Source organism: Acinetobacter sp. ANC_7654 (assembly GCF_056779855.1).
Map to the genome: position 1 here is coordinate 1 of NZ_JBWYIR010000014.1, position 57,671 is coordinate 57,671.

At 38.1% G+C, this 57,671-nt stretch carries 58 protein-coding genes (1 of these 58 running past the window's edge); 26 read left to right on the forward strand and 32 right to left on the reverse strand.

Features of this window, described 5'->3' with window-relative positions; all coding sequences use genetic code 11:
* Window positions 1-596: 596 nt before the first annotated feature.
* A complete protein-coding gene (locus AC1M86_RS13695) occupies window positions 597-1,949 on the forward strand; it encodes an MFS transporter (protein WP_481608179.1) in 1,353 nt (450 codons plus the stop codon).
* Window positions 1,950-1,975: 26 nt separating this feature from the next.
* Here the strand turns inward: AC1M86_RS13695 and AC1M86_RS13700 are convergent, their stop codons facing one another.
* A complete protein-coding gene (locus AC1M86_RS13700; protein ID WP_481596600.1) occupies window positions 1,976-2,464 on the reverse strand; it encodes a lytic transglycosylase domain-containing protein in 489 nt (162 codons plus the stop codon).
* 266 nt (window positions 2,465-2,730) lie between these two features.
* Here AC1M86_RS13700 and ybaK point away from each other — a divergent pair, with 266 nt between their 5' ends.
* The gene (gene ybaK / locus AC1M86_RS13705) at window positions 2,731-3,201 is read left to right on the forward strand and encodes a Cys-tRNA(Pro) deacylase (protein WP_180028959.1); all 471 of its coding nucleotides are present in this window, start codon (window positions 2,731-2,733) and stop codon (window positions 3,199-3,201) included.
* 10 nt (window positions 3,202-3,211) lie between these two features.
* Here the strand turns inward: ybaK and ppk1 are convergent, their stop codons facing one another.
* The 6 genes from ppk1 to AC1M86_RS13735 all read right to left on the reverse strand — a co-directional run bounded on the left by ppk1 (window position 3,212) and on the right by AC1M86_RS13735 (window position 9,502).
* Window positions 3,212-5,278, reverse strand: a complete 2,067-nt coding sequence (gene ppk1 / locus AC1M86_RS13710) for a polyphosphate kinase 1 (RefSeq protein WP_481608180.1) — start codon at window positions 5,276-5,278, stop codon at window positions 3,212-3,214.
* Between the two features lie 176 nt (window positions 5,279-5,454).
* On the reverse strand, window positions 5,455-6,519 hold the full coding sequence (locus AC1M86_RS13715; protein ID WP_035266542.1) for a porin: 1,065 nt from the start codon (window positions 6,517-6,519) through the stop codon (window positions 5,455-5,457).
* 220 nt (window positions 6,520-6,739) lie between these two features.
* On the reverse strand, window positions 6,740-7,153 hold the full coding sequence (locus AC1M86_RS13720; protein ID WP_092768455.1) for an HIT family protein: 414 nt from the start codon (window positions 7,151-7,153) through the stop codon (window positions 6,740-6,742).
* Between the two features lie 29 nt (window positions 7,154-7,182).
* Complete coding sequence (locus tag AC1M86_RS13725) at window positions 7,183-7,449, reverse strand: YARHG domain-containing protein (RefSeq protein ID WP_035266544.1); 267 nt, start codon at window positions 7,447-7,449, stop codon at window positions 7,183-7,185.
* 83 nt (window positions 7,450-7,532) lie between these two features.
* On the reverse strand, window positions 7,533-8,402 hold the full coding sequence (locus tag AC1M86_RS13730) for an NAD(P)-dependent oxidoreductase (protein WP_481608181.1): 870 nt from the start codon (window positions 8,400-8,402) through the stop codon (window positions 7,533-7,535).
* Between the two features lie 5 nt (window positions 8,403-8,407).
* Window positions 8,408-9,502: an alpha/beta fold hydrolase gene (locus tag AC1M86_RS13735; protein WP_481608182.1), complete on the reverse strand. Its 1,095-nt coding sequence runs from the start codon at window positions 9,500-9,502 to the stop codon at window positions 8,408-8,410.
* A 141-nt stretch (window positions 9,503-9,643) separates the two neighbouring features.
* Between AC1M86_RS13735 and AC1M86_RS13740 the strand changes: the two genes are divergently transcribed.
* The 9 genes from AC1M86_RS13740 (at window position 9,644) to trpB (ending at window position 17,308) form a co-directional block, all read left to right on the forward strand.
* Complete coding sequence (locus AC1M86_RS13740; protein WP_481608183.1) at window positions 9,644-10,831, forward strand: O-succinylhomoserine sulfhydrylase; 1,188 nt, start codon at window positions 9,644-9,646, stop codon at window positions 10,829-10,831.
* A 24-nt stretch (window positions 10,832-10,855) separates the two neighbouring features.
* Window positions 10,856-11,185, forward strand: a complete 330-nt coding sequence (locus AC1M86_RS13745; protein ID WP_035266548.1) for a YbaB/EbfC family nucleoid-associated protein — start codon at window positions 10,856-10,858, stop codon at window positions 11,183-11,185.
* 12 nt (window positions 11,186-11,197) lie between these two features.
* Window positions 11,198-11,794 (forward strand): recombination mediator RecR, encoded by a 597-nt coding sequence (recR, locus tag AC1M86_RS13750; protein WP_481608184.1) that lies wholly within the window; start codon window positions 11,198-11,200, stop codon window positions 11,792-11,794.
* Between the two features lie 209 nt (window positions 11,795-12,003).
* Window positions 12,004-13,146, forward strand: coding sequence for a ribonuclease D (locus tag AC1M86_RS13755; RefSeq protein WP_035266550.1), 1,143 nt, complete (start codon window positions 12,004-12,006; stop codon window positions 13,144-13,146).
* Window positions 13,147-13,275: 129 nt separating this feature from the next.
* Window positions 13,276-13,581 carry a YcgL domain-containing protein gene (locus AC1M86_RS13760; RefSeq protein ID WP_035266558.1) on the forward strand — a complete coding sequence of 102 codons (306 nt, stop codon included), beginning with the start codon at window positions 13,276-13,278 and terminating at the stop codon, window positions 13,579-13,581.
* A 34-nt stretch (window positions 13,582-13,615) separates the two neighbouring features.
* Window positions 13,616-13,987, forward strand: coding sequence for a hypothetical protein (locus AC1M86_RS13765; RefSeq protein WP_481589528.1), 372 nt, complete (start codon window positions 13,616-13,618; stop codon window positions 13,985-13,987).
* A gap of 29 nt (window positions 13,988-14,016) precedes the next feature.
* A complete protein-coding gene (locus AC1M86_RS13770) occupies window positions 14,017-14,868 on the forward strand; it encodes an AAA family ATPase (RefSeq protein ID WP_092768445.1) in 852 nt (283 codons plus the stop codon).
* 8 nt (window positions 14,869-14,876) lie between these two features.
* A complete protein-coding gene (locus AC1M86_RS13775) occupies window positions 14,877-16,064 on the forward strand; it encodes a vWA domain-containing protein (RefSeq protein WP_481608185.1) in 1,188 nt (395 codons plus the stop codon).
* Between the two features lie 35 nt (window positions 16,065-16,099).
* The gene (gene trpB / locus AC1M86_RS13780; RefSeq protein WP_481595205.1) at window positions 16,100-17,308 is read left to right on the forward strand and encodes a tryptophan synthase subunit beta; all 1,209 of its coding nucleotides are present in this window, start codon (window positions 16,100-16,102) and stop codon (window positions 17,306-17,308) included.
* Window positions 17,309-17,343: 35 nt separating this feature from the next.
* On the opposite strand, the gene AC1M86_RS13785 is transcribed toward trpB, so the two are convergent.
* The 4 genes from AC1M86_RS13785 to AC1M86_RS13800 all read right to left on the reverse strand — a co-directional run bounded on the left by AC1M86_RS13785 (window position 17,344) and on the right by AC1M86_RS13800 (window position 19,730).
* A complete protein-coding gene (locus AC1M86_RS13785; protein ID WP_481608186.1) occupies window positions 17,344-18,279 on the reverse strand; it encodes a hypothetical protein in 936 nt (311 codons plus the stop codon).
* A 174-nt stretch (window positions 18,280-18,453) separates the two neighbouring features.
* Window positions 18,454-18,885 (reverse strand): CBS domain-containing protein, encoded by a 432-nt coding sequence (locus tag AC1M86_RS13790; protein ID WP_035266567.1) that lies wholly within the window; start codon window positions 18,883-18,885, stop codon window positions 18,454-18,456.
* A gap of 87 nt (window positions 18,886-18,972) precedes the next feature.
* The gene (locus AC1M86_RS13795; RefSeq protein WP_481608187.1) at window positions 18,973-19,356 is read right to left on the reverse strand and encodes a DUF2750 domain-containing protein; all 384 of its coding nucleotides are present in this window, start codon (window positions 19,354-19,356) and stop codon (window positions 18,973-18,975) included.
* Window positions 19,357-19,496: 140 nt separating this feature from the next.
* Window positions 19,497-19,730, reverse strand: a complete 234-nt coding sequence (locus AC1M86_RS13800) for an SEL1-like repeat protein (RefSeq protein WP_035266572.1) — start codon at window positions 19,728-19,730, stop codon at window positions 19,497-19,499.
* Between the two features lie 225 nt (window positions 19,731-19,955).
* On the opposite strand from AC1M86_RS13800, the gene AC1M86_RS13805 reads away from it, so the two are divergent.
* Together AC1M86_RS13805 and AC1M86_RS13810 are read left to right on the forward strand one after the other, a co-directional pair.
* Entirely contained in the window at window positions 19,956-20,315 is a 360-nt protein-coding gene (locus AC1M86_RS13805) for a hypothetical protein (RefSeq protein ID WP_481587962.1), read from the forward strand.
* Between the two features lie 106 nt (window positions 20,316-20,421).
* Window positions 20,422-20,742, forward strand: coding sequence for a hypothetical protein (locus AC1M86_RS13810; RefSeq protein WP_180028944.1), 321 nt, complete (start codon window positions 20,422-20,424; stop codon window positions 20,740-20,742).
* On the opposite strand, the gene AC1M86_RS13815 is transcribed toward AC1M86_RS13810, so the two are convergent.
* Window positions 20,739-22,250 carry a M16 family metallopeptidase gene (locus AC1M86_RS13815; RefSeq protein ID WP_481608188.1) on the reverse strand — a complete coding sequence of 504 codons (1,512 nt, stop codon included), beginning with the start codon at window positions 22,248-22,250 and terminating at the stop codon, window positions 20,739-20,741. The genes AC1M86_RS13810 and AC1M86_RS13815 overlap by 4 nt on opposite strands.
* A gap of 7 nt (window positions 22,251-22,257) precedes the next feature.
* The gene (locus tag AC1M86_RS13820) at window positions 22,258-23,565 is read right to left on the reverse strand and encodes a M16 family metallopeptidase (RefSeq protein WP_481608205.1); all 1,308 of its coding nucleotides are present in this window, start codon (window positions 23,563-23,565) and stop codon (window positions 22,258-22,260) included.
* Between the two features lie 252 nt (window positions 23,566-23,817).
* On the opposite strand from AC1M86_RS13820, the gene ftsY reads away from it, so the two are divergent.
* The 4 genes from ftsY to AC1M86_RS13840 all read left to right on the forward strand — a co-directional run bounded on the left by ftsY (window position 23,818) and on the right by AC1M86_RS13840 (window position 27,086).
* Window positions 23,818-24,897 (forward strand): signal recognition particle-docking protein FtsY, encoded by a 1,080-nt coding sequence (gene ftsY / locus AC1M86_RS13825; RefSeq protein WP_035266635.1) that lies wholly within the window; start codon window positions 23,818-23,820, stop codon window positions 24,895-24,897.
* Between the two features lie 237 nt (window positions 24,898-25,134).
* Window positions 25,135-25,728, forward strand: a complete 594-nt coding sequence (locus AC1M86_RS13830) for a nitroreductase family protein (RefSeq protein WP_179999782.1) — start codon at window positions 25,135-25,137, stop codon at window positions 25,726-25,728.
* Between the two features lie 113 nt (window positions 25,729-25,841).
* Window positions 25,842-26,483, forward strand: coding sequence for a DUF2057 family protein (locus AC1M86_RS13835; RefSeq protein WP_481587959.1), 642 nt, complete (start codon window positions 25,842-25,844; stop codon window positions 26,481-26,483).
* Between the two features lie 66 nt (window positions 26,484-26,549).
* Window positions 26,550-27,086, forward strand: coding sequence for a GNAT family N-acetyltransferase (locus AC1M86_RS13840; RefSeq protein ID WP_481587958.1), 537 nt, complete (start codon window positions 26,550-26,552; stop codon window positions 27,084-27,086).
* A gap of 30 nt (window positions 27,087-27,116) precedes the next feature.
* Here the strand turns inward: AC1M86_RS13840 and AC1M86_RS13845 are convergent, their stop codons facing one another.
* The 8 genes from AC1M86_RS13845 to AC1M86_RS13880 form a co-directional block, all read right to left on the reverse strand.
* Window positions 27,117-27,413 (reverse strand): cyd operon YbgE family protein, encoded by a 297-nt coding sequence (locus tag AC1M86_RS13845; RefSeq protein ID WP_481608189.1) that lies wholly within the window; start codon window positions 27,411-27,413, stop codon window positions 27,117-27,119.
* 1 nt (window position 27,414) lies between these two features.
* Window positions 27,415-27,516, reverse strand: a complete 102-nt coding sequence (gene cydX, locus AC1M86_RS13850; protein WP_035266590.1) for a cytochrome bd-I oxidase subunit CydX — start codon at window positions 27,514-27,516, stop codon at window positions 27,415-27,417.
* Window positions 27,517-27,542: 26 nt separating this feature from the next.
* Window positions 27,543-28,688, reverse strand: coding sequence for a cytochrome d ubiquinol oxidase subunit II (cydB, locus tag AC1M86_RS13855; RefSeq protein ID WP_092768425.1), 1,146 nt, complete (start codon window positions 28,686-28,688; stop codon window positions 27,543-27,545).
* Window position 28,689: 1 nt separating this feature from the next.
* Complete coding sequence (locus tag AC1M86_RS13860; RefSeq protein ID WP_481608190.1) at window positions 28,690-30,270, reverse strand: cytochrome ubiquinol oxidase subunit I; 1,581 nt, start codon at window positions 30,268-30,270, stop codon at window positions 28,690-28,692.
* Window positions 30,270-30,461 carry a cytochrome oxidase putative small subunit CydP gene (cydP, locus tag AC1M86_RS13865; RefSeq protein WP_481587955.1) on the reverse strand — a complete coding sequence of 64 codons (192 nt, stop codon included), beginning with the start codon at window positions 30,459-30,461 and terminating at the stop codon, window positions 30,270-30,272. Before cydP ends, AC1M86_RS13860 begins: the two co-directional genes overlap by 1 nt.
* 415 nt (window positions 30,462-30,876) lie before the next feature.
* Window positions 30,877-31,491 (reverse strand): OB-fold-containig protein, encoded by a 615-nt coding sequence (locus AC1M86_RS13870; protein ID WP_035266601.1) that lies wholly within the window; start codon window positions 31,489-31,491, stop codon window positions 30,877-30,879.
* Window positions 31,492-31,508: 17 nt separating this feature from the next.
* Complete coding sequence (locus AC1M86_RS13875; RefSeq protein WP_171076765.1) at window positions 31,509-31,817, reverse strand: Rieske (2Fe-2S) protein; 309 nt, start codon at window positions 31,815-31,817, stop codon at window positions 31,509-31,511.
* A 16-nt stretch (window positions 31,818-31,833) separates the two neighbouring features.
* Window positions 31,834-32,838 (reverse strand): adenosine kinase, encoded by a 1,005-nt coding sequence (locus AC1M86_RS13880; RefSeq protein WP_481608191.1) that lies wholly within the window; start codon window positions 32,836-32,838, stop codon window positions 31,834-31,836.
* 258 nt (window positions 32,839-33,096) lie between these two features.
* Here AC1M86_RS13880 and AC1M86_RS13885 point away from each other — a divergent pair, with 258 nt between their 5' ends.
* The gene (locus AC1M86_RS13885; protein WP_481608192.1) at window positions 33,097-36,036 is read left to right on the forward strand and encodes an insulinase family protein; all 2,940 of its coding nucleotides are present in this window, start codon (window positions 33,097-33,099) and stop codon (window positions 36,034-36,036) included.
* 73 nt (window positions 36,037-36,109) lie between these two features.
* On the forward strand, window positions 36,110-37,201 hold the full coding sequence (locus AC1M86_RS13890) for a phospholipase A (RefSeq protein ID WP_481608206.1): 1,092 nt from the start codon (window positions 36,110-36,112) through the stop codon (window positions 37,199-37,201).
* Window positions 37,202-37,239: 38 nt separating this feature from the next.
* On the opposite strand, the gene AC1M86_RS13895 is transcribed toward AC1M86_RS13890, so the two are convergent.
* From AC1M86_RS13895 to AC1M86_RS13925, 7 genes are all read right to left on the reverse strand, one after another.
* A complete protein-coding gene (locus AC1M86_RS13895; protein WP_481608193.1) occupies window positions 37,240-37,875 on the reverse strand; it encodes a CoA transferase subunit B in 636 nt (211 codons plus the stop codon).
* 3 nt (window positions 37,876-37,878) lie between these two features.
* A complete protein-coding gene (locus AC1M86_RS13900; RefSeq protein ID WP_092768413.1) occupies window positions 37,879-38,583 on the reverse strand; it encodes a CoA transferase subunit A in 705 nt (234 codons plus the stop codon).
* A gap of 78 nt (window positions 38,584-38,661) precedes the next feature.
* Entirely contained in the window at window positions 38,662-39,594 is a 933-nt protein-coding gene (locus AC1M86_RS13905) for a hydroxymethylglutaryl-CoA lyase (RefSeq protein ID WP_481596604.1), read from the reverse strand.
* Window positions 39,594-41,588 carry an acetyl/propionyl/methylcrotonyl-CoA carboxylase subunit alpha gene (locus tag AC1M86_RS13910; protein ID WP_481608194.1) on the reverse strand — a complete coding sequence of 665 codons (1,995 nt, stop codon included), beginning with the start codon at window positions 41,586-41,588 and terminating at the stop codon, window positions 39,594-39,596. Before AC1M86_RS13910 ends, AC1M86_RS13905 begins: the two co-directional genes overlap by 1 nt.
* A gap of 13 nt (window positions 41,589-41,601) precedes the next feature.
* Window positions 41,602-42,402: an enoyl-CoA hydratase/isomerase family protein gene (locus tag AC1M86_RS13915; RefSeq protein ID WP_481608195.1), complete on the reverse strand. Its 801-nt coding sequence runs from the start codon at window positions 42,400-42,402 to the stop codon at window positions 41,602-41,604.
* Window positions 42,403-42,414: 12 nt separating this feature from the next.
* Entirely contained in the window at window positions 42,415-44,016 is a 1,602-nt protein-coding gene (locus AC1M86_RS13920) for a carboxyl transferase domain-containing protein (protein ID WP_481608196.1), read from the reverse strand.
* 26 nt (window positions 44,017-44,042) lie between these two features.
* On the reverse strand, window positions 44,043-45,215 hold the full coding sequence (locus tag AC1M86_RS13925) for an isovaleryl-CoA dehydrogenase (protein WP_481592299.1): 1,173 nt from the start codon (window positions 45,213-45,215) through the stop codon (window positions 44,043-44,045).
* Window positions 45,216-45,360: 145 nt separating this feature from the next.
* Here AC1M86_RS13925 and AC1M86_RS13930 point away from each other — a divergent pair, with 145 nt between their 5' ends.
* The 5 genes from AC1M86_RS13930 to AC1M86_RS13950 all read left to right on the forward strand — a co-directional run bounded on the left by AC1M86_RS13930 (window position 45,361) and on the right by AC1M86_RS13950 (window position 51,176).
* Window positions 45,361-45,987, forward strand: a complete 627-nt coding sequence (locus AC1M86_RS13930; RefSeq protein ID WP_092768402.1) for a TetR/AcrR family transcriptional regulator — start codon at window positions 45,361-45,363, stop codon at window positions 45,985-45,987.
* 102 nt (window positions 45,988-46,089) lie between these two features.
* Window positions 46,090-47,781, forward strand: a complete 1,692-nt coding sequence (locus tag AC1M86_RS13935; protein ID WP_481592300.1) for an AMP-binding protein — start codon at window positions 46,090-46,092, stop codon at window positions 47,779-47,781.
* Between the two features lie 100 nt (window positions 47,782-47,881).
* Window positions 47,882-48,556, forward strand: coding sequence for a class I SAM-dependent methyltransferase (locus AC1M86_RS13940; RefSeq protein WP_481592301.1), 675 nt, complete (start codon window positions 47,882-47,884; stop codon window positions 48,554-48,556).
* 122 nt (window positions 48,557-48,678) lie between these two features.
* Window positions 48,679-49,677 carry a cysteine synthase A gene (cysK, locus tag AC1M86_RS13945; protein WP_481608197.1) on the forward strand — a complete coding sequence of 333 codons (999 nt, stop codon included), beginning with the start codon at window positions 48,679-48,681 and terminating at the stop codon, window positions 49,675-49,677.
* Window positions 49,678-49,859: 182 nt separating this feature from the next.
* Window positions 49,860-51,176, forward strand: a complete 1,317-nt coding sequence (locus AC1M86_RS13950; RefSeq protein ID WP_481608198.1) for a flavin monoamine oxidase family protein — start codon at window positions 49,860-49,862, stop codon at window positions 51,174-51,176.
* Between the two features lie 60 nt (window positions 51,177-51,236).
* Here the strand turns inward: AC1M86_RS13950 and AC1M86_RS13955 are convergent, their stop codons facing one another.
* Window positions 51,237-52,859 carry a long-chain-fatty-acid--CoA ligase gene (locus AC1M86_RS13955; RefSeq protein ID WP_481608199.1) on the reverse strand — a complete coding sequence of 541 codons (1,623 nt, stop codon included), beginning with the start codon at window positions 52,857-52,859 and terminating at the stop codon, window positions 51,237-51,239.
* Between the two features lie 113 nt (window positions 52,860-52,972).
* Entirely contained in the window at window positions 52,973-54,328 is a 1,356-nt protein-coding gene (locus AC1M86_RS13960) for a flavin-containing monooxygenase (protein WP_213032621.1), read from the reverse strand.
* A gap of 104 nt (window positions 54,329-54,432) precedes the next feature.
* Here AC1M86_RS13960 and AC1M86_RS13965 point away from each other — a divergent pair, with 104 nt between their 5' ends.
* Window positions 54,433-55,050 (forward strand): TetR/AcrR family transcriptional regulator, encoded by a 618-nt coding sequence (locus AC1M86_RS13965; RefSeq protein ID WP_035270045.1) that lies wholly within the window; start codon window positions 54,433-54,435, stop codon window positions 55,048-55,050.
* Window positions 55,051-55,054: 4 nt separating this feature from the next.
* Here the strand turns inward: AC1M86_RS13965 and AC1M86_RS13970 are convergent, their stop codons facing one another.
* Window positions 55,055-55,927, reverse strand: coding sequence for an alpha/beta hydrolase (locus tag AC1M86_RS13970; RefSeq protein ID WP_481608200.1), 873 nt, complete (start codon window positions 55,925-55,927; stop codon window positions 55,055-55,057).
* Window positions 55,928-56,078: 151 nt separating this feature from the next.
* Between AC1M86_RS13970 and AC1M86_RS13975 the strand changes: the two genes are divergently transcribed.
* On the forward strand, window positions 56,079-56,747 hold the full coding sequence (locus tag AC1M86_RS13975) for a phosphatase PAP2 family protein (RefSeq protein ID WP_481608201.1): 669 nt from the start codon (window positions 56,079-56,081) through the stop codon (window positions 56,745-56,747).
* A 4-nt stretch (window positions 56,748-56,751) separates the two neighbouring features.
* On the opposite strand, the gene AC1M86_RS13980 is transcribed toward AC1M86_RS13975, so the two are convergent.
* Window positions 56,752-57,671 carry the 3' portion of an ATP-binding protein gene (locus AC1M86_RS13980; RefSeq protein WP_481608202.1) on the reverse strand. The gene runs 394 nt beyond the window's last position, so 920 of the gene's 1,314 nt are visible here — the last part of the coding sequence; its start codon lies off the right edge, out of view — the gene reads right to left on this strand; it ends in the stop codon at window positions 56,752-56,754.

The window sequence follows — 57,671 nt, forward strand, 5'->3', positions numbered from 1 at the left end:
TGGTAGTGTGGGGTTACCCATGTGAGAGTAAGTCATCGCCAGCTCATTATTCTAAACACCCCCTTCAATAGAAGGGGGTGTTTTTTTATATATAAAAATTGAATTTGAAAATAATTAAATCCTTTTAACTTAAATAAGAAGCTCCAATCAGTTAATTTATGCTAAAGAATAAATGCCTTAGTGATAAGGCTAATATCATAAAAACAACCCAACTAATTAGTTGAAAAGCTAAATAATAAACAATAATGAATGGTTCAAAAAATGAATGATTTACAATGAAATTTTTATTTACAAAGAGCATCAAAGTTGACTATTAAATAAAATGCCAATCCTAATTTGCAGATTGAGTATTAAAAATCAAGATTTCAGTCGAAAGGTTATATAAGAATTCATTCTTAGTAACTAAGAATAAATATAAAACTCTTAAAACTTGAATTTTCATGATTTTTTATGCCAATTGAATTATTAATCAATCTATTAAATGAATAGTCCACTAGAAAGTTGTATAGACAAAAATCCTAATTTATTGCATTTATATAAAATATGAATCTAGGTTCATTATTTTAAAAATACTCACAATTGGAGGTGAGATAAAAATGACAGCGCAGACAATGAATGTGAATGCTGTAATTGATAATGCAAAATTTAAACCCTTTCATTTATCAATCGTATTATGGTGTTTATTTATCGTAATTTTTGACGGTTATGATTTAGCAATTAATGGCGTAACGTTGCCACTTCTTATGCAAGAGTGGGGTATGACTTCTGTCCAAGCTGGGTTATTAGCGAGCACAGCGCTAGCGGGAATGATGTTTGGTGCGATGCTTTTTGGTATGTTGGCAGATAAAATTGGTCGAAAAAAAGTTATTTTAATTTGTGTAACCTTGTTCAGTGGTTTTACTTTTTTAGGAGGATTCGCAAGTAATCCAACAGAATTTGGAATTTTAAGATTTATTGCTGGACTTGGTATAGGCGGTGTTTTGCCAAATTTAGTAACTTTAACTTCTGAATATGCACCACAAAAATTGAGAAGTACCTTAGTTACGATTATGTTTAGTGGCTATGCAGTTGGCGGAATTATGGCGGCTTTATTGGGTGTAAGATTTACACCTGAATTTGGTTGGCAGATTATGTTCTTTATTGCAGGAATTCCATTATTAGTATTACCGTTTATATGGAAGTATATGCCTGAATCACTAACATTTTTAGTGAAACAAAAAAATTATGAACCTGCCTCAGGAATTATTAATAAGATCAACGCAGATTTAAATGTTAATTCTACAACTCATTTGGTTCTAAACGAGATTAAACTACCTGATGCATCGGTTAAATCTCTTTTTACTGATAATAGAGCGACAACGACGTTGTTATTTTGGTGCTGCTTTTTTATGTGTCTTTTAATGACATACGCATTAGGAAGTTGGTTACCAAAGTTAATGATGGCTGCAGGTTATTCTTTAGGAAGTAGTTTAACGTTTTTACTTTCATTAAATATTGGCGCTGTCATCGGTACTATTGGTGGTGGAATTCTAGCAGACAAATTTCATCTCAAACCTGTAGTGATTACGATGTTTGTAATTGGAGCTTTTGCTTTATTTGGATTAAGTTTCAATTCGCCGCCAATGGTTATTTATCTACTTGTGGCATTGGCTGGTGCAGCATCAATTGGTACAAGTATTTTAATATATAGCTATGTAGCGCAATCTTATCCAATTGCTGTACGTTCAACTGGGATTGGTTGGGCTTCAGCAGTAGGGCGTATAGGTGCAATTGTCGGCCCCATTGTCATTGGTATTCTTTTAGGAATGGAATTGCCGCACAAATGGAATTTCATTGCCGTTGCTATACCAGCAGTAATTGGTGCAATAGCCGTGTTCTGTATTAAAAGGACAAAAGTGATTGAAACAGTTCCTGAAAAAATAAAAATCGCATCTTCAATTACACAGTAGAATAAAAGCCTCATAAGAGGCTTTTTTTATAAATGTGATTTTAAAATTTTTTGATGCTCTTTAACCTGTTTGGCATAACGTTTACCTTGTTTTTTCATTTTTCGATTTGTGTTGTATCCAGTAGGTCCAACGTTGTAATAGGCCAGTGCTTTTTTCCAGCTACCAGCAGATTGATTATATTTTGATAGGATAAAAGTCCCACAATGTATATTAATATTTTCTTGAAAAAGGTCACCTGGACAAGATTGTTGCCAATATCTAGGGATAATTTGGGTAAGACCTACAGCACCTGCTGGTGATACTGCATAATTTCGATAACTCGATTCTTGTCGAATAAGAGCGGCCATTAACAGGGGGTCGACATCAAATTGTTGCGCACTTTGCACAATTAGTGGTGAAACCCTATTTGCGGTGTCTGGGTGTACAGAGTATGCCTTTTGAATACCTGTTGAAAGTTTTGCGGCGCGTTTTTGTACTGAACCACCACCTAAAGATGAGCAACCGACAAACACGATACACGATGATAGAACTAAACTATATTTAAGGAAAGTAAAGGATGGGGGATTTGATTGTAAACGTTGTAAAAAAAGCAAAATAGTAACCGTACAAATTCAATTTGCAAAAATCATAAGTAAGCTGGTGATTGGGGTCAAGCCCTAGATAAATTGGAGTGTTGTAGTTTTGCAATATATTGATGAGTAAGATAAATAGATCAGAAAAACTTTAAAATTGATTCAATATTTTCTTATAATAATGCCATTATTAAATGCCTGAAATCATCATGACGCCAGCTTGTAAATTTCTAAAAAACAAAAAGATAGATTATTCTGTTCATGAATATGAGCATGATCCTAATGCTGAAAGTTTTGGTTTAGAAGCAGCTCAAAAATTGGGTTTATCTGTACATGAAGTTTTTAAGACACTTCTAGTGACAGATGATGTCAATTATTTTGTGACAATTTTACCAGTGGACCATCAACTTAATTTAAAAAAGGCGGCGAATGCTTTCAGTTGTAAAAAACTTAAAATGGCTGATCCGAAAGTGGCTGAGCGTCTGACCGGTTACTTAGTGGGTGGGATTAGTCCAATTGCTCAAAAAAAGCGACTTAATACAGTCATTCACCAATCGGCAAGTTCTCTTAAAAAGGTGTACGTGAGTGGTGGAAAACGAGGGCTAGATATCGGATTAGATCCTCAATCATTGGCCCAAGTATTAGATGCTCAATTTAAGGACATTGTGGATCACACTTAATGTTTGATCACTACATTTGACGTAGATTGGTTAGATATTCTTGAGCGATAAAAATTTCTTGATCATCAGTTGGGCATACCTTGTTCCATTGATGTTCTTGATCTAATTCCCAAGCACGTTGATTATCGTTCAGATAATTCAGTAGACCATCTTTAATAATCGTTTTCTTTAGTTTTTTATCTTCAATCGGAAAACAAGTTTCTACTCTTGAAAATAAATTACGTCCCATCCAGTCTGCACTTGAACAATATAATTTCTCATTGCCTTGATCTAGAAAATAGTAGACCCGTGTGTGTTCTAAAAAACGTCCTACAATGGATCTGACGCGGATATTTTCTGATAACTGTCGTACTTGAGGTCTTAATGAACAGATGGAACGAATGATCAGATCGATTTGAACACCTGCATTTGACGCTTGATAAAGTGCCGCGATTAATTTAGGTTCAGTTAAAGCGTTAACTTTGATAATAATATGCGCTTTATGACCAGACTTAGCATGGTGGATTTCATTGGCAATGAGTTTTAAAAGCTGTTCATGCAAGGTAAAAGGTGCATGGAACAGCTTTTTAGGCTTTGCCATTTTTCCCATACCTGTCAATTCTTGAAAGATTTTATGGACATCTTCACAAATGTCATCATCAGTGGTCAGAAGACCGTAATCGGTATACATTTTTGCATTACCAGCATGATAATTGCCAGTTCCCAAATGAACATACCGTTTCAGATGATCTGCTTCTCTACGAACAACCAGAATCATTTTAGCGTGAGTTTTATAGCCCACGATGCCATACACAACAACAGCTCCAGCTTCTTGTAGGAGGTTGGCGACCATGATATTGGATTCTTCATCGAATCTAGCACGTAATTCAATAATCGCAGTAACTTCTTTACCATTTCGTGCTGCTTCTGCTAAGACCTGAACGATCTCTGAATCTGGTCCGCTGCGATAAAGAGTTTGCTTAATTGCCAAGACATTAGGGTCTTTTGCAGCCTCTTTTAACAGGTTGATGACGGGTGAAAATGAGTCAAAAGGATGATGTAAAAGGACATCACGTTGTTTTAATACATCAAATATACTTTTTGATTGTCTCAATATCTTCGGTATCACGGGTTGATAGGGTTTAAACTTCAAATCTGGACAATCAAAATCTGAAGATAATCGAGCTAAATTTACAGGACCTTGAACACGATAGAGTTGTGAAGGTTCTAAAGAAAATTGTTCAAGTAGATATTGGTTAATCGTTTCTGGGCAATTGTGATCAATTTCAAGTCGAACTTCACGTCCAAATCTTCGCGAAGAAAGTTCATCTTTAAGAGCAACTGCCAGATCGTCTACATCGTCAGCTAAATTTAAGTCAGCATTGCGTGTAACACGGAATTGGTAGCATCCTGTCGCCTTCATTCCTGGAAATAAGTCATTGATATGTTGTTGCAGAATAGCCGACAACAGGATGTAATGTTGCTTACCTTCGCATAAGTCATCAGGAATTTTGACCGCCCTTGGCAAAGTTCTCGGTGCAGGTACGATCGCGAGCTCAATCTGACGACCAAAAGCATCTTTACCTTCAAGCGTGACAATAAAATTAAGGCTCTTATTGACTAAACGGGGAAAAGGATGGGCAGGGTCTAAACTGATGGGCGTGATTACTGGTTGAATAAATTTACTGAAGTAGTTTTGAATCCATTCAGTATATTTATCTAAAATTCCATGATATTGGATAAATTCGATACCATAAGATTTAAGTTGAGGAATGAGCTCGTTATTAAGTATCTGATATTGTTCTTGAACCGCATGATGCGTTGTTTTAGATATTTGTTCTAAAATAATTTCATTGGGAATAGCATCAGGCGCAGTAGTTATTTGATTTAATTCGATCTGTTTTAAAAGTCCAGCAACGCGTATTTCAAAAAACTCATCTAAATTCCGAGAAAAGATGATTAAAAAATTTAGTCGCTCTAATAAGGGGTGGTGAGGGTCTTTAGCTTGAGCTAAAACTCGTTTATGGAATTCTAATAATGAAAGTTCGCGATTAATGTAAGTGTCTGAATTGTGTTGAAAGTTTTCAAAAGAGTGCATAGTACCAATTATTGCTTTTTGAGCCGTCAGGAAAGACCTTGCAGCGATGGTACGTTTGATGTGTGACAGTAATATTACATTGGTTGCTATATATACGATATATATAAGTTATTGGATTTATTTTATTTCAATAAAAAAGCACACTTTTGAAGTGTGCTTTTTTTGTCCTTTCTAATTTAGAAGTCGTAGCGGAAGCCAAGTGAGAGACCTGTAGAATTTTCACCGTTGGCGCCTGCAACATTATTCGTTCTTGCTTGAGACCATGGATTTAAATTAACATTTTCATCATTAAGTACAGTTGCTAAATTGGCATAGACACGCACAGCTTTGTCTAAACGATGCTCAACACCTAATGCTAATAGAGTTGAGTCTCTTTCATCAGCATCTACACTACGTTGAAAAACTTGACCACGAACTGTAGTTTTTGGTGTTAATTTATAGTCTGCAGCTACACCATACACATCTGAATCACGATTGTCCTGACCATCAACTTTAGCCATTTGATAGAATGCGCCAAGATTTAAGCTGTCAGTAAGTTTGTAGGCGCCAGCGATACGTAATGCATCACGATCAGAACTAGCACGAGCATTCGTTGCATTCTCTTCATACATCGCATATGCAATAGCAAAATCGATAGGGCCTTCTTTGTAGGTCAAAGCAAGATCGTACGCTTTGTTGTCTTTTTCAGCTTGACCATTCTCTTGTTTATCGATGGTAGTTCCAGAGTGTAGTGATAATGCAGCAGCAACATTAAAACCATTTCCGAATTTAGGAGATTTATATTCAATGGTATTTTCATTACGTTCATCGAAACGTTGATCACTTACACGAGTCACGTTACGTAAATCACCAACTTGATCACCGAAATAATTTACTGGAGAACGAGCTGCTTTAAAGGGTGTGTCGAAACGACCAACTTTTACTTGACCAAAGTTACCTTTCAAACCAACGAAAGTATCACGAGTTGAAAATTCAGTACCACCATCAGTGTTACCACTTGTAAAGTTAATTTGTTGTTCGATTTGGCCAAAAACAGTCATGCCATTTTCTAATTTTTGTTCAGCTTTAAAGCCTAGACGAGATGAGTTAGATGATAGACCTACTTCATTATAATCTTTACCATCATCAAGGTAATCTAATGAAACATGTGCGCGACCATAAATTTTAACGTCAGCTGCCATTGCGATTGCTGGTGTAATAAGTGTTGCCCCAACTGCTAATGCGCAAAGTGTTTTTTTCATTTCTAGCTCCAGTAAAGACTGATTTTTTGTCCTAATAATCATGATCAGTAGTTTTTTTGTAACTACTGTTCTCTATTGGTGCTAAGTATTCATTACAAATAAGTCAGTAATATTAAGAATTTATTTCATTATCATTAAAATGGATTGAAACAAGTTGTAGTAATTAAAAACAATAAAAACAAAAAAAGGAGCCAAAGCTCCTTAATTTTATAAGCATGTGTTATAAAGCAGCTTTAATCTTCTCAGCCAAAGCCTTGATACGTTCTTGATCACCCATTTGTGCTGCGTGTTTACCCAGTTCATGAATTGAACTTGGAATAAGATGGAAGTGAACATGAGGCACGGTTTGCCCAGCTGCAGCACCAGATAACTGCATCAAAACTATACCTTTTGCATCTAATGCTGTTTCAATCGCTTTTGCAATTTTTTGAACGATTTGAATCGTGTACGCTGCAGTGTTTGGGTCCAAGTCGAGTAAAGTTACGGCAGGGGATTTAGGGATGACTAAAGTATGACCATCTGCTTGAGGCATAATGTCCATAAATGCAAGAACTTGCTCATCCTCATACACTTTAATTGCAGGAAGTTCACCACGTAAAATTCTTGCAAAAATATTTTGATCATCGTAAGCCATAACTATTCCCAGAATGTAATTAGATTGAATTATTTACAGTTCAATTCTTTCTGACGTTGCTTAATGGAGTCAAGCTTTTGTTGCTCTTTTTCTGAGAACTTAGGTTTAGTTGTATTGCAATTTTCATTGCCGAACTTTGCCTTAGTATCTGGATCTTTAAAACAGAAGCCTTTTGATGCATAGATGATGTTGTAATCATCTTTAAGTTTTTCACACTCTTTTGTAGTGTCGGCAAAAGCATTAACCCCAGCTGAAACAGATACAGCAGTAATTAAACCTAATAAAAACTTATTCATGAGTATCCTCATTTAGAAATGGACATTTGATATTGTCACATTTCAATTATATGGGCTTTATATGTGAATTCAATGGCGAAAATTTATTCTAAGGTAATTTTGCTCCATGATTCGTACATTTTAACTGCTGTCGAAAAATCACTATTAGGTTCAGCTATTGCATTAGCAGCACCAATTAGACTTTGAGTAAGCGTAATGACAGGTGCGGATAATTTTGCTTGATGAATGAGGTCTACTGCGATACCAGTGTCTTTGCTCAGTAACGGTAAGGCAAAAGTATTTGGAAAACTTCGATTTAATACCCGTTGAGGCAATACATTTTCAGTCACACCACTTTTACCACTTGAAGCATTGATGCACTCTAAAGCTTCATTTAAATCCACACCATGTGCTTTAAGTGCAGTAAAACCTTCAGCAGCGGCACATAAGTGAACAGCCAAGAGCATGTTGTTCACTGCTTTCACAGCAAAACCAGATCCTGAGTCTCCTACATGCTTAATCAGTTTACCCATGGCTTGCATTGCTGGTAATGCAGCTTCAAAAGCCGCTTTTTCACCACCAACCATGAAGGTTAAAGTCGCATTTTCAGCACCAATAGTTTGTCCGCTAACCGGCGCATCTAGAAAATATACACCTTTTGATTTTAAAAAAGCTTGTTGTGCTTTAGCTGCATCAGGCACGCCACTGGTACAGTCTACCCAAATTGATCCAGATTTTATGTCGACTTGATGAATGATCTCATTGACTTGCTGACTCGTTGGTAAGCAACTAAAAATGATATCAGCTTGGGCAGCTTCTTGAAGTGATACAGCTTGTGTTTGATATTCAGTTGCATGTTGTTTGGCTTTCTCGAAATTTCGATTCCATACCAAAACTGATTCATAGTGTTTGGGTAAATGAGCTGCCATACGGTAACCCATTGCGCCTAATCCAACAAATGCAACTGTCGTCATTTTCTTTACTCTATTTGTGTTGAACGCTCTGCTAACCAGTGAGCAAGTTCAGGCCAAAATTGATCGGCACTTTTTTGACTCGACATTAAACCTAAATGCCCACCAGGAATAAGAGTAAACGTGACATCACGACTATTTGTCAATTCAGTCAATGGTCTAACAGCATCAGCTGTGACCATTTGATCGCTTGAACCCGCGCCAATCATAAGAGAGCAGTCTATATTTTTTAATTCGATTTTCTTATCTTGAAGTTCGATATAACCATTTTTTAGCGGATTTCTTAACCAGACATTGAATAACATATCTTGGTTTACCCCAGCAGGATAATCAATCATATGATTGAGGAAATAACCTAAAGTGGCATGTTCATGCAAAAGTTTTTTATCATCAAGATTCAGTAATAATTGTTTATGGCCTTCATACCAACCTTTTGGATCTAAAATTTTAAATCCAATTGCATTTAAAATACCTGGGGAGTGAATGAGGCGCTTAGGAATACGACCGTTATAAACTTTATGTTTGAGTAGACGAGTTCTTTCAAGATAGCGATTCATCTTAGCATATAGCTTTCCGATACTACCTGAAGCAAAGCTATCAATTGGACTACCTAAAACGATTAGATTTTTTACATGGTTCGGCTGTCTGAGCGCTGTGTACAACAGAACAAATATTCCCGCCATACTCCAGCCATGTAAAGAAATTTGATCACATTTAGCGTGTGTACGAATTTGATCGATACAATTCGGGATTGCATCATCAATAAAACCTAAAAAGTTGAGATCGCGATCTTTATAGCTAAAGTGTCCCCAATCCAATAAATACACATCAAAACCTTGCTCTGTATAATATTTGATAAGAGAACGGTATGGATAAAGATCATAAATATCCATCTTGATCGCTAAAGGCGCGACAAAGACCAATGGCTCAACATATTTTTTATTTTCAGATGCGTAATATCGAATTTTACTCGATTTATGAGTACCTATCACTTCATACGGCGTTGCTTGAGATAAAACCAAAGATTTACCGTAAAAAATGCGTGTCCCTAAATTTTTTAACTTGCTTTGTTTAGAACGCCAGTTAGTTTTTAAATGTTCCATGAAGGTTGAAGATCTCATAAGCATGTGATTTGAACGAAGTCTAAGCGATATTTATATATTTTACCTTGACCTTAAATGCTTTGGGCGCTCAAAATGTTGGCAATTATTCACAAAGGCAGTTTTTAGGACTGATTTAGAGCAATGAGCCAGCAAGACGACATTGAATACCAACTTGATACATTAGCACTTCGTACAGGTCATACGCGCAGTTTTGAAGGTGAGCATGCTGAGCCGATGTTTCTAACTTCTTCATTTGTATATGCAAATGCAGCAGAAGCAGCAGCTAAATTCTCTGGGAAAGAGCCCGGTAATATTTATTCTCGCTTTACAAACCCAACAGTTGCAATGTTTGAAAAAAGATTGGCTGCAATGGAAGGTGCTGAACGTGCAGTGGCAACAAGTACGGGTATGGCTGCGATCATGGCGGTGGCGATGTCATTCTTAAAGGCTGGTGATCATGTTGTATGTTCTCGAGCAGTATTTGGTTCAACCGTGGCCTTATTTGAAAAATACATTTCTAAGTTTGGTGTGACTGTCAATTTTGTTGATTTAACAGATTTAGATGCTTGGAAAGCTGCGATCAAACCAGAAACTAAACTACTATTTGTAGAATCTCCGTCAAATCCATTATCGGAAATTGCTGATATTCGCGCATTAGCAGATATCGCGCATGAAAATGATGCTTTACTCGCAATTGATAATAGTTTCTGTACGCCAGTGCTACAACAACCATTAAAATTGGGCGCGGATCTAGTTGTCTATTCAGCGACAAAATATCTAGATGGTCAAGGTCGTGCGTTGGGTGGTGCTGTCGTAGGTAATCATCAATTACTTGAAGAAGTTTTTGGCTACGTTCGTACAACTGGGCCTTCTATGAGTCCGTTCAATGCTTGGGTTTTCCTAAAAGGTTTGGAAACGCTTCGTCTACGTATGAAGGCTCATTCTGAAAGTGCACAAAAGATTGCTGAGTGGCTTCATCAGCACGATAAAATCGAGAAAGTATTCTTTGCTGGCTTAACGGATCATGTAGGTCATGATTTGGCTAAACAGCAACAAAAAGGTTTTGGTGGTATCGTTTCATTCGTGGTAAAAGGTGGGCGAGAAGCTGCTTGGAAAGTGATTGATCACACTCAATTTATTTCTATTACTGGGAATCTTGGGGATGCAAAATCAACGATTACTCATCCTGCAACGACTACTCATGGTAAATTGTCTGATGAAGCGAAGGCTGCAGCTGGCATTGCAGAAGGTTTAATTCGTCTTTCAGTAGGTTTGGAAGACGTTGATGATATTATTGCAGACATTCAACGTGGTCTTGATTTAGTCTAATTTAAATTTGTTCGGAGTATACAAATGAACATTAACATGCTTATGCAACAAGCACAGCGCATGCAAAAGGAAGTAGAGTCCAATATCAAGAAAGCGAAAGAAGAGCTTGCACAGAAAGAAGTGCATGCTGAAGCTGGTGGTGGTTTGGTAAAAGTGACAATGACTTGCCGTAATGTGGTAAAACGCATTGAAATCAATCCAGAATTACTTCAAGACGATCCAGATATGATTGAGGATTTGATTGCAGCTGCTATGAATGATGCTGCACGCCAAGCCGAAGCGATTTCAGAAGAAACAATGAAGTCTGCAAATAGTGGTATGGGATTACCTCCTGGCTTGTCAGGTTTATTTTAAGGATATTGCCGAGTGTTCAGCGAACGGTTTGACCAACTCGTCCAAGCACTGCGAATTTTACCAAGCGTTGGGCCTAAGTCGGCTCAGCGCATGGCGTTGCATTTGATCATGAAGAATAAGCAAGGTGCTTTGGAATTATCTGAAGCACTTAGCGATGCCGCTGATCATATCCATGAATGTTCAATTTGCCACTCATTGACTGAGAATGAGGTGTGTGACATTTGTCTGTCGCAAGACCGAGATGATACCTTGCTCTGTGTGGTTGAATCTCCTGCAGACGTGATGGCAATTGAGCAAAGTGGAAGTTTCAGAGGCAAATATCATGTATTGGGGGGGCATTTATCTCCTTTAGATGGTATAGGGCCTGAAGAGGTTGGCATACCTGCATTAGTTCAACGCTTAGCTGAAGGTCAGGTAGCAGAGGTTATTCTCGCTACCAATGCAACGGTTGAAGGACAGGCTACGGCACATTATTTGGTAGAAGCTACACGTCATTTGAATATCAAAATGACACGTATTGCTCAAGGTGTACCACAAGGGGGTGAGCTTGAGTATGTCGATAGTCACACCTTAAGCCAAGCAGTTCATAATCGTATGCAAATGAAATAAGCACAAATTGTGCTTATTTTTTTGATTAGAGAAATATCACTTTTCGGAATAGTTTTTTAGTCAAAAAAAATATTAAATTTTTCATGTTTTATAACTATTTACAGTGTATACATAGATTTGCTTGACGCTTTAATTGAAAATTTATATTTAAAATTGATAATTTAAGCTAAAATACATCTCGATACCAATCTAGCACATTGTTTTTTATGATGTTTCAATTTATCCAAGAGCAAAAAGAACTCGAGCATGTTTTGACACTAATGAGTCAACAAGATGTTTATGGTTTAGATACTGAATTTATCAAAGTTGATACACTATGGCCAAAATTGGGTGTCTTGCAAATCAATGTCGCAGATCAGGTGTTTTTATTAGACGGTACACGTCTAGATTTTTCGAGTTTCTGGCCTAAAGTTTTTGCTGCAAAGCAAAATATTTTCCATGCTTGTGGTGAAGATATTGATCTGATTTACCATTATTCAAAAGGCAATCATCTTAATAATGTATTTGATACTCAGGTGGCTTTGTCTTTTCTCGGACACGGATTACAGGTCAGTTATCAAAATGCTCTCAAAGAAATTTTAAATATAGAAATTGATAAAGATCAAACACGTTCAGATTGGCTTGCACGTCCTTTAACTGAAGAGCAAAAAGCATACGCAGCGAATGATGTCTTATATATTATGAATTTAGCCGATGCGCTAAAAAATGAATTAGAGAAAAAAGGGCATTATCAGTATGTACTAGAGGATTGTAAGAGCCTTACGCTTGAGATTGCGACAGAAACGCCGAAAGAGAAACTATACGAAGATGTCGGAAATTATAGACACTCTCGAAAGCAGTTAATGCAGCTACAATTGCTCAGTGTTTGGCGTGAAGAAATGGTGAAGGCTTTAAATCAGCCTCGAAGTTTTATTCTGAAAAATGCCACTATGATTGATTTGGTGGAAAAAAATCCAAAAAATACATTTCAATTATCCCAAGTTAAAAATATTCGTCCGAATGTGGTTCGTGAGCACGGTAAAACGATTTTGGATATTATTGCGTTGCTGCCCCCAATGGAAGAATGGCCATTACGAATTGCTCGACCAATTAAACATTCATCTAAAGATATTACCCATGATGTTGATAACATGATTGGTAATCTTGCAGAAGAGTTGGTGATCCCCAAAGAAGTGTTAATGCGAAAAAAATGGCTCGGGGCTTTATATCAGCATGTGGTTTTTCATGGCGATGAACAAGACTTACCTCAATATTTACTCGGTTGGCGTTATGATTTACTGACGAAGCCATTAATTGAGTTGCTTCATAAAGATGCACAATATTTGAGTATGCAAATGAAAGTCAATGAATGACTTCTCTCAAAATTTGATTAAAGAATTACCAGTCATCCTAAACTAGACTGATGCGTTAACAAACGCTAATGTTTCGCCGTTTTTTTTGATGTATGCTTTGCTTTGAGTTTAAAAGGTGTTGTTTGAATCATGTGGTGTGAAATCTACAAATCTAGTAAGAAAGACGAAATGTATATTTACGTTGCGCGTCCTGAACAAGCGGAAAACCAAGAAGCTGTTGATCCGTTATCAGTATTATCTGATGCAATGAAAAATGCATTTGGCCGAGCGACATTTGTGATGTCACTGGAATTACATGCAGAACGCAAATTAGCGCGTGCAAATGTTTTACATGTGATGGATTCAATTCAGACGAAAGGATTCTTTTTACAATTGCCGCCTGAAGGATTGATCAATCCTAATGCTGTAGAGCCAGAGGGACTACGCGGTGCGTGATAATCAAGTTGGAGGATGGGATCAGTTTGTTTCAATGTTGGATTCAATTCCAGAATATAACATTGCAATTACCGTCTATATTCTCGGAACTTTGATTATTCTGTGGTGTTGGTACGGCATAGCGAAACGCCTACCTTCACCTTTAGGTGGAGTGACTTGGATTTTTGTGTTTGCTATTTTGGCAACACCAACGATTTCTGAAGGTCCTAATTCCGCCTTAGCACCTGCAACTTTTGGTTTGATCTTTGGGGTATTAACAAAAGATTCACCTTTGATCTGGTCTAATTTCTCATTGATTGCCTTTGTTATTGCTTTAGGGTTATTGGCAGGTTATTTCTGGACTAAGTACGCTTCTAAACAAAAGAATCTGAGACACACATCGTCAGTGAAGACACCACCACTTTAATTATCCAAATAAAAAAATAAGGTTTCATTATGTCTGTTGATGCACATCAATTTACGGGTACAGATCAATATATCGCCACAGATAGTCTCAAGCTTGCTGTGAAGGCCGCTCGAGCGTTGCAAAAGCCTCTTTTAGTGAAGGGTGAGCCAGGTACAGGTAAAACATTATTGGCTGAACAAGTTGCTGATAGCCTGGGTTTAAAACTGATTACTTGGCATATCAAATCAACGACGAAGGCTCAACAAGGTCTTTATGAATACGATGCCGTTTCAAGATTACGCGATAGTCAATTGGGTGATGAGCGTGTTTATGATATTAAAAACTATATTAAACCAGGTAAATTGTGGGAAGCATTTACCTCTGAAGAACGTTGCGTTTTATTAATTGATGAGATTGATAAAGCAGATATCGAGTTCCCAAATGATTTGCTTCATGAACTAGACAAAATGTCATTCTTTGTTTATGAAACTGGTGAAACAATTACTGCAACACAGCGTCCAATTGTGATCATCACTTCAAATAATGAAAAAGAACTTCCTGATGCTTTTTTACGCCGTTGTTTCTTTCATTATATTGAATTCCCAGATGAACAGACCATGCGTGAAATTATTGCAGTTCATTTTCCAAGAATTTCAACGACATTGGTCAGTGAGGCACTTCAGGTCTTCTTTAAGCTTCGCCAAATACCTGGTCTTAAGAAGCCACCTTCAACTTCTGAATTAATTGATTGGTTAAGCTTATTGATGGCTGATGATATGCCTGAAGATATTTTAAGAAACCATGATAAGTCAAAAGCAATTCCACCGCTGTATGGTGCGCTCATCAAAAATGAGCAAGATGTGCAGCTACTTGAGCGCCTCGCATTTATGACTCGTCGATAGGTAATACTATGTTCGTAAGACTGTTTTACACCTTGCGAAAATACGGAATCCCCGTAACGACGCGCGAGCTGATTGATTTAAATCAAGCAATTAGTCTAGGTTTGGTTTTTGCAGATCAAGATGATTTTTATCAGCTTGTGAAGACAGTCATGGTCAAGGATGAGCGTTACTTCGATAAGTATGATCGTGCTATGAAGGATTATTTTCAGGGCATTCAAACCTTTGATGTAGATGATTTACTCAGTAAAGTTAATCAACTTCCTAAAGAATGGTTTGATTTAGAACTCCTTGAAAAACACTTAACGCCAGAGCAACGTGAAGCACTAAAAAGAGCAGGTTCTTTAGAAGAGCTCATGAAAATGCTGGAAGAGCGTTTGCGTGAGCAACATAAAAAACACCAAGGTGGTAATCGTATGATTGGCACTGGTGGCACTTCACCGTTTGGAGCTTTTGGTGATCACCCAGAGGGGGTGAGAATTGGAGGGCCGGGACGTAAAAAATCTGCGGTAAAAGTGTGGGAACAACGTAAATACCAAAATCTTGATGATGATCAAATTTTGGGAACACGTCATATGCAAATGGCGTTGCGTCGTCTGAGAAAATTTGCGCGTCAAGGTGCTGAAGAAGAGCTTGATATAGATCAAACGATTCGCGAAACGGCTAAGCAGGGAATTCTTGATGTACAGATGGTGCCAGAGCGTCGTAATCGAATTAAAGTTTTGATGTTGTTCGATGTAGGCGGTTCTATGGATGCCTATATTGCACAATGTGAAAAACTGTTTAGTGCAGCCAAAACAGAATTTAAGACTTTAGAATATTTCTATTTCCATAACTGTCTTTATGATTACGTGTGGAAAGACAATCATCGCCGTACTTCGACAAAAATGAATACCTTAGATTTATTTAATACCTATGGTAAAGATTATCGAGTGATTGTTGTTGGTGATGCAAGTATGGCGCCATACGAATTAAAATCTGCTGGTGGTTCTGTCGAATACATGAATGAAGAGTCGGGTGAAATTTGGTTGCGTCGTTTGCGCCAGCATTATGAAAAGACGGCTTGGTTGAATCCTGAAACTGAGAATTACTGGCATTACACTCAAACGATAGGAATGATCAAAGAATTATTTGAAGATCATATGTATCCAATGACTTTAAAAGGCATTGAAGATATGACTAAATTTCTCTCGCGCTAACTTTTTTAAATTATATTCATCTAAAGGATCTTGATATGAGCTATCAAATCAATGGTGTGGCATTGCCAAATGAAGAAGGTTTTTTTGGTGAATATGGTGGTCAATTCATTCCACCTCATTTAAAAGCAGCAATGGATCAAATCAATGTTGCTTATGAAGAAATTCGTAAAACACCTGAATTTCAAAATGAGCTTTCAGAGCTGTTTGCGCATTATGTAGGTCGTCCAAGTCCTTTATTTCATGCCAAACGACTTTCAGAACAATTGGGCGGTGCTCAAATTTATCTGAAGCGTGAAGATTTGAACCATACAGGTGCGCATAAAATTAACCATTGTTTGGGTGAAGCTTTACTTGCTAAATACATGGGCAAGAAAAAAGTCATTGCTGAAACTGGGGCAGGTCAACATGGTGTCGCATTAGCCACCGCTTGTGCCTTGGTTGGTATCCCGTGTGAAATTCATATGGGTCAAGTTGATATTGAAAAAGAACATCCAAATGTCGTGAAAATGAAAATTTTGGGTGCGAATCTAATTTCAGTCACTCGTGGAACAGCAACATTAAAAGATGCTGTTGATAGTGCTTTCGAAGAGTATTTGAAAGACCCTGATAGCTTTATTTATGCCATCGGATCAGTCGTTGGTCCACATCCATTTCCTAAAATGGTGCGTGATTTCCAAGCAATTATCGGTGATGAAATTAAAGTTCAATCACAAGACAGATTTAACAAATATCCTGATTATATTGTTGCTTGTGTTGGCGGTGGCTCAAATGCAATGGGAGCATTCAGTGCATTCCTTAATGATGGTAGTGTGAAATTGATTGGTGTTGAACCAGCAGGACATGGTTTAGATACTGATCAACATTCGGCAACACTAACTTTAGGTAAACCAAGTCAACTTCATGGTATGGCGTGTTATGTACTGGAAGATGAAAATGGCGAGCCATTACCTGTGCATTCAATTGCTTCTGGATTAGATTATCCTGGTGTGGGGCCTCAACACAGTTTCTTAAAAGATATTGGTCGTGTTGAGTACTCAACAGCAACTGATGAAGAATGTCTGAATGCATTCATGACTCTATCTCGAGTTGAAGGGATTGTGCCTGCATTAGAAAGTTCACATGCTGTTGCTTGGGCGATACGCGAAGCTCCACAATTGTCCAAAGATACCATTGTTGTGGTGAATTTATCAGGTCGAGGTGATAAAGACTCGGACTATGTGGCAGAAAAATTAGGTTTAAATTAACACATAAAAAAACCAGCTTAGGCTGGTTTTTTTAATTACATTTCTGGTGGTTCTTCATTCAAAGGCGTAAGAATATTTTCAAAGGAGGAAATTTCAATAGGAATGAGCGGAGTTTCAATTGAAAGATCTTGAGCAAGTGTTTCAGTCGCTTGTTGAGCTTGTTGAGCTTGTTGAGCTTGTTGAGCTTGTTGAGCTTGTTGAGCTTGTTGAGCTTGTTGAGCTTGTTGAGCTTGTTGAGCTTGAACCATGGTTTTCATAATTTCATCAGCTGGTGCACTTAGTTCGTGTGCTTTTTTGCTGTCATATTTGGTGGCAAGTTCTTTTAAAATTGCGTAAGACAAATAACTCGTAAATGCTGGATTCTCAGATTTAACCTTGGATGGAAGTAGAGAAACGCAAGCGGCATGAAATAAACCATGTTGTACGTATGTTGCATTGAATGCAGGATCTTTAGCTTTATCAGGATCACCTAAATAACCAATTTTGAAGCCAATTTCAGATGCAGCACAGGCATTGGTTACTTCAGAAGAGGGATTGCGATAGTCAGCATTTTTTTTGAAATATAGCACTTCTGCGATCGACATCATTTCATCTTGAATTTCTTTGAGTCGGCCATCTAAGTTTGGGACTGCAAAATAATTTTTTAACTTAAATAGCGTTACAGTGCCTTCGAGCCATTTTTGGGGTTGTTCTGTATAATTCAAATTTGTATAACAGGCAGAAGTTTGCAGGGCGGCTTCAACAAATTCTTTGTTTTTTCTTGGATTTTTCATATCTTGATCAGCCCCTAAATATCCCATTTTGTAGGCTTTTTCATAGGTATTACATGCAGGCGTGATGAGTGTCTTTTTTTGATATGTTTTTGCTTTTTTTAGCAGCTCTATTTGATTCTTTATCGTTGGTTCAAGTTCAGATGCATAAGTGGAAGCAGTTACAAATAAAGCGGTGTAACAAAATAACTTTTTATACATCATCAGTCCTTAGGCAATAAATTCCATAATGTAATGACTTTACTGATGCTGTTTAAATAGTTCAATGACTCAATAAAAGAAAATCATTGTAAAAGATGACCAATTTCAATCTATTGTTCAAAATTGAGATCATGATTGAATTATCAAAAAAGCCCCCGAGATGGGAGCTTAGCTTTATCCTGAAATATACTGTTGAAGTTGTTCAATCAACACTTTTTGGTCTTCCATCGCGGCTTTAACTAAGTCACCAATAGATACAATTCCGACGAGTCTATCGTCTTCTAATACTGGCAGATGGCGAATATGACGTTCTGTCATTAAATCTAAACACTCATCTACGGTGTTGCTTTTACTTACAGATAAAACCGTACCAGTCATAATTTCTGAGACTGTAGTTAAGTCAGATGTACGTTGCATAAGTGCAATTTTACGCGTGTAATCCCGTTCAGATAAAATTCCAACAAGTCTTTCATCCTGTACGACAACAACGGCACCAATACCTTTTGTTGCCATTAGTGTGATTGCTTCTAAAACCGTAGCATCAGGTGTGATGGTAGAGATTTCTGAATTGTTTTTATTTTGTAGGACTTGAGCTACTGTTGTCATAAAGGTTCCTCTTGTTGGTTATTCGTCCATGTATAAGTTAATAACTGAAATCTTAAATCTTTACAATCGTTTTAGTGGAATTTTCTGCTAAATAGATGGGCTCAAATGATTTTGAAAAAATAGCATCTGCATGTGTGGAATAGTGAGCTTAAAGTGGCGATCTCGATGATTGCACAGGGCAGGTGTGACTTTTAGTCGCGTTAGGGTTGGGAGTAGTGAATTTTTAAAATCATCAGGCGTTATTTTTCGAGGCTGATAGTGCGGCCAGTGAATTTTTGCATAATGTAAAGCCTGCACTGAATTGAGCCAGAAGGGGAATATGTGTTCTTGATTGATTGATCGAATGGCCCAACCTTGATGTTCTGGATTGTACAGTCCCCACAGTACTCCACAATACATCATGGTTTTAAGGATATTAATTTTGAGTAAAAAATGCTTTGAATTTGGTTGCAACTGTACAAAGGTGTTCATGATCGTTCGATGATTCATTACCAATGATGATAAGTTCAGTCTAATGATTTTTTCTTAAAGTTTAGTTGCATTAATTTAAAGTTTGGTAAGCAAATATGTAAATAAAAGAGCTAAAAAAACGCCACTAATGTGACGTTTATTTATGCTTGCATTGTGGCCATGTTTTGCCAATACTGTGCTTTCAAAGAATCACGTTCTACACGGAAACCTTGAAGATAGAGTTCAGCTAGAAACATCGCTGCTTTACCATGACCCGCACGTGCTGCATTCTCAAGTTCTGAAACTGCGTCTGTAAAATTCATTTCAAATTGAATGGTATTTACAGCATTCGAATACATATGTTCGAGGTCTTGTTGAGAGAATTGTTTAATCATATAAAACTCCTTATTCTAATTATGATTAGTACTAAAGTTATAAAGACCTAAATTAGGTCAAAATGGAATATAACAAAGTAATATTAAACTAATATTACAATTTGCGTTAATTGTCAAATAAATTTCCAAGATAAATCTTTTAAAAAATACTTACATGATTAAACTTTAATCATTTTATATTGGGTTTATGATAAAACTGTAAATAACTATAAAGGAGAATGACTTATGACTAATACCATTGATGGTTTCACATTTGGCAATCCACCAGAGCCATCCGATATTATTGCGCTTGCACATCATCATAAAAAACAACTTGATGAAGCAATTTTTCATCAAGAAATCCATTTAGGTCACTACTGTTTAGAGCAGCGTAAACGTGTGCATGATTACACGCAGACGCTTGATCCTGCAGCGAAAGCTGAATTTTATCGCTACTATGATGGCGAATTAAAACGTATCGCCGTCATTGACGAAGAACACCCTGATGATGCTGAAGGTGGTTTAAGTGTTTTCACTATTTTTATCGTACTCGCGGTGATCGCTGCTATCTTATATTTTGGTGTTGTGCAGAATGTTGTCTCTTAAAGGTGAATAAGCGCCATTGTTAGCATAATGGTTCTTGTTAAATTCAACGTTAACACTATATTTTTAAAGCATCTCGGATTACACTTAAGCTAATCCGAGGTTGTACATGCTCCATTTAAAAAAAATTTCGTCTGATCTTTTCTCACAATTAAATATTGAGCAGATTCAAAATGCTTTCATCATAGGCATTGTACTTTTTATTCTTATTGTCTCTAGTATTGCACTGAATCGTCCAATTAATTCTGCCCACTTTGAACAAGTTCAAGCGCTCGCGGCTCAAAATCGTTTAGAGCGAACGCATGAAATGGCAACTTTGTTACTTGCAAAACCTAAGATTAAAAATATTGAATTTTATCGTTTGCTGAATGCTTATCATATCGAGAATGCTCATATAAAAATTTATCCAGCGATTGAGAAGTTGGATTAGTCTTCAATCTTATTCAGATTGAGCCCAAGATTTTGATTCAGTATTTCTTCGATCTCCTTGGCAGTGACACGTTCAGAGACAGCAATAACAGTCATTTGATCGGGGTGTAAATGTTTTTGTATTGCATTTTGAATATCTTGGCGAGTTAGTTTTCGAATCTGCTCCTGATACTCATTTAGATAATTGGAATTAAGTCCGTAAAAACCAATTGATGCGATTTGGGCATTAATATTTGCATTACTATTTAAGGTCATTGGAAAAGACCGAAGAATACTTTCTTTATTTTCTTTAAGCAATGATTCAGTAATAGGCTGTTTTTTGAAGTCAATGAATACTCGATGTGCGAGCTTTAAGCTTTCGAGCAATTGGTCTTGTTGTGTCGCATATCCAAAACTAAAAACGCCAGGTACCTGTGGTGTAGTCAGCGTACTCGATGCGCTATAGGTGAGTCCTCGTTTAACTCGTAACTCTTTTGATAAGATTGAATTAAAACTCCCACCACCAAACATTCTGTTGGCAACTTCCAAAGCGGCACGATCTGGATGTGCTCGTTCTAAAGATAAATGACCCAATAATGCATGTGCTTGTAGGCTTTCGCGTTTTAGTACTGAAATTTTAAAACCTGATTCACTGACGGGAGTTGGAAGGTCAGGCTGCCTTTGCCCTTGCGGTAAATTGATACTGATCAGTTCCGAGATCTGTTGAGCTTGATCTTGAGTGAGTTGTCCTGTGATTGCTATATTGGAATTTTGAGCGACAAGCAATCGATCTCTAAATTCTTTGAGTAATTCAGGCGTAATGTTTTTTAAACTACCGACTGTCCCAGCTGTTGGTTGAGCATATGGATGATCTCCATACAGCATACGGTACAGTTGTATTGACATTAGTCTAGATGGATTCTCTTGAAGTTGTTTTTGCCCAATTTGAGTATTACTGAGCGCGAGATTAATGCCTGATTGTTTAAAGGTGGCATGCTTGATTAAATGCAGTAGTAAGTTCAGTGCAGGGTCAAATTTTTCAGGATCATTTAACACTCTTAGTCGAACAACAAACATATCACGATAGGCGTTGAAAGAATATTTGGCGCCTAATCCCTCAAATGTGGTGGTAATCTGTTTGGCACTGAGCTGATCTGTTCCTTCAAGCATAAGGCGAGCTGCCATATTGGATATACCGTAAAGTCCTTTACCTATGACTTCATCTCGTGCAGATCCAGCATTAAATGTAATTTGAATGTCGACCATTGGCAGATCATTCGTTTCGACAAATAAGGTTCGTACATTTAAAGAGTTTTTAAGTTCTTGAACAAAAGGCGCTTTATAATTTTGGGAAGATTTTGTGATCTCTTTTAAGCTTAACAAGTTTTTAATCGAGCTTAGACCACTGGGATCTTCTTCGATGATCTGTTCAATTGGTTCCGCTTCTATAAGTTCCTCTGCATGCGACAGTGAACTCAAAATGGCACTAAACAACACACTCGTTAAAAATAGAGAAGACAAATAATTCATAAAACACCTAGTTATTGTTTTTCTGTTCAGGATAAAGATGTAAAACGCTCAAATTGTCACGATTAAAATAAATATTGGCAATGCGTTGTAAATCATAAGGTGTGACTTTATCGAAGTAATCAGGGAGTTGATCAATCATGCGATAGTCTAGATCATTGATGCTGAGCAAACCAATGAGTCGAGCTTGCCCAATAACATCATCTTGGCTAAACACTAAATTGGAAATGAAATTCGCCTTGACCCGATTGAGTTCTTTTTCATTGACCAATTCTGATTTGAATAAATCTAGTTCCTGCTGTATGCGTTTTTGCGCTTGCTCAAGACTAATACCTTCAGCTGGTATGGCAGAGATTAAAAATAGGCTATCCCCACGATTATATGGATCATAACTCACATTAATTGAAGTCAGAATTCGCTTATCTCGGATCAGTCTCTCTTGTAGACGTGCTGAAATTCCGCCGTCCAATAGATTTTGAATAATGGTTAAAGCGTAGGCATCTTGAGGGTTTTTTGCTGTTTTAATGGAATTGACATTCCAAGCCATAAACAAGTTGGGTACATGTACAGCCTGATATTGCTGCATGAAGCGATATCCAATTCTTGAAAATTCAAGCACATCATTTCGTTCAGGAACTGATTTTTTGGGAATCTTATTAAAATATTTTTTTACATCTCGAATGGTTTGTTCAGGATCTACATCCCCAATAATGACTAATGTTGCATTATTCGGCGCGTACCAAGTTTCGTACCATTGTTTTAAATCGTTCAATTGAATGTTATTCAGATTTTTCATTAAGCCAATCACTGGTTGGCGATAGTGACTGGTCGGGTATGCAATCCATTTAAATCTTTCAAAAGCAAGGTTGCGAGGATTGTCCTCTGTTCGTTGCCGTCGTTCAGCCATTACGACTTTAATTTCGGGTTCGAAATCTTCTTGGCGCAGAACTAAATTTTGCATTCGATCTGCTTCTAACTCTAATGCCAGTGGAAGATATTTTTTAGGATAGAATTGATAGTAATTGGTGTAATTTGTGGATGTGAATGCATTGACACTACCACCGTAAATTCGACTAAGGCGTGTAAATTCATCATTCGGTACTTTTTTAGTGCCTTTGAACATCATATGTTCTAGTACGTGTGAAATGCCGAGTAAATTCCCTGACTCGTCACTACTGCCGACGGCATACCAAATTTGGCTAATTACTACAGGTGCGCGGTGATCTTCTCTAATAATGACTTTTAAACCATTATCCAGTGTTGTTTCGACGGTGTTTCGAGAGAGTTGAGTAGTTTGCTGATTTGCAAATGCCATCATCGGTGCTGATGTAATCGCAGCAATGATGATTGTCTGTTTGAAAATGAGTTGCAGAGAGAATTTGAGCCGGCTGAGAGACACAATTAATCCGAATAATGACTTTAAAATTATTCTTGATGATGTCGTATATTTATTCAAGATTGAACTGTTGCAATTTGGTTGATCGTTTTAAAAGTAATTGCAGATCGTGAATTTAAAGCAATCTATGCTAAACTCCATTCTTTTAATCGCAATGCTTTTCAAGGAATCGGCATGCAAGAACAGCAAAATAAATTCTTGATTGATGCGGATATTGGTGATGACGATGTCACCTTACCGAGCCTCCCGGCCGTTAATGTGCCTATTATCGAAAACAATGAAGTAGAAAAGCTGGAAACGGTGCCGGCCGTTGAAGAAACAAAACCGAAAGGTGGTTTCTTCAGTCGTATGAAAGAAGGCTTATCAAAATCTCGTAAAAATTTAGCTGATGGAATGATGAATATTCTAGTCGGTGGTAAAGAGATTGATGATGAGCTGCTCGAAGAAGTTGAAGAACAATTATTGGTCGCAGATATTGGGGTAGAGGCGACGAAAACAATTATTGCCAATTTAACTGAAAGAACTGCGCGTGGCGATTTGATCTACTCTCATTCTCTCTATAAAGCTCTTCAAGAAGAATTAGTTGCTTTATTAGCACCACGTGTCAAACCGTTACATATCGATCCGAATAAAAATCCCTATGTGATTTTGGTTGTGGGTGTAAATGGTGTAGGTAAGACAACCACGATTGGTAAACTCGCAAAACGATTACAAGGTGAAGGTAAAAAAGTCATGCTCGCGGCAGGCGATACTTTCCGTGCTGCGGCGACTGAACAGCTACAAATTTGGGGTGAACGTAACGATATTCATGTCGTTGCACAAGGTCATGGTGCAGACAGTGCTTCTGTAATTTTTGATGCTTTTGAAAGTGCACGAGCGAAAGGGATCGATGTATTGATTGCAGATACCGCAGGGCGTTTGCATAACAAAGGTCACTTGATGGAAGAGCTCAAAAAAGTAAAACGTGTTATGCAGAAAATTGATGCGACTGCACCGCACGAAGTGATGCTTGTTGTGGATGCTGGTACAGGACAGAACGCGATTAACCAAGTTGAAATGTTTGATGAAGCTGTAGGTTTAACGGGTCTTACTATTACCAAATTGGATGGTACGGCAAAGGGTGGTGTGCTATTTAACATTGCGAGCCGTACACATGTGCCAATCCGATTTATTGGTGTAGGTGAAAAGATTGATGATTTGAGACCTTTCTCAGCAAAATCATTTGTCGCTGCATTATTTGATAACGAAAAATAATCATTCTTGGGTTAATTTAAAAAGCTCCATATACGGAGCTTTTTTTATAAATATTTAAAATTCATAAAGTTAATCAAATATGAGAAAGCCGAATCTTTTGACTCAATACATTAAATACGCAATTTGTTCCAAAAATAGAACACTTTGTTATAAAGATAAGGCTGAAAAGGTTTCGTAATATGAATAAGATAGCATCATCGTTAGCACACAATGAATGTTAAAAATAAGGAATAAGTTATGTCTTTTCTAAATCAAATTAAAAATCGCCGTACCATCTATTCAATTGGTAAGAATGTTTCTTTAGACAATACTCAGATTGAAGAAACCATTAAAGAAGCGGTACGTCAAAGTCCATCGTCATTCAACTCACAGACATCACGTGTTGTGACACTTTTTGGTGAGTCACATGACAAATTTTGGAATATCGTTTTAGAAACGTTACGTAAAATTGTTCCTGCAGAAGCATTTGAGGGAACTCAAAATAAGATCAATAGCTTTAAAGCGGGTCATGCAACAGTATTGTTTTATGAAGATCAAGATACGGTGAAAGGTTTACAAGAGCAATTCCCACTTTACGCTGAGAATTTCCCAATTTGGTCTGAACATTCAACAGCTATTGCTCAATTTGCAGTGTGGACAGCATTGTCAGAAAAAAATATTGGAGCATCATTACAACATTACAATCCAATTGTGGATGAAGAAGTGGCTTCAACATTTGAAATCCCAGCCTCTTGGAAACTTCGTGCACAGCTTGTGCTTGGTTCAATCGAAGCGCCTGCAGGAGATAAAACGTTTATTGATGACGAGATTCGTTTTAAAACTTTTAATTAATCCAAATCATATAAAGGCACTTCGGTGCCTTTTTTTATGACGAGTTCTGTCATTAAATTGTCATCGCTTGGTAGCATAGTAGTCATATCTAACAATCTAATATTGAGTTATTTATGAAATTAAAAATTGCGTCTGCATTGATATTTACGGGTTTGAGCAGTCAAATTTTTGCAGCGGCGACCTTGGTGGTTCCAGAGGAACTGGTCGTAATTTCAGTGAATAATCAAGAGGTTAAATCAGGACTATTTAAATCAAAAAAACAATACCAAATTGATGCGAATCAACCTTTGGTGAATGTTCGATATAATCAATACTTTGAACTACCTTTAAATAATCATGAGATCGTAAAGTCGGATATTCTTACTTTGAAATTGCCAACCCTAGAGGATAATAAGTCATACAAATTGGATTTAATTCATCCACCACGAGATTTGGACCAAGCAAAAACATTCGCCAAAAATCCTCAATTGGCAATTTATAATCAAAATAATCAACTCATTTCAAATAATCTGATTGTCCAAATGACCTCGCAAAGTTTGCTAGGCGGTACGATCAATCAGATATTGCATAATGAGCCACAAGCTAGCCCAATGATCAAGTCAAGTTCATCATCAATAAATACTCAAACAGTGGAACATGTTGACATTAAAAATACAAATTCAAATACTCATGATGGTCAGACGTTGATTGAAGTATGGAAAAATTCTTCAAAGCAGGAACGTCAAAAATTTATGACTTGGCTTGCAACGCAATAAAACATTTAATATTACAAAATGTGGCCATCTGAATGTATGCTTAAGTAAAAAAATTAGAGCTTAAAATTGAAAGATTTAGTATTTCAAATTGCTTCATCTCATGATCATGCTGAATTATTTAAGTTAATTAATTCAGCATATCGTGATCAACATGTTGGATCATGGACCAATGAAGCAATGTTAGTTGAGGGTTTACGCATTACTGAAGAAGCTTTATTCAATCTGATTTTAGGATCACAGCAACTTGAATCATCTGAGATTTTATATGTTGCTCGGGATGAAAATCACTCTATTGTAGGGTGTATAGCTTTAACGGTTTCTGATTGTGCTGCTGAAATAGGGACATTTGCCGTTAATCTAGATCTGCAAAATTGTGGATATGGAAAAAGATTACTTGAGTTTATTGAGAATCGAGTCGAATCAAACTATTCACATTTAGACTTCATAAGAATGTGGGTGCTGAGTCAACGTGTAGAATTGATTCAATTCTATCAAAGACGTGGGTATGAAATAACAACAAAAACGGATAGCTATCCAGTTGATTCGGGTGTTGGGCAGCCAATTCAAGAAGTTCACTTAGTCGAAATGCTTAAACAGATATAAAAAAGCCCTCATAGAGGGCTTTTTTATAAATTAAGTGAACAGCCAAGTATAGTAACCATAAATCATCAATGGCCATGCTACATATGGACTAAATAAATACTTCCATATCCAATAACGTGGTATAAACCCTACGCCATGGATAAATCCACCAGATATTCCAATCATAATCAGCATCATGGCACGGTGACTGTAATTACCACTCGCATCCAACATTAGACTTGGGTGGATGAGTAATATGGTAGCGAGAGGCAATGCCATCAGAAATGAAATGATCATTGCAAATGAGTATTTACGTTTTTCAGAATTTGACATCGCAAGCTCAATCATTTCATTCACCATCTAAGTCTTGATGTTGTTCCATGTAAATGGCTGCAAGTACACTCGCGAAACATGCCATTAACACACCTAGTATCCATGCGAAGTACCACATAATTTTCTCCTAACAGTGATTCGGTTTTAATACAGACTATGCGTGTGGTCTTGAATATGTTTCTTGGTAATCACACCCCACATTTTGTAGTAACACCAAGTGGTGTATGCCAAGATCAGTGGAACAAAAATACATGCAGCAACAGTCATTACTGAAAGCGTCATTTGGCTAGATACTGCATCCCACATCGTCAAGCTAATGTTTGGATGAATACTAGATGGCATCAGGAATGGGAATAGGGCAAAACCAGCAGTGAGAATTGTGCCAATCACAGCGAACGATGTACCCAGAAAACTAAGTCCCGCTTTATTTTTAGACGATGCTAAAACCACAATTATTCCTCCGATAATCGCCATTACCGGTGCCAATATTGTGATTGGATAAATAGAATAATTGTTCATCCAGCCATGATTGGCATTAGTGAGTACTTCTTTAGCAAGTGGATTAGCTACACCATTCGTATCATAAGGTGTTACAAGCGTGTAGCCTTCGATATTGCCGAAATACAACCATGCACCAGCACCGAGAAAACAGATGAGAAAAAGAATACCCATATATCGTGTAGCTTGAGCAGAGCGTGTTCTTAATGCACCTTCAGTGCGTAGCATTAACCATGCACCACCATGCGCAGCAAGCATCGTCAAACTGACCAATCCACAGACCAAGGCAAATGGATTTAAAAGTGCAAAGAAGCTTCCTGTGTAAGTTGAACGAACAGTTTCATCAAGTGTAAAGGGGATGCCAAGGAACATATTGCCAAATGCAACACCAAAAACGAGTGCTGGTACTGCGCCGCCAATACATAAGCCCCAATCCCAAGCATTACGCCATTTAGTATTTTCGAGCTTAGAGCGATAGTCAAAACCAACAGGTCTAAGGAATAAAGCAAATAATACGAGTAACAGCGCCCAGTACATACCCGAGAAAGCTGTTGCATATACCATTGGCCAAGCTGCGAAAAGTGCACCACCCGCCGTAATAAACCAAACTTGGTTTCCATCCCAATGTGGTGCAATGGTGTTGATAGCAGCACGACGCTCTTCATCGTCTTTACCGACGAACGGCATCAGTGCCATAGAGCCCATATCAAATCCATCAGTCAAAGCAAACCCAATAAGGAGGACGCCGACCAATACCCACCAAATGATTTTGAGAAGTTCATATTCAATCATGTTAAATCTCCTCAGTTGACTTATTGGCTGCTGCTAGTTTTTCGAAATGATACTTTCCAGTATGTAAAGAGCTTGGTCCTAGTCTTGAGAACTTGATCATTAAATACATTTCTATGATGAGCAGCACTGTATAGAAAGCAGCGAGTGCTAAAATTGAACCCCATACATCCGCTGAACTAATACTTGATGCAGATAGGTGTGTTGGTAAAACTTCACCAATAGTCCATGGTTGACGACCAACTTCAGCAACGTACCAACCTGTTTGAGCTGCAATCCATGGAAGTGGAAGGGCGATCAGTGCAAACTTGAGCAACCAAGTTTTAATTTCAGCATTACGTTTCATGACGGCATACGTTGCAAGAATGAACAACAAGAGCATTAAGAAACCTGACGCCACCATCGCTCTAAATGCCCAAAATAAACTTGGAACATGAGGGATAGTATCTAAAGCTGCAGATTTAATTTGTTGTTCAGTAGCATCAACCACAGTTGGTGTGTATTTCTTCAACAATAGACCATAACCCAAATCTTTTTGAGTCTCGTCAAATGCAGCTTTGAGTTCTGGTGATTGATCTCCAGCACGAAGTTGTTCAAGCTGTGCATAAGCGACCATACCATTACGGATACGTTGCTCATGTTGTGCGATTAAATCTTTGATCCCTGTGACTTGTTCAGTTGTAGAGCGAGTCGCAATTAAACCCATGACATATGGAATTTTCACAGCATAGTCTGTTGTTTGCGTCTCGGGATTGGGGATACCAAATAATGTGAATGCAGCTGGTGCTGGATGTGTATCCCATTCTGCTTCAATTGCAGCGAGTTTGGTTTTCTGAACATCACCTAATTCATATCCTGATTCATCACCCAGTAAAATTACGGATAATGTCGAAGCAAGACCGAAAATAGCAGCAATGGCAAATGAACGACGGGCAAAGGCCAAATCACGTTTTTTAAGTAGGTAATAACTTGAAATTGCCAATACAAAAATTGCACCAGTCACATAACCCGCAGAAACAGTATGGACAAATTTAACTTGTGCCACTGGGTTAAAGATTAGTGCGGCAAAATCTACCAGTTCCATACGCATGGTTTCATAGTTAAATGCGGCACCGACAGGGTTTTGCATCCAACCATTTGCAACCAAGATCCAAAGTGCTGACATATTAGAGCCTAAAGCCACTAACCATGTCACACATAAATGTTGGACTTTAGAAAGACGTTCCCAGCCGAAAAAGAATAAACCAATAAAAGTAGATTCTAAAAAGAAGGCCATTAATCCTTCGATTGCTAATGGTGCACCAAAAATGTCACCTACATAATGTGAGTAGTAAGCCCAGTTTGTACCAAACTGGAATTCCATCGTTAGTCCAGTGGTTACCCCTAAAGCAAAGTTGATCCCGAATAACTTACCCCAAAACTTGGTCATGTCTCGGTAAATCTCTTTGCCTGTAATGACATAGGTGGTTTCCATGATGGCAAGGATAAATGCCAAACCTAGAGTGAGGGGTACAAATATAAAGTGATACATTGCGGTCATTGCAAATTGAAACCGCGATAGATCGACCACGCTTTCAGAAATCATCAACGTGTCTCCTTCATTTTAAGTTCGCTGCCCGTAATTCGTTCAGCGACTTGATGGTCAAAGTTTTTGGGAATGGTAGGTGCATCAAACCAGATATTTTTAATCACGATAAGAATGATTACTTTGATAATAAGAATCAGAGTAATCTCTTTGATTAAATTTTTATTTAAACTTGAAGGTTTAATCATCATATTTAAATGCATTATTTGAATCTATTTTAATTATTATTATCTTTTTTTTATTTAAAATAAATACTTTATAGTCATAAATATTTTTAATATAAAAAATATAATAAAAACAGTTATTTGTAATTTTTATTTTTAATAAAATTAAATCCTACTAAAATGGTTATATTAAAAAATAAAATAGACTAAAATACTTGGTATTAATGTTTTAATTCCAACTAAAATAATAGGATTATTGTTTTAAAGTTTATTAAATTAGTTGGTTTTAAATCTGATTGAAATGGTTGGTTATAAGAATTTTATTAATTTTTATATAATCGTTGAGTTGGTTGGATTTAAATTTAATAGGCGTCACAAAATACCTTGAATGAACTATTTTCAAATCAAATGCATATAATTGAAGTGGGGTGTTAATAGCTCATTAATGCTGATCAACATTGAAAAGTTGATTTGTTTTTGCAATTTTTTTAGCAATAAAATGAGATCTTTTTGCACGGATCAGGAGGATTTGAGATTGAAATTCAAGTTCCCCAAACTCTGGTTCAACTTGTACATAATGTAATTGACCGAATTCATCGCGAACGCGTGCTTGAGCAGAGAAACCAGGTCGTGCATTACCACTAGAAACAGTTGCTAGTCGACCAAGCAAATTTGAGTGCTCTGATTTGTATTTGGGTTTGATTACTTGATCCAAACAATGAATCATAAATACCGTAAAGAAGATTGCGATAATTAAAGCGGGTAATAAAACATAGTACCAAGCTAGAAAGGTTTTCTGGCTTGCAAATACAATGAGCTGAAGAAAATATCCAGCAAAACTAAAATTGATCAGAAAAAAAACAAGAATGAGAACTTTGGAAAATTTAACTTGAAGCAAAGGAAGGCGAATAAGCCAATAAGGTGTTAATTTTTTTATAAATTGACTAGGTCTTAAGCCAACAAAATAGCCTAAGGTTTCAGCCATGCTGAGCATTAGCAATGCAAACACGCACATATGAAATGGCATTAAATCAATTTCCATTAAAAATGCCAGCATGTCCTTCACCTCATGACTTAAGATTCTAAGTAAATTCCACCATCAGAATGAACTTTAATCTCGACTTTTTCTAAAGATTCACCTTGGCATGGGCCTGAAATGCACACACCAGTTTCTACATCAAATAAAGCACCATGAGTAGAGCATTCAATGAACTCTTGATCACGATCTAAGAATTGATTTTCAAGAAACTCGAGCTCAACTTGTAAATGTGGGCATACATTTTGATACGCATAGAAGCAACCATCTCGTTGCGTAATGAAAATGTTGTCACCATTTTCAGTTTCAAAAGATCGAGATTCTCTTTCAGGAATGTCTTCAGTCATGCAAATTTTATTCATTTTATGCGACTTCTATTTGAAATTCTTTAAGAAGTTTAGCGTAATCAGCTACGTCTAAACGTGGACCAAATTGAGCAACCACTTGGCTTGAGATTAAAATAGCCAATTCAGTCGCTGTTTGTAAATCTTTACCAGCATTTAATGCATATAAAAATGCACCAGAGAAAGCATCACCAGCACCGTTCGTGTCTAAAGCAACAACTTTACGTCCTTTCACTTGAAGTTCAGTTGATTCCGTTGCTACAAGAGCGCCGTCTGCGCCAAGCGTAATAATGACGGTAGAGCTTAATTTTTTAAGTGCAGCAAGAGCATTTTGTAAGCCATCAGTTTGTGTATACATCAATGCTTCTTGTTCATTACAGAATAGAACATCTACACCATCATCTAATAATTCGTCCAAGCCTGTACGCGCATACTGCACCATAGCAGGATCAGAGAGCGTTAACGCAATTTTCACATTATTTGCTTTCGCAATTACACGCGCTTGCTTTACGGCAGCTCGTGCTGTATCACTCGTAGAAAGGTAACCCTCTATATATAACCATTTAGCGGTTTTTAGCGCTTCAAAATCAATTTGTTCATTACTGAGTTCAGCTGTAATACCTAAGAAAGTATGCATGGTACGTTCTGAATCAGGACTGACCAAAACCATGCAAGTCCCAGTTACGCCTTCACTGATCGAACGTTCAGAGGTTTGTATTCCTGCATCATTTAGACCTTTTAAGTACAACGCTCCAAGATCATCATTGCCGACACGGCATCCATAAAACGCTTGACCACCTAAGGCACTAAAAGCCACTGTTGAGTTAGCTGCAGATCCCCCAGAGGCTTGACCTTTATATTCTTGAGAATTTTTTAAGTTTTGAAATAGACGGGCTTGAGTTTCCCCATCTGTAAGCTGCATAGTACCTTTTTGCAAATTTTGCTCTAAAAGAAATTCATCAGATACTTTGAATTCTTGGTCAATGAGGGCATTGCCAATCGCAAAAAGGTCAACTTTAGCCATGTCTAAATTCACATCACGAAAAAAGAAAACGATTTTACACCAATGCGATTGAATTCAGTAGCGTATAGCTTGATTTTCAAGCTTTAACCTACATTTAATCGAAATGAATCATTTAATTCAGATATAGTTTTATTGATTTAGTTTTAATCTGACTATTTTACTCGGAAAATAGTTGGAGTTTGTTGTATAAATGATGAATTGTATTGAACTATCAGTATAATGATCTTTGTTAAAATTTATGTAAATTAAGGAGCACACATGACCGTAGATGTTACTGAAACCATTCAAAACACCGTTCATCCCGCGTTTCAGTTGGTACGTCAACATCATGTAGCCGCACTCGATATATTAGTTTCAGAATACCGTCATAAAGAAACTGACGCTGTGCATTTTCATCTAGCAACTGAACATGATGAAAATGTTTTTTTAGTTGCTTTCCGTACACAACCGATGGATTCAAAAGGCGAAGCACACATTCTTGAGCATACTGCATTATGTGGTTCTGAAAAATTTCCTGTACGTGATCCATTCTTTTTAATGATCCGTCGTTCTCTAAATACGTTTATGAACGCATTTACAGCTGCCGATTGGACAGCTTATCCATTTGCGACACAGAATAAAAAAGATTTCCAAAACTTACTTTCCGTCTATTTGGATGCAGCATTTGCAGCCAATTTAAACCCTTTGGATTTCGCTCAAGAAGGTATCCGAATTGAGTTGGAAAATGGTGAGCCTGTTTACAAGGGTGTGGTTTTTAATGAAATGAAAGGTGCAATGAGTTCACCTTCAGATCAGTTATATCACCAACTTGCTCATCATTTATTCCCTAAAACGACTTACCACTATAATTCAGGTGGTGATCCTAAGGATATTCCTGATTTAACTTACGAAGAGTTAGTCAGTTTCTATAAGTCACATTATCATCCAAGTAACGCTATTTTCATGACTTTTGGTAATCAATCTGCCTATGAGTTACAAGAGCAGTTTGAAACTTTAGCGTTATCTAAGTTTAAGAAAGGTCAAACCTTATATTCGACACCAGAACAGCGTCTAGAAGCACCTATTGAGGTGACAGAGACTTACGCGGTAGATGCTGAAGATTTGAAAGATAAAACCTACCATGTACTGGCATGGTTACTTCCTGAATCTAGTGATATTCAACTTCGTTTAGGCTTACGTTTGGCTGAAGGGATCTTATTGGAAGATTCTGCTTCACCATTACGTCACTATTTAGAAACGTGTGGTTATGCTCAATCTACAGGACCAATTTTAGGTCTTGATGATTCTAACTATGAAATGACTTTCTACTGCGGTATTCAAGGTTCAAATCCTGAACATGCAGAAACATTCAAAAACGGTGTGTTGAATGTGCTGAACGAGGTTGCCTCGAAGCCTGTAGATCAGTCATTGGTTGATGCGATTTTGCATCAAATTGAATTACACCAACGAGAAATTGGTGGAGATGGCACGCCTTATGGTCTAAGCCTCATCCTCAATGGTTTAAGCAGTGCAATTCATCATAATGATCCAATACATGTTTGGGACGTAGATTCGACCATTGAGCAAGTGAAAGAGCAGTTGAAAGACCCGATGTGGTTGCCTAATCTGATTAAGACCCATTTGATTGATAATCCGCATCGTGTACAGATGACGCTTGTACCAGATGCGAATAAGTCGAAATTAGAGGCTGAAGCAGAAAAACAGCGTTTAGCTGATATAGGCGCACGCTTAACAGATGATGAAAAAGCGGAAATTGTACGCCAGACTGAGGCATTAAATGAAAGACAGGCAACTCCTGATAACTTAGATTTATTGCCGAAAGTTGGTTTAGAAGATATTCCTGCCGAACTTCCAGTCGTTCAAGGTCAATTGAGAGAAATCATTTCTAATAACTTAGATACACCCTTGAACTTATACCATGCTGGTACTAACGGAATTTATTATCAACAAGTGATTATTCAAATTCCTGATCAAGTCGTGAAATCACCTTACTTTAACTTACTCTCCGTGCTCATGGGGGAGGTTGGTGCAGGTCAATATAATTATTTAGAATTACAGCAATTACAAACAGCGGTAAGTGGTGGCCTTGGTATGGGGGCATCTCTACGTAGTAAAGTTGATGATAAAGGTAAAATTAGCGCATTTTTAACGCTGACAACCAAATCGCTTGCCCACAAACTAGATACGATTCAATTGTTAAAACTGGCATTTGAGAAACTGCGTTTTGATGAAAAGGACCGTATTATTGAACTTTTACAACAGCGTAAGACGCGTTGGGCATCCCGTTTGTCTGGTTCTGGACATAGCTATGCCATGCAGATTGCTTCTCGTAATATGAGTGCATTGGCATTACGTGATTATAATAATACCGGCTTATGTGCGCTTAATTGGCTGAGCGAGCTTGTTCAAAGCATTGAAACAGATGAACAAGCATATGCGAACCTCATTCAAGAGTTGCAAAATATTCACCGTTTGTTGTTACTCGCGCCTAAACAGTTCCTACTGGTCTGTGAAGAGCAACAGTCTGAACGTTTAATTGAAGAAATTCAAAATGTTTGGGATAAACTTGAAGTGAAGCGTGAGCCAGTGCATCTTGCTGAAGTTAATTTTGAACAAACGCAAAATGACGAAGCATGGCTGATTCAATCCAATGTCCAATTCTGTGCTTCTGCTTATCCAGCAGTTGAAGTTTCTCATCCGGATGCAGCACCGTTAATGGTGCTTGCGGCTTATCTACGAAATGGTTTCCTACACAGTGCAATCCGTGAAAAAGGAGGCGCTTATGGTGGTGGTGCAAGCTATGATGGCAATGCTTGTGCATTTAGATTCTATAGTTATCGTGATCCACGTTTAGCAGAAACTTTCCAAGATTTTGAAGCAAGTATTGATTGGTTATTGAATACTGAACAAAAACCACACCAACTTGAAGAGGCGATTCTGGGTCTTGTATCGAGCATGGATAAGCCAGGTTCTCCAGCAGGTGAAGCAATTACTGCATGTTATGCATTATTGCATGGACGCACGCCTCAATTCAGAAAAACTTTACGAGAGCGTTTGCTCAATGTAACGTTAGATGATCTAAAGCGTGTAGCAGAAACGTATTTAGTGAATCAAAAACCAACGAAGGCTGTTGTAGCACCAATGGCTAAAAAAGAGCAACTTGCAGAACTTGGGTTTTCAATAAAACAAGTGAATTAAAATTAAAAATGGGGCTTAGCCAATGCGAAATAGAATAAAACGTTCACCAATATGGTTGGGTGTGTCGTCGTTTATGTGTTTGCCTATACAGACAGTTTGGGCAACAGATATGGTACCAGCGAATCCAGCGTCACCACAAGCGTGCGTTGCACTTGATTCAAATGCAGAGCGTTTAGCCTGTTATGATGCATTGTTCAAAGCCCCTGAACTTGAGCAACCTGCTTATGTTTCTGAGCGTCAGGCTGCGCGTGAAATACCAGCACCGCAGGTTGAACCACAGGATTTAAAGTCTAAAATCGAACAAAAAGTTGAAAACTTGTTTTCGGTGGAAGGTCCTGTAATTACACCGAATTCATCGTTGCTTGATAAACGATGGGAATTGGCTGAAGACAGTAAATTAGGTACATGGAATATACGCGCACATCAACCTGTATATTTACTTCCTGCATTTTGGACGTCTGATAAGAACGAATTTCCATCGAGCCCAAATCCTCAAAATACCGTAGAAGATGATCAAAATTTAAAGTCTTTAGAGTCCAAGTTTCAAATTTCACTCAAAACTAAAGCTGTTGAAAACTTAATCGGGAATAATGGCGATATTTGGTTGGGTTATACCCAGTCCTCTCGTTGGCAGGTTTACAACTCTGAAGAATCACGACCATTTCGTGAAACGAATTATGAACCTGAAGCAAGTATTGTGTTTAGAACCAACTATGAATTTTTAGGTTTAAATGGTCGCTTACTCGGTTTAACGCTGAATCATCAATCAAATGGACGTTCGGATCCTTTATCACGTAGTTGGAACCGTGTGATGCTGAACTTAGGATTTGAGCGTGATAATTTCGCTATGATGATTCGACCTTGGTATCGAATCGAAGAAGATTTCAATGATGATAACAATCCTGACATTAAAAACTATATTGGTCGTGGTGATTTAACGACTTTTTACCGTTGGAATGATCATGATTTTAGTTTGATGTTAAGACATTCACTTAAGGGTGGGGATGATTCTCGAGGAGCTGTTCAATTTGATTGGGCATTTCCAATCAGTGGCAAACTTAGAGGTCATTTTCAATTATTCGATGGGTATGGTGAGAGTTTGATTGATTATAATCATCGTGCTACCTATGCGGGTATTGGCGTTTCTTTAATGAATGCTTTCTAAATAAAAAACCACGCTTAGGCGTGGTTTTTTTAGCGATCTTATTGCGATTGAATTAGGGGAACTCCAGTCACTTTCTGTATCTCATCAAAGTTGACGTCATGAGCCAGTTCTATCAGTTTTACCCCTTGAGACGTGATATCCAAAACCCCTAGATCTGTAATCACGCGATGAACGACTGCTTTACCTGTAAGGGGCAGTGAACATTGCGGAACAATTTTTGGGGTGCCATCTTTGGCACAATGTTCCATTAGCACGACGACTTTTTGTACGCCAGCCACCAAATCCATTGCTCCACCCATACCTTTGACTTTTTTCCCTGGAATCATCCAATTCGCAAGATCACCTTGCTCAGAGACTTCCATAGCGCCAAGTATAGCTATATTCACGTGCCCACCACGGATCATGGCAAATGAATCAGCACTGGAAAAAAATGCAGCGCCTGCTCGCGCCGTAACAGTTTGCTTACCCGCATTAATCAGGTCAGCATCTACGGTTTCTTTTGTTGGAAATTCGCCAATTCCCAGCAAACCATTTTCAGATTGGAGCCAAACATTGATATTTTCAGGAATATAGTTCGCAACCAATGTAGGCAATCCAATCCCTAAATTGACATAAAATCCATCTTCGAGTTCCAAGGCAGCTCGTTGTGCCATTTCATTACGCGTCCATGCCATAACTTATGCCTCCGCCTTTAAGGTCATTTGTTCGATTCTTTTTTCTGGTGTAGTGTTAAGAACGATACGATTTACATAAATCCCGGGCAAATGTATCGAATCGGGATCGAGCTCACCGATCTCTACAATTTCCTCAACTTCAGCGACTGTGATTTTCCCAGCCATCGCACAAACGGGATTAAAATTTTGAGCTGTTTTCCTAAAGATTAGGTTACCTGCCTTATCTGCTTTATACGCTTTGACCAAAGCGACATCTGCAGTTAAAGAGGGTTCTAAAATATATTCTTTACCATTGAACTCACGTACTTCTTTACCTTCTGCAATCAACGTACCTACGCCTGTTTGGGTAAAAAATGCAGGAATCCCAGCTCCACCAGCACGGAGTTTTTCAGCCAAAGTGCCTTGAGGGGTTAGCTCGACTTCAAGTTCACCATTTAAGTATTGTCGCTCAAATTCTTTATTTTCTCCGACATAGGACGAGATCATTTTTTTAATTTGTTTTGTTTCGAGTAGTAATCCCAAACCAAAACCATCTACACCTGCATTGTTTGAAATACAAGTCAGCTCTTTAGCTCCTGTTTGTTTCAGGGCAGCAATCAAAGCCTCAGGAATACCACATAAGCCAAAACCACCAACAGCTAAGGTTTGACCATCTTGAATGATATCGTTCAGTGCACTTTCAGCACTTTCATACACTTTGTTCGTCATTGAACACCTCATTGTATTTTTATTTTGTTCATCCTGAATCAGCTTCCGATCTTCATCATTTCATAATGCTGATACGTACTAAGCACATTTTTTTTGCCAATACGCATTGGCATAGTTAGATGGATTGTTTCGTTGCAAAACTTGACTAATGTTACGACTCGCAAGCATCAGGGCATCTAGGTTAATGCCAGTTTCATAGCCCATATTGGACAAGAGATAAAATAAGTCTTCAGTGGATACATTACCCGAAGCACCTTTGGCATAAGGACAACCGCCAAGTCCTGCAATCGATGAGTCAAATATGCGGATGCCTTGTGTCAGTGATTGATAGATATTGGCAATTGCCATGCCGTAGGTATTGTGAAAATGACCAGCTAAAAGTTGTGGTTCAATTCGTTCCAAACATGCATTCCAAACTTTGGAAACACGATCAGGTGTAGCTGTGCCGATGGTTTCACCCAAGGATACTTCGTAGCAACCTAGATCAATTAACTTTGCACTGACTTCAGCAACCTTATATGGATCAATTGGACCTTCATAGGGGCAGTCAACGATACATGAAACGTATCCGCGTACTTTAATATCATGTTGTTGAGCAAACTGTAATACATCAGCAAACTTCTCAAAACTTTCCTCAATTGAACAATTTATATTCTTTTGAGTGAAGCTTTCAGAAGCAGCGGTGAAAACCGCAACTTCTTTACAGCCTACAGCTAAAGCTGACTCGAATCCCTTAAGGTTTGGTGTCAGTAAGCTGAACTGGATATCTTCATCATGTGGTAGGCTAGCATAGAGTTGATCACTTTCTGCCATTTGAGGTACCCACTTTGCAGATACACAAGAACCGACTTCGATATTCTTCAAACCAGTTTTCATCAAATCAAGAATAAGATTGCGTCTGTCTTCGAATGTTAAGGGTGTTTTTTCATTCTGAAGACCGTCACGAGGTCCAACTTCAACGATTTTCACAAAATTATCGTGATTTGGTGTGGTTTGATTGGTTGTTTTCATCATGCCGCATTCTCCTCAGCAGCTTGAAACTCAACCAGCTCATCACCAGCTTTCACTTGATCACCTTGTTGGAAATAAGCTGCGACAACGACACCATCAAATGGTGCACGTATAGCGTATTCCATTTTCATTGCCTCTAACGTTAATAACACTTCATCTTTTTTTACACGTTGATTTGCTGAAACAAATACTTGTGTCACTGCACCCGGCATTGGTGCTTTTAGATTTGAGTCAGATGAAGATTGATCATTTGTATTAAAATTAGGTTTGATGAGTTCAAATTTAAAAGTCTGCCCATTTTTAAATAGGGTGACCGCATCATTGGTTTTTTTAAAACTGATTTTCTCTTGACCGAAAGAGGTATAGATCGCCATGAGATTTTCATTGAGCAACTGACCTGAGATAGCGTAGCTTTCGCCATCAAGCTGTGCTTCGAACCCTTGTGAAGTTGAGATAAATTCAACTTGATACGTTTGTCCGAGATGTTCAAGTTTTATCGGTGTACGCGCATCAACATTACTTCTCCAAAGGGGTTTTGCTTTCCAAACTGGATGGCTTGTATGCTTGGATTCATTTAACTGAGAATGCAGTTCAATAAATGCTGCTGTGACAATTGTTTCAGACGAAGAAGGAGTAGTGGTTTTAAATAGGAACTCATCTTCACGCTGAATTAAATTAGTATCTAGATTGGCATTTTTGAAAGAGTCACATGCCACTAAGCGATCTAAAAATGCAATATTGTTGCCTAAGCCTTCGACATGAAAGTGGCTCAAAGCATGATGCATTTGGACGAGTGCTGCTTCACGATTTTCTCCCCATACGATGAGTTTAGCAATCATTGGATCATAGAACGTTGTGATCTCATCACCTTGCACAATGCCACTATCAACACGGACACATTCATTTTGAGTCGGATAATGAAGATAATTAATTTTTCCAATTGCTGGGAGAAATCCTTTCTCTGGCTCTTCTGCATAAACACGAGCTTCAAGTGCATGGCCATGAATTTTTAATTCAGACTGTTGTTTTGGCAAACGTTCACCATAAGCAACACGTAATTGCCATTCAACCAAATCTTGTCCTGTGATCATTTCCGTCACAGGGTGTTCAACTTGAAGGCGAGTGTTCATTTCCATGAAGTAAGCTGTACCATCTTGCTCAACAATGAACTCAACCGTTCCAGCACCGACATAGTCTACTGCTCGGGCAGCATTAATCGCAGCTTCACGCATCGCTTCGAGTTTAACTTCGGCCATTTTAGGGGCTGGGGCTTCCTCTAGGACTTTTTGGTGACGGCGCTGCACAGAGCAATCACGTTCAAAGAGGTGAACATAATTGCCATGTTTGTCACCAAAAACTTGCACTTCAATATGACGAGGATTGACAACATAACGTTCAATTAGAACGTCATCATTGCCAAAGCTTGATTTCGCTTCACTTTTGCATGAGTTCAGTGCAGGAAGAAAGTCTTCAGCACGCTCAACTAAGCGCATGCCTTTACCACCACCACCTGCACTGGCTTTAATCAGTACAGGATAGCCAATCTGATCAGCTTGTTGTTTTAAGAAATCTGCATCTTGATTGCTGCCATGATACCCAGGTGTGAGTGGTACACCTGCTTTTTCCATCAATGCTTTAGACGTTGCTTTTAAACCCATGGCTAAGATGGCAGCCACTGGAGGCCCTATAAAAGTAATATTGTTTTTTTCACAGGCTTCCGCAAATTGATCATTTTCAGATAGGAAACCATAACCTGGATGGATGGCTTCAGCCCCTGTTTTAAGTGCAGCTTGAATAATACGATCTGCTTGTAAATAACTTTGTGCAGCAGGGGATTCACCAATATAAATAGCTTCATCCGCTAATTTGACATGCTGCGCTTGGGTATCTGCATCTGAGTAAATTGCAACCGTTGCGATACCTAATTTTTGTGCACTACGAATCACACGACATGCAATTTCGCCACGGTTTGCAATGAGAATTTTTTTAAACATATAGAATCCCTTTTTATTGTTCTGCCGTTGCTTGAATCCATGCTGGGCTTTGTTTATTTAAAAAAGCAGTTAAGCCATTTTTGGCTTCATCACCTTGACGTACGTGCGCAATGTGTTGAGCGGTTTGAATCAGTAAATCTTCTGTGACTTCTTGATGATCAACTAAACGAATCAAAGACTTTGATGCAGCTTGAGCTTCAGGGCCACCAAGCAAAATTGCATCAATGATTTCCGATACGGTGGCCTCCAACTGTTCTGGCTGACAAACTTCATGGACGAGACCAATATGCTTTGCTTGTTCTGCAGAAATACGTTCAGCCGTGAGAAAATATCGAGATGCTTGACGAGCACCGATGGCACGGATCACGTATGGACTAATCGTTGAAGGTGCTAAACCTAATCTCACTTCTGAAGTGGCAAACTTAGCATCAGTGGAAGCCACACAAATATCGCATGCTGAAGCAAGCCCCATGCCGCCGCCAAATGCAATACCATGGACACGTGCAATAGTCGGTTGTTTCAGCGTGGCTAAACTTTGTAACATTTTGGCAAGTTTCAAAGCATCCTCTTCATTTTCCACTTTTGATGCTTGACCTGCTTGTTTCATCCAATTGAGGTCCGCACCTGCAGAAAAGCTTTTACCACGACCTGCCAAAACGACAACACGAACGTCATCATTAGCATTTAAAGTTGTGAAACAGTGATTCAGTTCTTCTATCACTTGTGTATTGAATGCATTGTGTAATTCAGCACGATTAATCCAAACGGTCGCAACTTGGCGTTCAATTTCAAGCTGTAAAAATTCATAACTCATGTCATTTTCTCCTTACATGCGGAACACGCCGAACTGAGTTGGTTCAATTGGTGCATTCAATGCAGCAGCCAAACTCAGACCTAAGACATGACGTGATTCTGCTGGATCAATCACACCGTCATCCCACAACCGTGCAGATGCATAATAAGGGTGTCCTTGCTTTTCAAATTGATCACGATAAGGTTGTTTGAATTGATCTTCTTCTTCAGCTGACCAAGTTTCACCACGTTGCTCAATTTGATCACGCTTAATCGTGGAGAGAACACTAGCAGCTTGTTCACCGCCCATCACGGAAATACGTGAATTCGGCCAAGTCCATAAGAAGCGAGGAGAATATGCTCGACCGCACATTCCATAGTTGCCTGCACCAAAAGAACCACCGACCACCAAGGTGATTTTAGGAACATTTGCGGTAGCTACTGCCATGACCAATTTGGCTCCATTTTTGGCAATACCTTCATTTTCATATTGGCGACCGACCATGAAACCGGTGATATTTTGGATAAAGAGCAGTGGAATATTGCGTTGCGTACACAGTTCAATGAAATGCGCACCTTTCTGAGCAGACTCTGAAAATAAAATTCCGTTATTGGCAATGATTCCGACCTTCATGCCGTAGATAGATGCAAAACCTGTAATTAAGGTTGTACCAAAACGAGCCTTAAATTCATCAAGTCTTGAACCATCCACGATACGTGCAATCACTTCACGGATGTCAAAGGGTTTGCGTGAGTCACTCGGAATGACACCATAGAGTTCTTCAGCACCATAAAGTGGTTCTTCAATTTCGGTCTTTAATGCTTTCGGTTCGATATTTAGGTTTTGAACAATATTGCGTGCAATTTGAATCGCATGTTCATCACTTTCTGCAAGATGATCTGCGACACCAGATAAACGGGTATGAACATCGCCACCACCAAGGTCTTCAGCAGTCACCACTTCACCTGTTGCAGCTTTTACCAAAGGTGGACCACCGAGGAAAATCGTGCCTTGATTGCGGACAATAATTGTTTCATCGGACATGGCAGGGACATATGCGCCACCCGCAGTACAACTCCCCATAACCACGGCTATTTGTGCAATACCTTTACTCGACATGCGTGCTTGGTTGTAAAAAATTCGTCCAAAATGATCGCGATCAGGGAATACTTCATCCTGCATTGGCAGAAATGCACCGCCTGAGTCGACCATATAAATACAAGGAAGATGATTTTGTTCAGCAATTTCTTGCGCACGTAAATGTTTTTTTACAGTTAAAGGATAATATGTCCCCCCTTTAACCGTTGCATCATTGGCAACGATCATGCAAGTCACACCATGCACTTGACCAATACCTGCAACCACACCTGCAGCTGGAACATCGTCAGCATAAACTTGATAAGCAGCGAGTTGACCAATTTCAAGAAAGGCAGTTCCTGCATCAATGAGTTGATCGATCCGCTCACGCGGTAATAATTTGCCACGTGCTAAATGTTTCTGACGTGCTTTTTCTCCACCGCCTAAGGCAATGGTGTGAGCTTGTTTTTTTAAGTCTGCGACCAATTCAAGCATCGCAGCTTGATTGATTTTAAACTCTTCACTACGTGGATTGATTTTGCTTTTAATTTCGTTCATCAATGACTTCCTTGTATTAACTTGAATTATTTGGTTTCGTTGAATAACTCACGACCAATTAACATGCGTCGAATTTCAGAAGTTCCTGCACCGATTTCATAAAGTTTGGCATCACGCCATAATCGACCTGTGTTGTAATCATTGATATAACCATTGCCCCCAAGGGTTTGAATTGCTTCACCAGCCATCCAGGTTGCTTTTTCAGCTGAGTAGAGAATGGCACTTGCTGCATCTTTACGTAAACCACGATCATGATCAGCTTTATCACATGCTGCACCCACGGCATAAACCAAAGCCTTGCTCGCCAACCATGTAGAATACATATCCGCAATTTTGCCTTGCATGAGTTGGAATTCACCTAAACATTGACCGAATTGCTTACGTTCATGAATGTATGGGATGACCACATCTAAACATGCATCCATAATGCCTAGTGGTCCACCACTGAGAACTGCACGCTCGTAATCTAATCCACTCATGAGCACTTTTGTACCGTTACCCACACCACCCATGACGTTTTCTTTAGGCACTTTGACATTGTCAAAGAACAGGGGATAAGTATTTGAACCACGCATTCCGAGTTTGTCTAAGTGACTCCCATGACTAAAGCCTTCCATGCCTTTTTCAATAATGAAAGCAGTCATGCCTTTGGCACCAGCATTGATGTCAGTTTTGGCGTAAACCACCAGCACGTCAGCATCTCCACCATTGGTAATCCACATTTTTGAGCCATTAAGTACAAAGTGATCACCATGCTCTTCAGCACGTAATTTCATACTAACGACATCTGAACCCGCATTTGGTTCAGACATTGCCAAAGCACCGACATATTCGCCAGAAATTAATTTAGGAAGATATTTTTGTTTTTGTTCTTCGCTACCATTACGGTTAATTTGATTCACACAAAGATTTGAATGTGCCCCGTATGAAAGTCCAATGGAAGCAGATGCTCGTGAAATTTCCTGCATGACAATGATATGAGCCAAATAACCCAGATTGACACCACCGTATTCTTCACTCACGGTAAGTCCAAGTAACCCCATATCACCAAATTTTTTCCATAAGTGAGCTGGAAATAAGTTGTCTTGATCAACTTGTTGAGCAATAGGTGCGATTTCCTTTGCACAGAATGCAGCTACAGAATCACGTAAAGCGATTAGTGTTTCGTCTAGTCCAAAGTCGATACTCTGTAAATTCATTTTCATTCATCCTAAAATTTAATTTTTATTTCCAGTGAAGCATTTTGTCCTTGCTTGAGAAATACAATACAGTTATTTTTTAAAAAAGTGAATATAGATTCAGAAAATGATTTATAATTCATTTTAGTTGATTGGGTGAACAATTATGAGTTATAAAAGATCCACTTTGATGCAAGAGCGTATGGAGCAAAATCGTCAATCGATACTGCAATCCGCGCGCGAACTTATTGCGGGTGGTGGTTTTAAAGATGCACAAGTGCAAGCGATTGCAGATAAATCTGGTGTCTCGAGTGGTTTGGTCTATCGCTATTTTGAGAACAAAAATCAGATTTTGATTGAAGTGCTTTCACAGGCCATCAAAGGTGAGGTCGATATTCTGAATCAGATTGCAAAAAATGATTGGACTTCGACTGAGAAGTTGACAAAGGCCGTCACTGCTTTCGTAAAACGTGCTTTGAATAGCCCTCAACTTGCATATTCACTCATGTTTGAGCCCGTAGACCCAACGATTGAGCATGAACGTTTTAGAAGTAAGCAACTGATAAAACAATCCATTAAGGAGATTCTTGCCGAAGGAAAGGTCAATGGTGAGTTCGAATTTGAAGATTTAAATACAGCTGCATTATGCGTGGTTGGTGCGATGACATTCGTTGTGATTGAACCTTTAAATCCATCGCGTAATGTGATGTTTGATGACGGTTATAAAGGTTATTTCGTTAAGCAAATTGCAGACTTTTGTGTCAATGCAGTTAAGGCAAAGGAGGAAAATTAATTTAATTCACACAAAAGGATGTCATGTTTAAACGAGTAATCGCGTAATTAATAACGAAATATTGGATTGATATAAGAAAATAGAATCAAGGAGTATGATTCAATGACGCAATTACGACTCAGTTATGCCTATGGCACCAGTGAGCAACCCTTATTGGGTATGACTATAGGCCATAAATTTGATCAAGCATGCCTACAATATGCCGATCAGGATGCTGTGGTCAGTGTGCATCAAAATGTACGTTTGACCTATCAGCAGTTACAAGAGAAAGTAAATGCTTTTGCATGTAGTTTATTAAAAATCGGTTTAGAAAAGGGAGATCGTCTAGCGATTTGGTCCCCTAATTGTGTGGAATGGACGATCGCACAATTTGCAGCCTTCAAGGCTGGAATTATTTTGGTCAACTTAAATCCTGCGTATAAAAGCTACGAGCTAGAATACGTACTCAATCGAGTATCTTGCAAAGGATTGATCATTGCATCGACCTTTAAGACGACCAATTATCAAGAAATTTTGACGCAAATTGCACCAGAAATTTTACATACGACCAATGGCGTTTTAAATGCTGAAAAATTGCCGCATTTAAAGTATTTGATCAAAATAGATGATCAACAACATACTGGGTTTTATCGCTTTAGTGATTTATTGGCTGAACCGACTTCAGAGCAGTTAGATCAACTTAATGAGATAGCATCTGGTCTTCAATTCGATGAAACCATCAATATCCAGTTTACCTCCGGAACGACAGGTAGCCCCAAAGGGACCATGCTGACACACAATAATATTCTGAATAACGGATATTTTGTGGGAGAGGCAATCAAACTGACTTCTAAAGATCGAGTTTGTATTTCTGTACCGTTATTTCATTGCTTTGGTATGGTGATGGGTAATCTTGCCTGTATTACACATGGATCAACCATGATCTATCCATCAGCTGTATTTAATCCTCTTGATAGTCTTAAAGCGATTGAACAAGAGAAATGTACCGCAGCTTATGGTGTGCCTACCATGTTTATTGCCATGCTTGATCATGAGCAATTTGACGAATTTGATTTGACCACATTACGTACAGGCATCATGGCTGGCAGTCCATGTCCAAAAGAAATCATGAAGCGCGTCATTGAGCGTATGCATATGCGAGATATCACGATTTGTTATGGCATGACTGAAACAGCGCCAGTAAGCGCACAAAGTTCGATCACAGATTCGCTAGAACAACGAGTGAGCACTGTTGGTCGAGTTCATCCACATATCGAAATTAAAATAGTCGATGAACACGGTAAAGTAGTGCCTCGTGGCAAACTCGGAGAGTTGTGTGTACGAGGATACTCAGTCATGCTGGGCTATTGGGATGAAGAAGAAAAAACCCGAGAAGTCGTAGATGTCGCAAAATGGATGCATACCGGTGATATCGCTGAAATGGATGATGAAGGCTTTATCAAAATCAAAGGTCGCATTAAAGATGTTGTGATTCGGGGAGGTGAGAATTTATTCCCTAAAGAGATTGAAGACTTCTTATATAAACATCCGGCTGTTAGCGATGTTCAAGTCATTGGGCTTCCTGACCCGAAATATGGCGAAGAGTTATGTGCTTGTATTATTTTGCATGAAGGACATGAATGTTCTGAACAAGTGATCAAAGATTACTGCAAAGCCAATATCTCACATAATAAAGTGCCACGATATGTACATTTTCTTAAAGAGTTCCCAATGACTGCTTCTGGTAAGGCTCAGAAGTTTAAACTCCAAGAATATATGCGTGAGCAGCTCAATATTTTTGATGAGAGTGCTTAATCGTCATTGAGTAATATTTTAACTTCAAGCTAGAAAAACAACAAAGCCGAACTTAGTTCACTAAGTTCGGCTTAATTTTAAAAAATAGTAGAAGAGCGATATGGCAAAGAATTTTGATCACCCAAAAATCGTAGAAAACTATGATGAACATATCAGGCAGCTCATACCAGGATATGAACTGATGCATCTACATATATTAGCGCTGCTTGAAACTCATCTCAAAGAAGAGGCTAAAATTGCCATTGTCGGGTGCGGAACTGGATTTGAACTGAATTATTTATTAGATCATTTTCCAAAGGCGGAGTTTGTTGTGTTTGATCCATCGGCAGCGATGCTTGAAAAAACAAAACAGATCGTTCAGTTTAAGCAGCAAATGCACCGAGTCATAATTCTGCAAGGTGACACGACGGTGCTCCAGAAATATTCTGAAAATTTTGATGCAGTATTGAGTATTTTGGTTTTTCATTTTGTTTCACATGCATACAAAAAGAGTTTTTTAGGTGATATTTACCATGCTTTGAAACAAGATGGTGTGGTTCTGAGTTTCGATCTGATGCAATTCGAAGAACCAAATGATCAGTTAGTATTAAAAAATTTGGTGACAAAAATAGGATTAAGTGAAAAACAAAGTCAGGTCATGTTGGAAAGAATACATGATGACTTTAATTTAATGACGGTGAAAGAGATTAAGAATCTATACCTTCAGGCTGGTTATCAAAATTTAAGAACTTTTTGTCAAATGTCTAATTTTTATGGATTAAAAGCAGTAAAGTGATAATTTCATATTTAGAATAACCTATTCATTTTATCTTATATGAAAATCCTACAAATGGTTATATATCTAAAATGAAAAAGGATTATGATAAAAGTATTGTTTTATGAATATAAGGATTGTTCATGACCACAGAGACTCAATTTCCACAAACTTCTAATCGTGGAATCGCGGTATACAGTAATAACGCTGAAGCGATTGGTAATACACCGCTTATTCGCATTAATCGTGTGATACAGGGTGGGGCTACAGTTCTTGCTAAAGTGGAAGCACGTAACCCAGCATTTTCAGTAAAATGCCGTGTTGGTGCAGCTTTGATTGCAGATGCAGAACAACGTGGTGTGCTTAAAGCAGGAATGCATATTGTTGAACCGACGAGTGGTAATACCGGAATTGCGCTAGCTTTTGTTGCTGCTGCTAAAGGTTATGATATCACACTGACCATGCCTGCAAGTATGAGTATCGAGCGCCGTAAAGTACTCAAAGCATTGGGTGCTCATTTAGTATTAACCGATCCTGCTAAAGGGATGAATGGTGCTGTTCAAGAAGCAGAACGTTTAGTTGCTGAGAACCCAGAGCTTTATTATTTACCTCAGCAATTTGAAAACCCAGCAAATCCTGCCATTCATGAAACTACAACTGGACCTGAAATTTTTGAAGCAACGGGTGGTAAGGTTGATATTTTAGTGGCTGGTGTAGGTACGGGAGGTACGATCTCTGGTATTTCGCGTTATTTTGAGAAAGTTAAAAATAAAGCCCTTTACTCAGTTGCAGTTGAACCAGCAGACTCACCAATTATTGGACAAGCGAAGCGTGGCGAAACACTGACTCCTGGACCACATAAAATCCAAGGCATTGGTGCAAACTTTATTCCTAAGAACCTAGATTTAGATTTGGTGGATGAAGTTATCGCGATTGAAAATCAAACTGCAATTGATTTTGCTCGTCAATCTGCAATCAAAGAAGGGATTTTTGTGGGGATTTCAAGTGGTGCAGCATTAGCGGCCGCTCATGAACTTGCTCAACGTCCTGAAAATGCCGGTAAAACCATAGTGGTGATTTTACCTGATGCTGGAGAGCGCTATTTATCTTCAGTTTTATTTGAAGATATCTCAGCAGATTAACGAGAAAATCAAAGCATTCTAAAAAAACGGTCTTCATGGCCGTTTTTTTGTGATTTATTTGATTAAAACAATTTTTAACTCTTCTTAAGTTACCAATCATTTTAAATTTATTACATCACACGACTATTTTCACAGTTTTGAACGCGATATCTTTAAGCGAATTTTTTCTAATAAAAAAATGAATGAACGACTTTAATCATCCTATTTATATTATCGGCGCTGGTGTTGCAGGATTAAGTTGTGCTCAGCATTTAAAATCAGCAGGATTTAATGTTGTTGTTTTAGAAGCACGTGATCGTATAGGTGGGAGAATACATACACAAAACATTGATGGTCATTGTTTTGACCTTGGTGCATCATGGATACATGGTATTGATAATAATCCGATATGGAAAATTGCAGAGTCCAATCGGATAAGTACTCAAGTTTTTAATTATGATCAAGTGGATTATTTTCATGCCAATGGTCAGCCATTTACCGAACAAGAGAGCTTAGAATTTGAAAAATGCCTTCGTGATGTTCAGAAGGTTTTTCAAAATACATCAATAGAGCAGGATATCTCCGCTTTTGAGCAACTTGAGAATGTTTTAGGAACGATACGTTTTCAACTTCATTATTTTGATCGAGACGTCATCACACAAAAAATTAAGCAGTATTACTCAAGGCTTGCCCATGATCCTTTTGCGACTGATTTAGAGCAATTAGCCCATAATTTTATGGATTTTGAAGGCTACTTCTCAGGCGATGAAGTGATATTTCCAAAAGGTTATGAACAGATTGTTAAAGTTCTGGCTGCTGATTTAGAGATTCATACGAATGCAGATATTGTTGAAATCGTTCATGACTCTCATCAAGTCCAGATAAAAACAGCATGTGGACAGCTTTACATAGGTTCTCAAGTTGTGGTGACTGTTCCGCTCGGTATCTTAAAGCAAGATAAAATTAAGTTTGAGCCGCCTTTGCCTAGTGGATTAGTCCAATCGATTCAAAAGCTGGGTTTTGGATCTTTCAATAAAATATTTATACAATTTTCAAAAGCTCTAGAATTTAATGGGAATGCACTTAAACACAATACGGCATTTTTTTGGGATGAGCGTGAGCTGTATAGTATTTTAGATTTTAGTCATTTATATAATAAACCGACTTATCTCCTTCTCGTTGGAGGTACAAAGTCAGAATGGGTTGATCAAGCAACGGATCAACAGGTGCATGAATATATTAAGAAAATATTGAAGATTTGCATTCAATCCAATGACATTCAAAATATTATAATTACTCGCTGGGGGAGTGATCCGTTTAGTTTAGGTTCATTTAGTTTTCCAAAAGTTGATCATACTAAAGATGATGTAGAGATCTTCAAAAAAGAGCATCCAGCGCAAGTATATTTTGCAGGTGAACATTGTCATACCGATTATGCAGGTACTGTGCATGGTGCATATCTGTCAGGTCGTGACACTGCTAATTTAATTATTCGTAATGGCTCAAATATAAAGCTGTAACTGATGTACAGTTACAGCTTTATTTAGTTAGTATGAGTAAGTTGAGAAATTAACCTAAACTCACATTAATACATGTCCATATTCTTCGCGAAGTTTTCTTTTTAGCATTTTTCCAGTGCCGCTGAGCGGTATGGCATCGACAAAAATCACTTTATCTGGGGTTTGCCATTTAGCAATTTTATCAGCATAGTAATCAATGAGTTGTTGTTCAGTGATTTCGCTATCAGGATGTTTAACGGCGATTAAGACAGGTCTTTCATCCCATTTCGGATGTTGTGCTGCGATGACCGCAGCCATCGCAATTTCTGGGTGACCCATTGCGATATTTTCAAGCTCTACAGAAGAGATCCATTCTCCACCAGATTTAATCAAGTCTTTCGCACGATCACTAATATGCAGATAACCATCTGCATCTATGGATGCAATATCTCCAGTATCAAACCATCCATCACTGGTCAATGGTGAGTCGGACTGACCAAAGTATTTGTCAACAATCCAATGTCCTTTGATTTGTAAATTACCAATAGTCTCACCATCATGTGGAACAAGATCGGTTCCTTTTTCTTCAGACACTAAACGAATACTGACTCCAAATGGTGGGCGACCTTGGGAAAGACGTAGTTTTGCTTGTTGATCCTGAGAAAGTTGTTTATGTTTGGCTTTGAATTGATTGGCAGTGCCAAGTGGACTAGCTTCAGTCATCCCCCAAGCATGTATGGTTTCACAATCATATACATCACGGAATGTCGCTAACATGCTTGGTGGGCAAGCCGAGCCACCAATGACATTACGTTTTAAAGAGGTCAGTGAACTGTTCATTGCTTTTGCAGCGACTAATAAGCTTTGCCAAATGGTAGGAACACCAAGTGCAACAGTCACTTCATATTGATCAATGAGTTTAACTAGACTCTCACCATCAAGACCCGGCCCTGGTAATATAATTGAAGCACCTACCATCGCTGCGGCATAAGGTGTTCCCCATGCATGAACGTGAAACATCGGAACTACAGGTAAAATAATATCTTTGGCTGATAGATTGAGTGAGTCAGGTAAGCTGGCCGCTAAACTGTGAAGAACAGTTGAGCGATGAGAATAGAGAGCACCTTTAGGATTGCCTGTTGTTCCAGAGGTATAACATAGTGAACTAGCAGTGGTTTCATCAAATTCAGGCCATGTGTATTCTGCAGTTTGACCCGCAATTAAGTCATCGTAGAACAAGACTTCGGGTAAGGCTTGATGAATCTTTTCATCAGGTGCATCTAAGCAAATGAAATGTTGCACCAGTGGAATATGTGCTTTTATTCCTGTAATCAAAGGTAGGAATGTTTTATCAAAAATAATCGCTTTATCTTGTGCATCATTAATAATGAAAATCAGTTGTTCTGGAAATAATCTTGGGTTAATGGTGTGACAGATTAAACCACTCCCAGAAATAGCATACCAAGACTCTAAATGACGATGATTGTTCCAAGCTAATGTTGCAATACAATCGCCGTGAATGAGTTTAAGTTCATTTAATGCCTTTGCACCACGTTTAGCATTATCCGATACATCGCCCCAATTGGTTTCGTAAAGTGTGCCATCGGTGTTTTTTGAAACGATCAGGGTGTCTTTATGAAATTCAGCAGCATGTTCTAGTAAACTGCTGATTAATAAAGGTTGAAACATCATACGTCCGTGCATGCAAAGCTCCTGCTATTGATCATTTAAGTTGTTATTTTGAGTTGATTATACTTATGTAAGGTGAGTGCTCACGATTAACGTAACACTCACTGATGATCTAGAAATACACTAAATTATGCAGTCAGTAAAGAACCAACTAATTTACGGATTGAAACCAAAGGTTTACGCTCTGGAATGATGACACCAGCAGTTTTAAGGTCAGATACAAGTTCTGCACGGAAGTCATTATAGTCAACTTCTGCTGCATGTCGTTGACCGCCTTCAAAGTTGTAATGTGGATGATCTAACTCATGCTGAATCGCTTTTTTCATATCAGCTGGACGTTTATATTTTCCTAAGATTTCCTGACATGCCAAATTGGCTTGGTGATCTGAAATTGGCCAAATACAACCTAGTGGCTGGAATAAACCAATGAAATAAAGATTGTCATGTTCTGCGTGCATCATTTTACGGTAAAGCGGTAATTTTTCAGCATGTTGGAAATCTATAAAATCTTTATCGAAGAAAGGGAAGACGGTCCAGAAACCAGTACAACAACAAATAATATCAAACTCTTGTTGAGTACCATCGACGAATTCTACAATTTTACCATTGAGACGCTTGATCGCTGGTTTTGGTTTGATTTTACCGTGACGCACATAGTCAATGAAGTCAGAGTTCGCCGTTGGATGTTGTGTCAGCATCGGTTTGTCATTTACAGGCAAGCCAAAATCTGCGTAATTTCCACTGAATGCTTTTACCAATTTGGTCAGAATTTTTTGGCGCATTTTGGGCGGAAGTTTTTCCATTGACTTCACGAGTATGTCTGCGGGATGTCCAAACATAAATTTTGGAACAAACCATTGTGGGCTGCGCATCGATATATACACATCTTTTGAGACACGTGCTGATTCTACGGCAACATCACAGCCTGAATTACCTGCACCAATGACTAAAATTTTCTTTCCACGCCAGTCGTCATTTACACCTTTAAAATCATGTGAATGCATCCACTTGCCAGTAAATTCACCTTCATACTCAGGGTATTTCGGTTTCCAGTGATGACCATTTGCAACCATTAAATAGTCATATATTTTCTGTTGTTCTTTACCTTGATCATCGGTGTAATCCACCACCCATTTTTTATTTTCATTTTTATGAATATGGTGAATAGTGTGATGAAATTTAATTTTGTCATATACACCAAAATGTTTGGCATAATTTTCAAAATACTGCTGTAGATGATCATGTCGTGGATAGTCAGGATAACTGTCTGGCATTGGATAATCTTCATATTCAGACATTGTACGCGAGCTAATAATGTGTGTATTCTCATAGACTGAAGAATGACCAGTTTTAGAATTAAACACCCAATTCCCACCGACTTTGTCATTTTTCTCGAAGATATCGTATGCAATACCATTTTGTTGACAATTTTTAGCAGCCGTAATTCCTGACGGACCTGCACCAATGATACAGACTGTGTTCATATTCATATCCTTGAATGATGTTCTTTTTATTCATAACCAACTATAGTTGGTTTTATGACTATAATCGATTTATTTTTAAACAGCAAGACAGGGGATTTGTTTAAATGCTTTTTGATGAAATTAAGCTTCCTGTACAAAAAAGAAGTAAAGCAAGGTTAGAACTTGTACTAGAAACAACAAAGAAAATATTAGAAGAACAAGGCATCAATCACTGTACTATTCCCGAAATTGCAGCACAGTCCGATCTTCCTAAGATTACGATTTATCAATACTTTCCAACAGTTAATCATTTGTTCAGCATATTGGTGAAACGTTATTTAGATGAACTGCAGGCCTATGTTTTGTTTAAGAATGAGTGCTATCAAACTTGGTCAACACGTGATATTTGTTTTGATCTAATTTCTAAGGTGGCTGAGTTCTACAATTCAAATCCTGCTGCAAGTATTTTGATTTTGGGTGGGCCAGTACATGTTGATGGTTTTAATTTACAGGAAATCGTCATTGAGAAGATTGCTCATGATTTACAAGCGGTATTTGAGCAGAAAGTACATCCGCTGAAATTGAATAGAAAAGAGGAAGCGGTGTATCTGGTTGAAATGGTTTTTGCATTAATGAAACACAGCTACTATCAGCATCAACAAGTCACTGATGACATTCTAAAAGAATGCCATTTCATCAGTGAATTTTACTTAAGCAGTAAGGGATATAACTACCAACTTTAAAAGTTTATTTTAGTTTTTCCAAAAAATGTTGATGCGCTGCGATGAGTTGATCAAAAACGGGCGAATGAAATAGATCGAAGTGACCGCAGACGAACTCACGATATTCACCTTGTTTTAGTTTTTGTGCGAGTTTACGTGTTGCTTTGACAGGAATAAGTGAATCTAGTTCCGCACCTGACACAAAAACAGGGCATTGAATTTTATGAACGATCATTGTTGGTCGGTATAAACCAATGGTTGCAACGATTCGAGCTGGTACAGCATTTTTCCAATGCATCCCGTCTGGAATCAGTCGATAATAGGCATCATAGCAATCTTCACCCGCCAAAATGGCAAACCGATCTTTTGCAACTACAGGCATGGTTTTGAGTCTACCTATTTTTGCTAGGGCTAAATCTTGTAATGCAATCATGGTTGCAGGCAATAAATATTTTTTCGGATACAGTGTCAAGCTCGCTAAACCATCAACGTGTGGAAAATTAGAGATCACTGCTTTAAAGGTGTGTTCACTTGCTAATGTTAGAACATGCGCACCACTGAACGAATACCCCCATAAAATGATATTTTTTTTCGGGATGTAGAATCGGGTTTGAATATAGTCGATAACGACTTTCCAATCCTGAAGTTGACTATTTTTATCAACAAGATGCTGAACAGGACCACTGCTTAATCCAAAACCAGAATGATCAAATACGCATACGTTATATCCCAATTCTGCATAAGCTTCAGCGAAAGAGTTTAAGCCACAGCTTTTTTCTCCACCTAAGCCATGAGCCATAATGATGATACTAGAATCTTTTGTGATCGGCTCTGGCATATAAAAATCCGCTTGGATTTGATAGTTGCCATTCGGAATGAGTAATTCTTGAGTTTGCATCGTGGTTATCCTTAACACTTTTTTATTTTTAAACCCAACTCAGGTTGGTTTAAGCATATCGTTATGCAGTATAAAAGTCTATTTGATGTCAAATCGTTCAGAAAATTTTAAGCCTGATTGATTTAAATACATTTTTATTCGATGTATTCGTATGAGTTTTTTCTATCGCAAGCAATGTATCGCCTTAATCTTGAGCTATTTCATTTTGGTCAATCTATTTCCAGTACATGGTGCAGTCGACATGAAATTGATTCAATTAGGCTTAAATTCAAAAGGAGTGTTCTATTTAAAAGATGCATTTTGGCCAAGTGTAGTCGGGCATGAATGGGTTAAATATGTGCTAATCGCGATGTACTGCAGTATGCTGATATCTGTAGTCATGGTTGCTCATCCCAAATCGAGAAATCAAAATTTGGAAACCTCTAAAAATTACATCACAATTTTTGCAGTTGCTTTAATTTCAATTATTTTAATAGCGTTGTTCAAATCACAGTCGAACTTGATGTGTCCATGGGATGCAGCTCAACCTCAGGGAATGACAGTTGTCTGGAGTCTCAGTAGTAAAGTTGGGCATTGTTTTCCTGGAGGTCATGCTTCTGCAGGTTTTGCATTATTGAGTGGGTATTTTGTGTTCAGGAGCAAAAAAAGCAAATTAGCTCAATTTTACTTATTGAGTGCAATTCTCTTGGGAATGCTTATGGGATGGACGCAAATGCTCAGAGGAGCGCATTTTTTTAGTCATAATCTTTGGACTGGTTGGCTGATTTGGATGTTCAATGTCGTAATATTTAGTCTAAAAGAAAAGGTTAAATTAGCCTAAGCAATTAATGTAGTTTAATTTCCACTCTCACCAATAAACCACCTAATTGAGGGCTGCGATCAAAGATAAGATTGCCCCCCATACGTTCTACCGCTTTTTCAACAATTGATAAACCTAAGCCACTACCAATTTCTTGATGTTGCTCGACTCGATAAAATCTTTTTTTAATACGTTCATACAGATCTGCTGAAATTCCTGGGCCACTGTCCTCGACTTGAATGATAGCTATATCATTCTCTTGAAATGTAGAAACGTTAATGATGCCATTGGGGGGCGTGTATTTAATCGCATTCTCTATTAAATTGGTTAATATTGAATCTATAGCAGATGAGTAATTTATAATTTGAACGTATTCATAACGTTCCATACCTAAATCGATTTCTTTGGCTAAGGCTAAATGAATCAATTGCTCAATAGATTGATAAGCACGTTCATCTAAACGAATACTCACTTTTTTCTCGTTACTGGCATTTAATGAATCTTGTTGAGCGAGATTTAAAAGCTGACCGACCAAATGCTGAGTTCGGTGTAAACCATTATTCATTTTGATTAACGATTCGTGATGGGGGAGCTCTTTGAGTAAAATTTTAGTTTGAAGATTTAATGCAGTAATTGGTGTTCTTAATTCGTGAGCGGCGTCTGCAATAAATTGTTTTTGTTCTTGTTGGGCATCAGAGATCCTTTGAAATAATTGATTGATCGCTTGAATGCTGGGTACTAGCTCAATAGGGTACTGTTGAGGGGCAATTACGGTCAGCTCACTTGGTTTACGTGTACTTAATTCGGATTTAAATTGCTCAAATGGAGCAAAATTTCTTCTAATTATAAAACCTAAGCCATAAATCGCGAAAGGCATAATGATTAAATAAGGTAAAAACATGTTGATTGCGAGCTCTATGGCTAAAGCTTGTCGAACAGAGTCTT

Excerpts from the sequence above, each read along its gene's own strand:
- AC1M86_RS13765 (WP_481589528.1), top strand. The coding sequence starts at position 13,616 with ATGTTGGATTCAATTCCAGAATATAACATTGCAATTACCGTCTATATT.
- AC1M86_RS13950 (WP_481608198.1), top strand. The coding sequence starts at position 49,860 with ATGAACGACTTTAATCATCCTATTTATATTATCGGCGCTGGTGTTGCA.
- AC1M86_RS13905 (WP_481596604.1), bottom strand. The coding sequence starts at position 39,594 with ATGAAAACAACCAATCAAACCACACCAAATCACGATAATTTTGTGAAA.
- AC1M86_RS13970 (WP_481608200.1), bottom strand. The coding sequence starts at position 55,927 with ATGCAAACTCAAGAATTACTCATTCCGAATGGCAACTATCAAATCCAA.
- AC1M86_RS13715 (WP_035266542.1), bottom strand. The coding sequence starts at position 6,519 with ATGAAAAAAACACTTTGCGCATTAGCAGTTGGGGCAACACTTATTACA.
- AC1M86_RS13835 (WP_481587959.1), top strand. The coding sequence starts at position 25,842 with ATGAAATTAAAAATTGCGTCTGCATTGATATTTACGGGTTTGAGCAGT.
- AC1M86_RS13830 (WP_179999782.1), top strand. The coding sequence starts at position 25,135 with ATGTCTTTTCTAAATCAAATTAAAAATCGCCGTACCATCTATTCAATT.
- AC1M86_RS13885 (WP_481608192.1), top strand. The coding sequence starts at position 33,097 with ATGACCGTAGATGTTACTGAAACCATTCAAAACACCGTTCATCCCGCG.
- AC1M86_RS13870 (WP_035266601.1), bottom strand. The coding sequence starts at position 31,491 with ATGCTGGCATTTTTAATGGAAATTGATTTAATGCCATTTCATATGTGC.
- ppk1 (WP_481608180.1), bottom strand. The coding sequence starts at position 5,278 with ATGCACTCTTTTGAAAACTTTCAACACAATTCAGACACTTACATTAAT.
- cydP (WP_481587955.1), bottom strand. The coding sequence starts at position 30,461 with ATGATGATTAAACCTTCAAGTTTAAATAAAAATTTAATCAAAGAGATT.
- AC1M86_RS13895 (WP_481608193.1), bottom strand. The coding sequence starts at position 37,875 with ATGGCATGGACGCGTAATGAAATGGCACAACGAGCTGCCTTGGAACTC.
- AC1M86_RS13815 (WP_481608188.1), bottom strand. The coding sequence starts at position 22,250 with ATGAATTATTTGTCTTCTCTATTTTTAACGAGTGTGTTGTTTAGTGCC.
- AC1M86_RS13960 (WP_213032621.1), bottom strand. The coding sequence starts at position 54,328 with ATGAACACAGTCTGTATCATTGGTGCAGGTCCGTCAGGAATTACGGCT.
- ftsY (WP_035266635.1), top strand. The coding sequence starts at position 23,818 with ATGCAAGAACAGCAAAATAAATTCTTGATTGATGCGGATATTGGTGAT.
- AC1M86_RS13820 (WP_481608205.1), bottom strand. The coding sequence starts at position 23,565 with ATGATGGCATTTGCAAATCAGCAAACTACTCAACTCTCTCGAAACACC.
- AC1M86_RS13890 (WP_481608206.1), top strand. The coding sequence starts at position 36,110 with ATGTGTTTGCCTATACAGACAGTTTGGGCAACAGATATGGTACCAGCG.
- cydX (WP_035266590.1), bottom strand. The coding sequence starts at position 27,516 with ATGTGGTACTTCGCATGGATACTAGGTGTGTTAATGGCATGTTTCGCG.
- AC1M86_RS13730 (WP_481608181.1), bottom strand. The coding sequence starts at position 8,402 with ATGACGACAGTTGCATTTGTTGGATTAGGCGCAATGGGTTACCGTATG.
- AC1M86_RS13775 (WP_481608185.1), top strand. The coding sequence starts at position 14,877 with ATGTTCGTAAGACTGTTTTACACCTTGCGAAAATACGGAATCCCCGTA.
- AC1M86_RS13740 (WP_481608183.1), top strand. The coding sequence starts at position 9,644 with ATGAGCCAGCAAGACGACATTGAATACCAACTTGATACATTAGCACTT.
- cydB (WP_092768425.1), bottom strand. The coding sequence starts at position 28,688 with ATGATTGAATATGAACTTCTCAAAATCATTTGGTGGGTATTGGTCGGC.
- AC1M86_RS13935 (WP_481592300.1), top strand. The coding sequence starts at position 46,090 with ATGACGCAATTACGACTCAGTTATGCCTATGGCACCAGTGAGCAACCC.
- AC1M86_RS13760 (WP_035266558.1), top strand. The coding sequence starts at position 13,276 with ATGTGGTGTGAAATCTACAAATCTAGTAAGAAAGACGAAATGTATATT.
- ybaK (WP_180028959.1), top strand. The coding sequence starts at position 2,731 with ATGACGCCAGCTTGTAAATTTCTAAAAAACAAAAAGATAGATTATTCT.
- AC1M86_RS13900 (WP_092768413.1), bottom strand. The coding sequence starts at position 38,583 with ATGACGAACAAAGTGTATGAAAGTGCTGAAAGTGCACTGAACGATATC.
- AC1M86_RS13860 (WP_481608190.1), bottom strand. The coding sequence starts at position 30,270 with ATGATTTCTGAAAGCGTGGTCGATCTATCGCGGTTTCAATTTGCAATG.
- AC1M86_RS13790 (WP_035266567.1), bottom strand. The coding sequence starts at position 18,885 with ATGACAACAGTAGCTCAAGTCCTACAAAATAAAAACAATTCAGAAATC.
- AC1M86_RS13930 (WP_092768402.1), top strand. The coding sequence starts at position 45,361 with ATGAGTTATAAAAGATCCACTTTGATGCAAGAGCGTATGGAGCAAAAT.
- trpB (WP_481595205.1), top strand. The coding sequence starts at position 16,100 with ATGAGCTATCAAATCAATGGTGTGGCATTGCCAAATGAAGAAGGTTTT.
- AC1M86_RS13720 (WP_092768455.1), bottom strand. The coding sequence starts at position 7,153 with ATGGCTTACGATGATCAAAATATTTTTGCAAGAATTTTACGTGGTGAA.
- AC1M86_RS13975 (WP_481608201.1), top strand. The coding sequence starts at position 56,079 with ATGAGTTTTTTCTATCGCAAGCAATGTATCGCCTTAATCTTGAGCTAT.
- AC1M86_RS13810 (WP_180028944.1), top strand. The coding sequence starts at position 20,422 with ATGCTCCATTTAAAAAAAATTTCGTCTGATCTTTTCTCACAATTAAAT.
- AC1M86_RS13735 (WP_481608182.1), bottom strand. The coding sequence starts at position 9,502 with ATGGAACATTTAAAAACTAACTGGCGTTCTAAACAAAGCAAGTTAAAA.
- AC1M86_RS13910 (WP_481608194.1), bottom strand. The coding sequence starts at position 41,588 with ATGTTTAAAAAAATTCTCATTGCAAACCGTGGCGAAATTGCATGTCGT.
- AC1M86_RS13965 (WP_035270045.1), top strand. The coding sequence starts at position 54,433 with ATGCTTTTTGATGAAATTAAGCTTCCTGTACAAAAAAGAAGTAAAGCA.
- cysK (WP_481608197.1), top strand. The coding sequence starts at position 48,679 with ATGACCACAGAGACTCAATTTCCACAAACTTCTAATCGTGGAATCGCG.
- AC1M86_RS13785 (WP_481608186.1), bottom strand. The coding sequence starts at position 18,279 with ATGTATAAAAAGTTATTTTGTTACACCGCTTTATTTGTAACTGCTTCC.
- AC1M86_RS13915 (WP_481608195.1), bottom strand. The coding sequence starts at position 42,402 with ATGAGTTATGAATTTTTACAGCTTGAAATTGAACGCCAAGTTGCGACC.
- AC1M86_RS13800 (WP_035266572.1), bottom strand. The coding sequence starts at position 19,730 with ATGATTAAACAATTCTCTCAACAAGACCTCGAACATATGTATTCGAAT.
- AC1M86_RS13695 (WP_481608179.1), top strand. The coding sequence starts at position 597 with ATGACAGCGCAGACAATGAATGTGAATGCTGTAATTGATAATGCAAAA.
- AC1M86_RS13725 (WP_035266544.1), bottom strand. The coding sequence starts at position 7,449 with ATGAATAAGTTTTTATTAGGTTTAATTACTGCTGTATCTGTTTCAGCT.
- AC1M86_RS13875 (WP_171076765.1), bottom strand. The coding sequence starts at position 31,817 with ATGACTGAAGACATTCCTGAAAGAGAATCTCGATCTTTTGAAACTGAA.
- AC1M86_RS13805 (WP_481587962.1), top strand. The coding sequence starts at position 19,956 with ATGACTAATACCATTGATGGTTTCACATTTGGCAATCCACCAGAGCCA.
- AC1M86_RS13955 (WP_481608199.1), bottom strand. The coding sequence starts at position 52,859 with ATGCACGGACGTATGATGTTTCAACCTTTATTAATCAGCAGTTTACTA.
- AC1M86_RS13845 (WP_481608189.1), bottom strand. The coding sequence starts at position 27,413 with ATGATTGAGCTTGCGATGTCAAATTCTGAAAAACGTAAATACTCATTT.
- AC1M86_RS13925 (WP_481592299.1), bottom strand. The coding sequence starts at position 45,215 with ATGAATTTACAGAGTATCGACTTTGGACTAGACGAAACACTAATCGCT.
- AC1M86_RS13940 (WP_481592301.1), top strand. The coding sequence starts at position 47,882 with ATGGCAAAGAATTTTGATCACCCAAAAATCGTAGAAAACTATGATGAA.
- AC1M86_RS13770 (WP_092768445.1), top strand. The coding sequence starts at position 14,017 with ATGTCTGTTGATGCACATCAATTTACGGGTACAGATCAATATATCGCC.
- AC1M86_RS13920 (WP_481608196.1), bottom strand. The coding sequence starts at position 44,016 with ATGAACGAAATTAAAAGCAAAATCAATCCACGTAGTGAAGAGTTTAAA.
- AC1M86_RS13880 (WP_481608191.1), bottom strand. The coding sequence starts at position 32,838 with ATGGCTAAAGTTGACCTTTTTGCGATTGGCAATGCCCTCATTGACCAA.
- AC1M86_RS13745 (WP_035266548.1), top strand. The coding sequence starts at position 10,856 with ATGAACATTAACATGCTTATGCAACAAGCACAGCGCATGCAAAAGGAA.
- AC1M86_RS13795 (WP_481608187.1), bottom strand. The coding sequence starts at position 19,356 with ATGAACACCTTTGTACAGTTGCAACCAAATTCAAAGCATTTTTTACTC.
- AC1M86_RS13755 (WP_035266550.1), top strand. The coding sequence starts at position 12,004 with ATGTTTCAATTTATCCAAGAGCAAAAAGAACTCGAGCATGTTTTGACA.